Source organism: Aeromonas sp. s11, from assembly GCF_040907945.1.
Classification (GTDB): Bacteria; Pseudomonadota; Gammaproteobacteria; order Enterobacterales; family Aeromonadaceae; genus Aeromonas; species Aeromonas veronii.
The window spans coordinates 1-57,671 of sequence record NZ_JBFOCU010000006.1; the positions used below are offsets into that span (position 1 = coordinate 1).

The 57,671-nt window shown below is 57.0% G+C and carries 48 protein-coding genes and 3 tRNA genes (1 of these 51 running past the window's edge); 20 read left to right on the top strand and 31 right to left on the bottom strand.

The window, feature by feature from the left end; genetic code table 11:
* From AB5Y84_RS00980 to AB5Y84_RS01010, 7 genes are all read right to left on the bottom strand, one after another.
* The coding region (locus AB5Y84_RS00980; protein ID WP_368176189.1) for a retention module-containing protein at positions 1–1,266 on the bottom strand (1,266 nt) is incomplete at its 3' end.
* Between the two features lie 264 nt (positions 1,267–1,530).
* Positions 1,531–3,456 (bottom strand): EAL domain-containing protein, encoded by a 1,926-nt coding sequence (locus AB5Y84_RS00985; RefSeq protein WP_042056178.1) that lies wholly within the window; start codon positions 3,454–3,456, stop codon positions 1,531–1,533.
* Between the two features lie 3 nt (positions 3,457–3,459).
* Positions 3,460–4,212 (bottom strand): transglutaminase-like cysteine peptidase, encoded by a 753-nt coding sequence (locus AB5Y84_RS00990; RefSeq protein ID WP_005350994.1) that lies wholly within the window; start codon positions 4,210–4,212, stop codon positions 3,460–3,462.
* A 135-nt stretch (positions 4,213–4,347) separates the two neighbouring features.
* Positions 4,348–5,673, bottom strand: a complete 1,326-nt coding sequence (locus tag AB5Y84_RS00995) for a TolC family outer membrane protein (RefSeq protein ID WP_043819337.1) — start codon at positions 5,671–5,673, stop codon at positions 4,348–4,350.
* A gap of 37 nt (positions 5,674–5,710) precedes the next feature.
* Positions 5,711–7,144 (bottom strand): HlyD family type I secretion periplasmic adaptor subunit, encoded by a 1,434-nt coding sequence (locus tag AB5Y84_RS01000; RefSeq protein ID WP_005350982.1) that lies wholly within the window; start codon positions 7,142–7,144, stop codon positions 5,711–5,713.
* Positions 7,137–9,281: a type I secretion system permease/ATPase gene (locus AB5Y84_RS01005; RefSeq protein WP_368176190.1), complete on the bottom strand. Its 2,145-nt coding sequence runs from the start codon at positions 9,279–9,281 to the stop codon at positions 7,137–7,139. Before AB5Y84_RS01005 ends, AB5Y84_RS01000 begins: the two co-directional genes overlap by 8 nt.
* Before the next feature lie 377 nt (positions 9,282–9,658).
* Complete coding sequence (locus AB5Y84_RS01010) at positions 9,659–10,588, bottom strand: TIGR01212 family radical SAM protein (protein ID WP_042083735.1); 930 nt, start codon at positions 10,586–10,588, stop codon at positions 9,659–9,661.
* A 610-nt stretch (positions 10,589–11,198) separates the two neighbouring features.
* Here AB5Y84_RS01010 and gltB point away from each other — a divergent pair.
* Both gltB and AB5Y84_RS01020 read left to right on the top strand, forming a co-directional pair.
* Positions 11,199–15,656, top strand: coding sequence for a glutamate synthase large subunit (gene gltB / locus AB5Y84_RS01015; RefSeq protein ID WP_368176191.1), 4,458 nt, complete (start codon positions 11,199–11,201; stop codon positions 15,654–15,656).
* Between the two features lie 12 nt (positions 15,657–15,668).
* Positions 15,669–17,084, top strand: coding sequence for an FAD-dependent oxidoreductase (locus AB5Y84_RS01020; RefSeq protein ID WP_101531289.1), 1,416 nt, complete (start codon positions 15,669–15,671; stop codon positions 17,082–17,084).
* Between the two features lie 76 nt (positions 17,085–17,160).
* Here AB5Y84_RS01020 and AB5Y84_RS01025 read toward each other — a convergent pair whose 3' ends face one another.
* Entirely contained in the window at positions 17,161–17,739 is a 579-nt protein-coding gene (locus AB5Y84_RS01025) for an O-methyltransferase (protein WP_115521775.1), read from the bottom strand.
* Between the two features lie 287 nt (positions 17,740–18,026).
* Here AB5Y84_RS01025 and AB5Y84_RS01030 point away from each other — a divergent pair, with 287 nt between their 5' ends.
* Positions 18,027–19,322 (top strand): DEAD/DEAH box helicase, encoded by a 1,296-nt coding sequence (locus AB5Y84_RS01030; RefSeq protein ID WP_005337380.1) that lies wholly within the window; start codon positions 18,027–18,029, stop codon positions 19,320–19,322.
* 98 nt (positions 19,323–19,420) lie between these two features.
* On the top strand, positions 19,421–20,071 hold the full coding sequence (locus AB5Y84_RS01035) for a DUF2913 family protein (protein ID WP_158114005.1): 651 nt from the start codon (positions 19,421–19,423) through the stop codon (positions 20,069–20,071).
* Between the two features lie 94 nt (positions 20,072–20,165).
* On the opposite strand, the gene AB5Y84_RS01040 is transcribed toward AB5Y84_RS01035, so the two are convergent.
* The 3 genes from AB5Y84_RS01040 to AB5Y84_RS01050 all read right to left on the bottom strand — a co-directional run bounded on the left by AB5Y84_RS01040 (position 20,166) and on the right by AB5Y84_RS01050 (position 23,026).
* On the bottom strand, positions 20,166–20,405 hold the full coding sequence (locus tag AB5Y84_RS01040) for a FeoC-like transcriptional regulator (RefSeq protein WP_368176192.1): 240 nt from the start codon (positions 20,403–20,405) through the stop codon (positions 20,166–20,168).
* A complete protein-coding gene (feoB, locus tag AB5Y84_RS01045) occupies positions 20,402–22,672 on the bottom strand; it encodes a Fe(2+) transporter permease subunit FeoB (RefSeq protein WP_368176193.1) in 2,271 nt (756 codons plus the stop codon). The genes AB5Y84_RS01040 and feoB overlap by 4 nt, the downstream gene beginning before the upstream one ends.
* Positions 22,673–22,798: 126 nt before the next feature.
* The gene (locus tag AB5Y84_RS01050) at positions 22,799–23,026 is read right to left on the bottom strand and encodes a FeoA family protein (protein ID WP_005337384.1); all 228 of its coding nucleotides are present in this window, start codon (positions 23,024–23,026) and stop codon (positions 22,799–22,801) included.
* Positions 23,027–23,145: 119 nt separating this feature from the next.
* Here AB5Y84_RS01050 and AB5Y84_RS01055 point away from each other — a divergent pair, with 119 nt between their 5' ends.
* The 8 genes from AB5Y84_RS01055 (at position 23,146) to AB5Y84_RS01090 (ending at position 29,495) form a co-directional block, all read left to right on the top strand.
* On the top strand, positions 23,146–23,475 hold the full coding sequence (locus tag AB5Y84_RS01055) for a translation initiation factor (protein ID WP_005337385.1): 330 nt from the start codon (positions 23,146–23,148) through the stop codon (positions 23,473–23,475).
* A gap of 259 nt (positions 23,476–23,734) precedes the next feature.
* Positions 23,735–24,292: a TMEM165/GDT1 family protein gene (locus AB5Y84_RS01060; RefSeq protein ID WP_005337386.1), complete on the top strand. Its 558-nt coding sequence runs from the start codon at positions 23,735–23,737 to the stop codon at positions 24,290–24,292.
* 162 nt (positions 24,293–24,454) lie between these two features.
* A complete protein-coding gene (locus AB5Y84_RS01065) occupies positions 24,455–25,393 on the top strand; it encodes a DUF2157 domain-containing protein (RefSeq protein WP_368176194.1) in 939 nt (312 codons plus the stop codon).
* Positions 25,386–26,390, top strand: a complete 1,005-nt coding sequence (locus AB5Y84_RS01070) for a DUF4401 domain-containing protein (protein WP_368176195.1) — start codon at positions 25,386–25,388, stop codon at positions 26,388–26,390. Before AB5Y84_RS01065 ends, AB5Y84_RS01070 begins: the two co-directional genes overlap by 8 nt.
* Positions 26,387–26,905, top strand: a complete 519-nt coding sequence (locus AB5Y84_RS01075) for a GDYXXLXY domain-containing protein (RefSeq protein ID WP_368176196.1) — start codon at positions 26,387–26,389, stop codon at positions 26,903–26,905. The genes AB5Y84_RS01070 and AB5Y84_RS01075 overlap by 4 nt, the downstream gene beginning before the upstream one ends.
* A 71-nt stretch (positions 26,906–26,976) precedes the next feature.
* Positions 26,977–27,723 (top strand): substrate-binding periplasmic protein, encoded by a 747-nt coding sequence (locus AB5Y84_RS01080; RefSeq protein WP_368176197.1) that lies wholly within the window; start codon positions 26,977–26,979, stop codon positions 27,721–27,723.
* A gap of 130 nt (positions 27,724–27,853) precedes the next feature.
* Positions 27,854–28,600, top strand: a complete 747-nt coding sequence (locus AB5Y84_RS01085) for a substrate-binding periplasmic protein (protein WP_368176198.1) — start codon at positions 27,854–27,856, stop codon at positions 28,598–28,600.
* A gap of 139 nt (positions 28,601–28,739) precedes the next feature.
* A complete protein-coding gene (locus AB5Y84_RS01090; RefSeq protein WP_042083703.1) occupies positions 28,740–29,495 on the top strand; it encodes an ABC transporter substrate-binding protein in 756 nt (251 codons plus the stop codon).
* 1,165 nt (positions 29,496–30,660) lie between these two features.
* Here the strand turns inward: AB5Y84_RS01090 and AB5Y84_RS01095 are convergent.
* A complete protein-coding gene (locus AB5Y84_RS01095; RefSeq protein WP_227094786.1) occupies positions 30,661–31,800 on the bottom strand; it encodes an N-6 DNA methylase in 1,140 nt (379 codons plus the stop codon).
* 73 nt (positions 31,801–31,873) lie between these two features.
* On the opposite strand from AB5Y84_RS01095, the gene AB5Y84_RS01100 reads away from it, so the two are divergent.
* Both AB5Y84_RS01100 and AB5Y84_RS01105 read left to right on the top strand, forming a co-directional pair.
* Positions 31,874–33,571, top strand: a complete 1,698-nt coding sequence (locus AB5Y84_RS01100; protein WP_227094787.1) for a zinc ribbon domain-containing protein — start codon at positions 31,874–31,876, stop codon at positions 33,569–33,571.
* Positions 33,571–34,458 carry a hypothetical protein gene (locus tag AB5Y84_RS01105; RefSeq protein ID WP_227094788.1) on the top strand — a complete coding sequence of 296 codons (888 nt, stop codon included), beginning with the start codon at positions 33,571–33,573 and terminating at the stop codon, positions 34,456–34,458. The genes AB5Y84_RS01100 and AB5Y84_RS01105 overlap by 1 nt, the downstream gene beginning before the upstream one ends.
* A gap of 121 nt (positions 34,459–34,579) precedes the next feature.
* Here AB5Y84_RS01105 and cysS read toward each other — a convergent pair whose 3' ends face one another.
* Complete coding sequence (gene cysS / locus AB5Y84_RS01110) at positions 34,580–35,956, bottom strand: cysteine--tRNA ligase (RefSeq protein WP_368176199.1); 1,377 nt, start codon at positions 35,954–35,956, stop codon at positions 34,580–34,582.
* A 212-nt stretch (positions 35,957–36,168) separates the two neighbouring features.
* Here cysS and AB5Y84_RS01115 point away from each other — a divergent pair, with 212 nt between their 5' ends.
* The 4 genes from AB5Y84_RS01115 to AB5Y84_RS01130 all read left to right on the top strand — a co-directional run bounded on the left by AB5Y84_RS01115 (position 36,169) and on the right by AB5Y84_RS01130 (position 39,625).
* A complete protein-coding gene (locus tag AB5Y84_RS01115; protein ID WP_005337417.1) occupies positions 36,169–36,666 on the top strand; it encodes a peptidylprolyl isomerase in 498 nt (165 codons plus the stop codon).
* On the top strand, positions 36,656–37,447 hold the full coding sequence (locus tag AB5Y84_RS01120) for a DUF4269 domain-containing protein (RefSeq protein ID WP_368176200.1): 792 nt from the start codon (positions 36,656–36,658) through the stop codon (positions 37,445–37,447). Before AB5Y84_RS01115 ends, AB5Y84_RS01120 begins: the two co-directional genes overlap by 11 nt.
* Positions 37,444–38,175, top strand: coding sequence for a UDP-2,3-diacylglucosamine diphosphatase (lpxH, locus tag AB5Y84_RS01125; protein ID WP_368176201.1), 732 nt, complete (start codon positions 37,444–37,446; stop codon positions 38,173–38,175). The genes AB5Y84_RS01120 and lpxH overlap by 4 nt, the downstream gene beginning before the upstream one ends.
* A gap of 649 nt (positions 38,176–38,824) precedes the next feature.
* The gene (locus AB5Y84_RS01130; protein ID WP_368176202.1) at positions 38,825–39,625 is read left to right on the top strand and encodes a hypothetical protein; all 801 of its coding nucleotides are present in this window, start codon (positions 38,825–38,827) and stop codon (positions 39,623–39,625) included.
* Positions 39,626–39,814: 189 nt separating this feature from the next.
* On the opposite strand, the gene AB5Y84_RS01135 is transcribed toward AB5Y84_RS01130, so the two are convergent.
* The 11 genes from AB5Y84_RS01135 to AB5Y84_RS01185 form a co-directional block, all read right to left on the bottom strand.
* Positions 39,815–39,901: transfer RNA gene (locus AB5Y84_RS01135), tRNA-Leu, on the bottom strand.
* 41 nt (positions 39,902–39,942) lie between these two features.
* Positions 39,943–40,016: transfer RNA gene (locus AB5Y84_RS01140), tRNA-Cys, on the bottom strand.
* A gap of 35 nt (positions 40,017–40,051) precedes the next feature.
* Positions 40,052–40,127 (bottom strand) — tRNA-Gly (locus AB5Y84_RS01145).
* Positions 40,128–40,308: 181 nt separating this feature from the next.
* The gene (pgsA, locus tag AB5Y84_RS01150) at positions 40,309–40,863 is read right to left on the bottom strand and encodes a CDP-diacylglycerol--glycerol-3-phosphate 3-phosphatidyltransferase (protein ID WP_031227442.1); all 555 of its coding nucleotides are present in this window, start codon (positions 40,861–40,863) and stop codon (positions 40,309–40,311) included.
* A gap of 199 nt (positions 40,864–41,062) precedes the next feature.
* Positions 41,063–42,916: an excinuclease ABC subunit UvrC gene (uvrC, locus tag AB5Y84_RS01155; protein WP_368176203.1), complete on the bottom strand. Its 1,854-nt coding sequence runs from the start codon at positions 42,914–42,916 to the stop codon at positions 41,063–41,065.
* Between the two features lie 127 nt (positions 42,917–43,043).
* Positions 43,044–43,688 (bottom strand): UvrY/SirA/GacA family response regulator transcription factor, encoded by a 645-nt coding sequence (gene uvrY / locus AB5Y84_RS01160; RefSeq protein ID WP_005337448.1) that lies wholly within the window; start codon positions 43,686–43,688, stop codon positions 43,044–43,046.
* Positions 43,689–43,900: 212 nt separating this feature from the next.
* Positions 43,901–44,650: a 3-deoxy-manno-octulosonate cytidylyltransferase gene (kdsB, locus tag AB5Y84_RS01165; RefSeq protein WP_368176204.1), complete on the bottom strand. Its 750-nt coding sequence runs from the start codon at positions 44,648–44,650 to the stop codon at positions 43,901–43,903.
* Complete coding sequence (locus AB5Y84_RS01170; RefSeq protein WP_005347033.1) at positions 44,647–44,835, bottom strand: Trm112 family protein; 189 nt, start codon at positions 44,833–44,835, stop codon at positions 44,647–44,649. The genes kdsB and AB5Y84_RS01170 overlap by 4 nt, the downstream gene beginning before the upstream one ends.
* A gap of 121 nt (positions 44,836–44,956) precedes the next feature.
* A complete protein-coding gene (gene lpxK / locus AB5Y84_RS01175; protein WP_368176205.1) occupies positions 44,957–45,952 on the bottom strand; it encodes a tetraacyldisaccharide 4'-kinase in 996 nt (331 codons plus the stop codon).
* The gene (msbA, locus tag AB5Y84_RS01180; protein WP_204379950.1) at positions 45,952–47,715 is read right to left on the bottom strand and encodes a lipid A ABC transporter ATP-binding protein/permease MsbA; all 1,764 of its coding nucleotides are present in this window, start codon (positions 47,713–47,715) and stop codon (positions 45,952–45,954) included. Before msbA ends, lpxK begins: the two co-directional genes overlap by 1 nt.
* A 104-nt stretch (positions 47,716–47,819) precedes the next feature.
* A complete protein-coding gene (locus tag AB5Y84_RS01185) occupies positions 47,820–50,021 on the bottom strand; it encodes a DNA internalization-related competence protein ComEC/Rec2 (protein WP_368176206.1) in 2,202 nt (733 codons plus the stop codon).
* A gap of 27 nt (positions 50,022–50,048) precedes the next feature.
* Here AB5Y84_RS01185 and AB5Y84_RS01190 point away from each other — a divergent pair, with 27 nt between their 5' ends.
* Together AB5Y84_RS01190 and AB5Y84_RS01195 are read left to right on the top strand one after the other, a co-directional pair.
* On the top strand, positions 50,049–50,567 hold the full coding sequence (locus tag AB5Y84_RS01190; RefSeq protein WP_005350890.1) for a DUF2062 domain-containing protein: 519 nt from the start codon (positions 50,049–50,051) through the stop codon (positions 50,565–50,567).
* Entirely contained in the window at positions 50,561–51,064 is a 504-nt protein-coding gene (locus AB5Y84_RS01195) for a DUF2062 domain-containing protein (protein WP_368176228.1), read from the top strand. Before AB5Y84_RS01190 ends, AB5Y84_RS01195 begins: the two co-directional genes overlap by 7 nt.
* 106 nt (positions 51,065–51,170) lie before the next feature.
* Here AB5Y84_RS01195 and AB5Y84_RS01200 read toward each other — a convergent pair whose 3' ends face one another.
* The 7 genes from AB5Y84_RS01200 to glpD all read right to left on the bottom strand — a co-directional run.
* Positions 51,171–52,361 (bottom strand): amino acid aminotransferase, encoded by a 1,191-nt coding sequence (locus AB5Y84_RS01200; protein WP_139411948.1) that lies wholly within the window; start codon positions 52,359–52,361, stop codon positions 51,171–51,173.
* Positions 52,362–52,506: 145 nt separating this feature from the next.
* Positions 52,507–53,448: a hypothetical protein gene (locus AB5Y84_RS01205; protein WP_368176207.1), complete on the bottom strand. Its 942-nt coding sequence runs from the start codon at positions 53,446–53,448 to the stop codon at positions 52,507–52,509.
* A gap of 171 nt (positions 53,449–53,619) precedes the next feature.
* Complete coding sequence (gene hdfR, locus AB5Y84_RS01210) at positions 53,620–54,492, bottom strand: HTH-type transcriptional regulator HdfR (protein WP_005337525.1); 873 nt, start codon at positions 54,490–54,492, stop codon at positions 53,620–53,622.
* Positions 54,492–54,863 (bottom strand): DUF413 domain-containing protein, encoded by a 372-nt coding sequence (locus AB5Y84_RS01215; protein WP_005350885.1) that lies wholly within the window; start codon positions 54,861–54,863, stop codon positions 54,492–54,494. Before AB5Y84_RS01215 ends, hdfR begins: the two co-directional genes overlap by 1 nt.
* Positions 54,864–55,161: 298 nt before the next feature.
* Positions 55,162–55,644 (bottom strand): serine protease inhibitor ecotin, encoded by a 483-nt coding sequence (gene eco / locus AB5Y84_RS01220; RefSeq protein ID WP_368176208.1) that lies wholly within the window; start codon positions 55,642–55,644, stop codon positions 55,162–55,164.
* 218 nt (positions 55,645–55,862) lie between these two features.
* Positions 55,863–56,951, bottom strand: coding sequence for a glycerophosphodiester phosphodiesterase (gene glpQ / locus AB5Y84_RS01225; protein WP_368157331.1), 1,089 nt, complete (start codon positions 56,949–56,951; stop codon positions 55,863–55,865).
* Between the two features lie 106 nt (positions 56,952–57,057).
* Positions 57,058–57,671, bottom strand: the end of a protein-coding gene (glpD, locus tag AB5Y84_RS01230) for a glycerol-3-phosphate dehydrogenase (RefSeq protein WP_368157330.1). Its footprint extends 874 nt past the window's final position; the window shows 614 of its 1,488 coding nt (coding positions 875–1,488); its start codon lies off the right edge, out of view — the gene reads right to left on this strand; the stop codon is at positions 57,058–57,060.

Consider the following 57,671-nt stretch of genomic DNA (forward strand, 5'->3'; position numbering starts at 1 on the left):
CACCAGGTTGGTGGCGCTGACACTGATATCCCCTTCCACTCCGATAGTGACCGTGCCACTGCTGTTGGCCGTGCCTTCATTGGTGGTCGCCACCACGGTGTAACTGATAGGCGCGCCACTGTTGCTGGTACTACCCGCCACGCCTGCAGTCGAATAGTCCGCCGGGAACACCAGACCGAACGCCGGCGGCAATGCCCCCGCCACCACGTTCACTGTCAGGACGCTACCCACCAAAGTGCCACCCACCGCAGTGGCCCCCTCCGGCAAGTTGTCGAAGGTGTACACCAGGCTGGTCCAGGTCTCTGAACCATCGCCATCACTGATACTCACTGTGTTGGTCAGCAGCACCTGTACCGTGCCATCCGTTTCGGTCGCACCCGCATTCAGGGCCTCAGCGTTGAAATCGATGTCACCTTGTGGAGTCACTATCAGCGTCAAGGTTGACGTGACGATATCAGTGCCATCGGTAACCACATAACTCACGGTAGGTACGGCTCCGGAATAATCAGGAGCCGGGGTAAAGGTGAAAGAACCATCACTATTGATGATCAGCGTGCCAATTCCTGTCAGAGTCGACGACACGCTGGCAGGTACGTCTATGTTGCTCCCCCAGCTGTAACTGATGATAGAGGCAGCCTGCGGACCATCGGGGTTGGAACTGTTTGCCAGTAGATTACCGCTTGCAGAGCTATCTTCATCAAGCGAAATGACCTCGCTTTCATCTAGCAGGATATTCTCCAGCGGCTCTGGCTCCAGCAGCGGTTCAGCTGCTTGTTCAGTGTTGATAAACGGCTCGGACTGATAGGTGGTATCAAACCCTGCAGCCGCTATCGTGGCATCGCCAGTTCGATCAATTGTGACGAAACCACCATTACCACTGGCCCCCGCAACTCCACCAATACCGCCACCACCACCGGCCGCTGGAGCCCCACCAGCAGCAGAAGCCTCAAAGTTTTGAGTCGGGTCAACACCCTGCAGAATCGATTCTTGCAATGCGGCAATATCTGAAGGTGCACCTTCCTGGCTGGCCGCCACTTGCGGTTGAGCAGGTTCAGCGGACTCGGAACCGGCCGGAACATCCGATGCTGGAGTATCGTCATAAGGGGAAAGAGCCAGCTTGGCGTCATCAGCTATGGCCAATTTTGCTCCGGGTTGGAGGATTTCCCCTTTTTGCAGAGGGCGGCTGCTTCCATCAGCCAGCACAATCTCCACATTGCCTTCTATAGCTGAGACAACCACGGACTTGTCGATGATTTGGGTACGCATATCCATTGCTCCAAGGTGACAGATCTTGATGTCTACACCGTAGAAGGAGATAGCGCGCTGTTCCGTTGCAAAAAAGCGTACGTTCGAGAGGAATTCAACAAATGGACGGAAAAAAAATCGAAGAGTTGGAATTTCTTAATACAAATCAGAACCCTAGACACAGCCCCATTCAAGGCTGACCTTGAGTTGGTTATAGAAAAATGGCGAAAAGAGAAGTGACTGGTATAAAAAAGGCCCCTATCGGGGCCATTTCCAGCATTTAATTCAAGACAATGGGAAGGCAGGATGAACAAATCCCTGGTAACCATCGATATGCAACTTGGAAAGCAGTTCCACTTGATGTTGATCCTCGACGCGGGTAGCAATGGTGGTCACACCGGCATTGTGTGCGGCGCGACACACTGCAGCCAGGAATGAGGTGTCAGCCCCCGGCTCCATGACCTGACTGGTATAACCGTGATCAACCTTGACATAAGCCGGCGACAACTCCTCCAGATAGCCCAGAGACTGGAAGTGACGACCATAGTGGTCAACCCCCCACTGGAAGCCATGAGCTTGCAAGGTGCCCACCAACGCAGCCACGTTGTCTTTATGTTTCATGATGGCAGCTTCAGGTATTTCAAATAACAACCGCTCTTTGAGCTCTGCATGCTCGGTCAAATAGCGCGTCAGCCAGGTTAAAAACTCATCCGAGCAGAGCGAGCCAGCAGTGATGTTGATCGCCAGTACCAGATCAGACTGTTTTTGCAGTAATGGAACGCAAGCATCAAGCACCGCTTGGTCAAACTCGCCACCCAATTTGAACTGTTCAATCGCGGGCAAGAACTGACCGGCAAAATAATCTGTGCCATCCCGAGAGATAGAAGCAAATAGCTCGGCATGCAACCTTGCTCCATTATCAAACCGGCAAGCTGGTTGGGCTTTGAAGCGCCAAAGTTGTCGTGAAATGGCATCTTGTACCAGATCTCGCCAGGCCAAACGCCCCATCAAACCTTGCTCGGTCCCCCCTTCCATCACCACAGCACCACGGCGTTCATTGCGCGCCTTGCCAAGCGCATTATCGGCTTTGGTCAACAAGGCAGAGAGATCATCATTACCATCACGACCGGCAATACCGATGACGGAGAGCGCATCCCCTTCGCCCATTGGATTCACCACCAGATCGGCAATGCGGCTATTAATCACTTCAGCCAGCTCTTTTAGCTGAGTCAGATCGTCAGTTGGACAGAGCAGCGCATATTCCGTCGCGGAGATCCGTGCCAAGGCTGCGCCATCCCACCCTTTTAATTGCTCTTTCAAAGCCTGAGCTATCGATTTGACCATGTTGTCGCGGGCAGCAAAGCCTTCATCGCGATAGATATCATCCAGCATGTCGACCGCAACCAGCATGACGCCACCTTGGCCTGCCTCTGCTATCCATGCGTTTACCTGACCCACAAAATAGGCTCGGTTGCCAAGTCCCGATACGGCATCGACATAAACCCGCTCACGCAATTTCTCGGCCTCATCGGCTTGCTCTTTAAATTGCAACGCCAACTTGCTTGAGAGGGTGTTGATCGCCTGAACGACCTGCTTCAATTCATGGGTTTTAGGCTCCGGGATCGTATGACCGAAATGGTGCAGCTCAATCTCGACGGCTTGATCACAGATCTGTTTGAGTGGCTTTAGCAAGTAGTTGAGTGCTCTCATCAACAAAATGGTGGTGATCAAAAAGCCGACCAGAAACCAGCTCGCCAGCTCACTCATCCCACGCCACAACTCGTAATAAGCCTGGCCGGGGTGACCCACTACTTTTAATTTTCCAAGCTGCAACCAGCCAGACGTCAGAATTGACTCGTTGGATACCTCAGGAAACAGTCCCAAATTTACAAACCACCGCGGTACCCCCTGAATATTGTTGGTATTTTCCTGCTCGATGACATCCTTTGATGCCAGCAGATCAAGGCGAACCAGTCGATAATAGCCACCATCAAAAATGGCCTGGATCACCGACTCGGCACCAACCTTGTCACCGTTTTCCAGATAGGGGGTGAGCGCAAGCCCCAGTGAGGTTGCCGTATTGATGACCGTTGTTTCCTGTTGCTGCGCCAGATAAGTGCGGGTTGAATTGAATTGCACCCAGTATGTGGCCGCAAATAACAATCCAAACAGCAGCAGCATGGTAGCTAATAACTGTCGATAGAGCGTCATAGGTTAATCATCCAAATTCACCACTGGCCGAGCCAATCGCCCCGAGGTCATGCGATTGCGTAAATCATTCCATAATCCCAAGCGGGATGATTGACCAGCCAGTTCCCCTTGGCCTCGTGCCTTCATCAACCACAAGTGACTACCGTTAAAACTGTAAATAGGCACCAGATCACGCCGCTGTGTGGCAGGGCGTATCGAGCCTATCAAATTATCCAAAATCACCGGAACGGAAGAGGGTGTCTCATAATATGCCACCACCATGTGAAACTGGTTGTAATCAAGAGCCTTGACGTACACCATCCGCATTTTATCATCAGGGATCCCAAGCTCGAGCAGCGTAGAGTATTTGGCGATACTGAAATCTTCACAGTCTCCCCCGGCGGCTCCCAAAAATTCCAGCGGGGTTGCCCAATAATCCTTTTTGCGCCACAACTTGATATCGTCAATAAAACGCATCCGATTGAAAAAATTATTAACCCGCTCAAGCTTTTTTTCTTCGCTCAGGGCCCTGCCCTTCGTCTCCATGACCAACATACGCCAACTGGTTACACGCTTGCCGGCTCTGGCGCCATAGGTCTGCTCCGCCCGCTTGATCAAGTTGAGATCTTCCTGTGGCAGAGGCTGGCTGGCACAGAGCAGAAGTGAGAAGGGTAACAGCAGGATCCATAAGGAGTGGCGCAAAGCGCGTAGCGATCGGTATCTCCATTCATTGAGAAGATAACACCATCTGCTACCGGTACCACGCTGGAGTGTCACGTCATATTCCTGATGCATTATTACTGCTGCACTCCTCAAAGCCCGTACAACAACCTGCGTTAGCCAAACATGGTGACTGCCAGCAGCAGTCACCATGTTGGCGTTCATGATCCCTACGGGATCATGAACAAACGGTTATTGCCTGGCCTGCCATTCAGCGGGTTGTTTGACGCTAAATGCATTGAGCAGGCTGCCTGTCGCGTTGAGAATGCGATAGTCCGCCAGCAGTGCATCATACTCGGCAGTGATATAGCTGCGACGCGCCTCGAACAGTTCGTTCTCGGTGTTCAATACGTCCAGCAATGTCCGTTGACCCAACCCAAATTGCTTCTTGTACGCCTGTACGGTGTCATAGCTGGCGTCAACATGCTCTTTCAGGAAGGTCTTTTGCTTGGCCAGCGACTCTTTCGCGTTCCAGGCCAGACGAGTGCCTTCCTCAACCTGGCGAAACGCATTCAAGTGAATGTCTTTCGCCTGAGAGTAGAGCGCCGATGTTGCATTGCTCTCTGCCACATCAGAACCGCCACGGAACAGGTTGTAACGCATGCGCACCATTGCGGTCAGATCATCGTTGCGCCCTTTGACCGCATCGATATCCTCATTCCAGTTCTGATCGACCTCGAATGTTACATTCGGGTAGAAACCGGATTTGGCGCCTTCATGTTGATACTTGGCCGCTTCGATATCCTGCAGGGAAGAGAGCAGGGTCGGGTGGACTTCGGTCGCCGTTTTCAGCGCACTATCGAGGCTGGCCGGGATAAGCTCGGTATTGGGAACCGGCTGTACCAGATCTTTTGGTACCTCGTTCACGACACGAATAAATTCACTCTCTGCGTCGCGATAGTTGTTTTCGGCAGCGGCCTGATTTGAATAGGCCCGGGCAACACGACCTTCAATCTGGGTCTGATCCGCAGTAGAGCCAAGCCCTGAATCAGTCCGCTTGCTGATGTCGCTGCGGATCTGTTCGTGGGTTTCCAGGTTTTGTTTGGAAAGCTCCAGGATCTCCTGCTGGCGCAGCATATTGAGGTAGACCTCAGCCACTCGCAGCGCGGTATTTTCAGCTTCGGAGATCATCGCCAGACGCTGGGCATTGGCTTCAGCTTCGGTTCTGGAGACGTTGTTGCTGACATCAAAGCCATCAAACAACATTTGCCGCAGACTGAGTCCAGCCTCCTTGCGAGTCATGGAATCATCAATATTGCTGTTGGCACTGGCAGCACGGGTAGAAGGGCTGTCAGTTTTTTCATAGCCTACGCCACCACGCAGATCGATCGTAGGATAATAGCCACCCTTGGCTCCATCATGCTGATAGAGTCGTGCCTGATACAGATCAAACGCTTCCTTGATCTTGGGATGCGTAGCAAGTGTCTGTGCCACCGACTCTTCCAGAGTCTGGGCCTGACCCAAACTAGGGATCAGGATGCAGCCACTGACCAGCATGGCAACAATCGTTTTTTTCATGTTATCTCCAGTCATGTTTTGTTTTTAGATTGTTGGCTTATCGTTCTCTCAGTGCCGACTGCTTTGCCCGTAAAATCGGCTTAAGCAAATAGTCTAGGACACTTTTTTTACCAGTAATGATATCAGCACTGGCTAACATACCGGGGATGATGGGAAGTGCGTTAAGCTCATCGCCCAAGTAACTCTTCTCTGTTCGAACCCGAACCAGATAAAAGGAGTTCCCCTCCTCATCCTGGATCGAATCCGCACTTATCTGTTCAACCTTGCCATGCAATCCTCCATAGATTGTAAAGTCATAGGCAGTAATTTTGACGATGGCATCCAGCCCCGGTCGCAGGAAGGCGATATCTTTCGGTGACACCTTGGCTTCTACCAGCAAGGTATCCTCCAACGGCACAATCTCCATCAAATCCATGCCGGGCTGAACCACGCCGCCCAGGGTGTTGATCTTGAGTTTCTTGATGGTGCCCTTGAGCGGAGCAATCACGCTGGTCCGGTCGACCCTGTCTCGCAAGCCAACCTGCCCTTCTGACAGCTGGCCAAGCCGCCCCTGTTTCTCATTCAGTTCAGTCTGGGAGTCTGCTCTGAACTTCAGCGCAATATCATTACGCTTGGAGATGGTCTCACGCAGTACCGAATTGAGTTTTGGGATCAGCAGACGGTTGCTCTCCAGCTCCCCCTGCATCTCGTTGACCTGCCGCTCCAGCTTGATTAGCTCCACTTGAGGCACTATACCTTCTTTCGCCAACGGACGGCTAATATTCAGTTCCTGTCTGGCCAAATCCACACTGCGATTCACGGTGCGGATCTTGGCATTCAGTTCAATCAGCTCCTGCTCTTTCTGTTCGATTTGCTGACCAAGAATATAGAGCTGGTTCTTCAGGTTATTGAGGCGATCCCGCTGTACAGAGCGCTCACGGTGCGCATATTCGGCAAAGACGGTTTCATAACCATCGGGGAACTGGATTGGCGCTTCGCCTACCACGACCTGCTCACGCCACCCCAGTGCCGGGTCGTTTTTCACCTCGACGCTGGCCATCTCGGCGCGCAGACGGGCCACATCCCCCTTGAGGGTGACCACCTCTTGCTCCCGTTCTCTAAAGTCGGAGCGGAAACGGGTGTCATCAATACGCAGCAGCGGCTGCCCCTTTTCGACTATATCCCCCTCTTTGACGAAGATCTCTTTGACGATCCCCCCTTCCAGGTTCTGGATCACCTGCAGCTGACGGGATGGAATAACTTTGCCCTGACCCACGGTGACTTCATCCAGCTCGGCCCAGGCAGCCCAGACGATGGCACTCATGAAAAAGAGGAAACAGCACCATAGCAGGATACGAGCTCCCGTCGGCGTGGTCAGCAGCACAGCTGCAGCGCCGTCATCGACAAACTCCAGATGCTCGGGTGCCGGCAATACCTCGCCGGAAGGCGTCTTTTTGCTGCGCTTGAACCAGTCCATGAGCCCCTTAACCATGGGACACCTCCTGCACGCGCACCTTGCCTTCCTTCAACTGCTGCAACACTACCTCTTTGGGGCCATCAGCAACGATCTGCCCCTGCTCGATGACGATCACTCGCGATGCCACATCCAGCATCGAGGTTTTGTGAGTGATGAGGATCAATGTGGTTTCCGGGCCCAGTCTGGCAAGCTCCTGTTTGACCTGCATTTCGGACTGGTTGTCCATGTTGGAGGTCGGCTCATCCATCACCAGAATGGGGGGATCATTGAGCAGGGCACGTGCCAGCAGGATCGACTGACGCTGGCCACCGGAAAGCTGACGGCCACCCTCGCCTATCTGCCGATCCAGCCCGTTGGGATCCCGGTTGGTAAAGTTGGTGACACCCGCCCGCTTGGCGGCGCGTAAGACTCTCACATCATCCACCAGCGGATTACCCAGCATGATGTTGTCCCGCACCGAGCCAAAGAAAAGAATGACATCTTGCGGGACACAACCAATATTGCGGCGGATCACCGCGGGGGGCAGTTGATCGAGTTCAAAACCGTCGATACGCACCGAGCCATCGGTCGGTCGATACAACCCCATCAACAGCTTCTCGAGGGTCGTTTTACCCGCCCCAATCCGGCCGATAATCGCCACCTTTTCGCCCGGCTGAATGCGCAAATTGATATTGTGCAGGGTGCTGGTTTCCATTCCCGGATATTTGAAGGAGACATTTTCAAATTCAATGCGACCGGCAATCACCGGATGATGGATATATTGCTTGCCCTCCTCCTGCTCCCCCGGGGTTTGCATGATTTTTTCCAGAATATCCAGTGCTGACTTGGCCTGGTTATAACGGGTCGACAACACGGAGAGTTGCACCATGGGCGCAATGGCGCGGCTGGAGAGCATCACGGCGGCAATCATGCCCCCCATGGTGACCAAACCTTCGGAGATCTGGTAAACACCGACGATCACCAGACCGACCGTCACCACCTGCTGGATATAGCTGGCCAGCGAGGACATGGAGTTGGTAATGCGGCGGGTCTGTACGCCCCAGGTGGAAATATGGGAGACGGCCTGCTCCCAGCGATGCTGGAACATGCTCTCGGCGCCGAAAATCTTGACGGTTTCCAGCCCGGAAATACTTTCAATCAGGTTGGCGTTCTTCTGGGACGCCAAGCGTGACCCCTCTTCGATGGACTGCTTGAGGGGCTCCTGAATATAGAGGCTGTAGGCGATGAGGATCAGCATGGCGACGATGGGAACCACCACCATCACACCGGCAAACATCCAGATAATAAAAAGGAAGAAGACGGCAAAGGGCAGATCGATAAGAGTAGAAACCGTTGCGGAGGTGAAAAACTCCCGCACCGATTCAAATTCCTGCAGATGTTTGGCGAACGCGCCAGTGGAAGCGGGACGAGATTCCATCCGCATGCCCATCACCTTGGCGAAAATCTTGGCAGACAGTAGCACATCAGACTTTTTGCCAGCGATATCGATAAAGTAACTGCGCAACTGCCGCATCACAAAATCGAAGGTAAAGACCACCATGGCCCCGACCGCCAGCACCCAGAGCGAATCAAACGCCAGATTGGGCACAATCTTGTCATAGACGTTCATGGTGAAAAGAGGGCTGGCAATGGCAAACAGGTTGATCAGAATGGAGGCGATCAGCACATCGCGATAGATACCGCGGGATTCGAACAAGGTGCTCCAGAACCAGTGTCCATCACGGGTTTCCAGTACCTTGGGAGAGCGCTCGTCAAACTTGAACTGCTTCTTCACGTAGAAGAGGCGCCCCAGATACTCATCACCCAATTGGGCTGCGGTCAGCCATTGCGCGGCATCACCAGCCTGCGGGAAAATCACTTTCCCCTGGCTGCGATCTTCGTTCCACTCCAGCAAAATGCAGGCGCCACCACTGCGCATCTGCAATACGCAAGGCAGCAGCAAGGGAGAAATATCGGCCAGTGGCTGGATCACTTCACGGGCGGATAACCCGCCCCGCTCGGCAGCACGGCAAAAGAGTGCGGTTGTCAGGCGTCCGGAGACCAGTGGCAACCCGGTCGTCAGGGCATCCTGACTGTTGGGCACACCATAAAAACGGGTCAAAAAGACCAGACACTCCAATAACTCATCAATACAACTTGTTTCTGCTTGCATAGCATCCTGTCACTGCATAAATGAGGTAGATAAGAGCGTTCATCGCTCATATTTCCCTGCTATAGCCACGCTAAAACCGAGTGGCCTTCCCGCTGATGAGACTGATCAGGGGATAAACCTGTCCAGATAGATCGCGACACTCATCGCCAATTTCCCGGCACAGCAGCAATGGTGGCATGGTTCGTTATTGGTAAAAATAATCGGCTCATCAACACCATGCTAACACTGCAATCAGGGTGAATGTCGGAGTTAATTGATAATGACATTTATTATGGCGCACCACTATATCAACCGGCACGTACCAAAACTATAGTTTAGGGTATGAAGTTTTTTATATAACCCTATGTTTTACGTGAAAATAATAATCTGGCGCTCAATTATAGGTCAGGAAGTATGAAGGGTCTGCCCAACGCGTGACCTTGCGGGCCGTTCAATGAGAGTGCTTTGGCAATGTCCGCCATGGCCGTCCAGCGGTTTTCACACCAGGCTGGCGCCAACAGAGTCGGACGGCGCGCGGAGGCCGAAATCCGGTGATACACCACCTCGGGCGGCGTGTGCTGGATCATGGCAACGGCCGCCTCCACATACTGCTCCAGCGTCAATACCTCAAGGCGCCCCGCCTGCCATGCCTTGCCAAGAGTACTACCCTCAACCACATGAAGCGGATGCAACTTGATCCCCTCCACGCCGGTCTCAACGATGCGATGCAGGGTATCGAGGCTGTCCATCGGCACTTCGCCCGGCAGGCCGACGATCAGATGAGCACATACCTTGATGCCGCGCTGATGGGCACGTCTTACCGCATCCTCATAGGCGGCATAACCGTGGCCGCGGTTGATCCGTTGCAGGGTCTTGTCGTTGGCACTTTGCAGCCCGAGCTCCAGCCACACCTCGTAGCCCCGGGCCTGATAGCCCGCCAACAGATCCAGCACCGCATCCGGTACGCAATCGGGGCGAGTGCCCACGCAGAGCCCCACCATATCGCTCACTGACAGCGCCTCTTCATACATCCGCTGAAGATATTCGACCTCGGCATAGGTGCTGGTATAGGCCTGAAAATAGGCAAGATAGCGCTTGGCACGGGTGACTTCGTCCCGGCGAGCCAGCAGTTGTTGCACCACGGAGAGTTGCTGAGCCGACTCGTCGGCAAAAGAGGATACGTTGCAGAAGGTGCAGCCACCACGGCCCAGGGTGCCGTCACGGTTCGGGCAGGTGAAGGCCCCGTGGATGGAGAGTTTGTGGATCTTCTGACCATGACGCTGCTTGAGATCCTGACCGAATGTATTGACGAGTTCGTGTAACTGCATGACACCTCCGCTAAAGGAGCGCCATTGTACGAGCTTGCGCAAAACAGGGGCTGAGCTGGATCAAGCTCGCGGAGAGGGTAAACATATAAATACCCGACCAATTTTGAATAAATATAGAGAAAAAGCGCAAAAAAAGGATTTTTACAGTTCTTTGACGATTCAAACAGTAAACATCCATATGAAAATGAGACCTGATAACCCACTGTTGAACAATGAAAAATTCAAAGAGACCCGACAGCACACAATTGCAAGCATGGGATATTGAAAATGTGATCCCTTCCGCTGTCGGCCACATCGGGTTGGTAAAATTACTACATTCGCCCATCGTCGCCGAGCGCACCATTGAGCCCGTCAATGGCGATATATTTAACCAACAAAATCAAACCACACAGAATAAACACTCCATAACTGCGAGAGAATCCCCCTAACCCGACATTTTGTTATGCGAATGTAACCATGAAGACAAACCTGACCTGCGATTGACCTCGCCAGAAAATCCCATTAGTTTGGAGATTCGCCACGTCAGGCAGACGGAACCACAAGAGCCAATCGCAATTTATGCAGTCAGGTGATGACTGTGCGATACAAGGCCGAGCAAGGGAGAAATGCAATGTCACTATATGATCCAAAGCTGGAGAGGGATAACTGTGGCTTCGGCCTGTTGGCCCACATGGAAGGGGAAGCCAGCCACAAGCTTGTCCGTCTCGCGATGTCAGCATTGGCTCGCATGCAGCACCGCGGCGGGATCTCCGCCGATGGCAAGACCGGCGATGGTTGCGGTCTGCTGCTGCAAAAACCGGACAGCTTCTTCAGAGCTGTCGCCGAGGAGAAGGGATGGCACCTTGGCCGCAACTATGCGGTCGGCATGCTGTTTCTCAACCCTGACCCCGTATTGGCCCAGCAGACCCGCGACATCATCGATGAAGAGCTGGAAAAAGAGACCCTGAGTCTGGTCGGCTGGCGCAAGGTGCCCGTCGATACCAACGTACTGGGTACCATCGCCAAAGCCTCCCTGCCCAGCATTGAACAGGTCTTTGTCAACGCCCCGCCCGGCTGGGTCGACAAGGATCTCGAGCGCCGCCTCTATATCGTGCGTCGCCGCATCGAAAAGCGCGTCAACGACGACTACTTCTATGTGGTCAGCCTCTCCAACCTGGTCACCGTCTATAAAGGGCTGTGCATGCCGGTGGACTTGCCGCGCTTCTATCTGGATCTCGCCGACATCCGTATGCAGGCGGCCATCTGCGTCTTCCACCAGCGTTTCTCCACCAACACCAGCCCGCGCTGGCCGCTAGCCCAGCCGTTCCGCTATCTGGCCCACAACGGCGAGATCAACACCATCGCCGGCAACCGCCAGTGGGCCAAAGCGCGCAGCTACAAATTTGCGACGCCGCTGATCCCCGATTTGCAGGAAGCTGCCCCCTTCGTCAACACCACCGGCTCTGACTCCTCCAGCCTCGACAACATGCTGGATCTCTTCCTCGCCGGTGGTATGGACCTGTTCCGCGCCATGCGCCTGTTGATCCCGCCTGCATGGCAAAAACACCCGAACATGGATGACGACCTGCGCGCCTTCTACGACTTCAACTCCATGCACATGGAGCCGTGGGATGGCCCAGCCGGTATCGTCATGACCGATGGTCGCTACGCCACCTGCGCACTAGATCGCAACGGTCTGCGTCCGGCCCGCTACGTCATCACCAAGGACAAGTTCATCACCCTCGCCTCCGAGGTCGGCACCTGGGACTACACCCCGGACGAAGTGCTGGAGAAGGGCCGGGTCGGCCCAGGCGAGCTGTTCGTGGTGGATACCAGCAACGGCAAGGTGTGGACCAGCTTCGAGATCGATGACGATCTCAAAAACCGTCACACCTACAAGCAGTGGATGGATAAACATTGCCGCCGACTGGTCCCCTTCGAGCAGATGGACGACAGCCAGACCGGTAGCCGCGAGTTCTCCGACGACCAGCTGAAAACCTATCAGAAGCTGTTTGGCTACTCCTTCGAGGAGCTGGATCAGATCATCCGGGTATTGGGTGAAAACGGTCAGGAAGCGGTCGGCTCCATGGGGGATGATACCCCGATGGCGGTGCTCTCCTCCGGCCCGCGCACCCTTTATGACTACTTCCGCCAGATGTTTGCCCAGGTGACCAACCCGCCCATCGATCCGCTGCGTGAGAACCACGTGATGTCGCTGGCCACCTGTATCGGTCGCGAGCAGAACGTCTTCAACGAGACCTTCGGCCACGCCCACCGGGTACTGTTCCAGTCGCCGATCCTGCTCTACTCCGACTTCCACCAGCTGCTGGCACTGGAAGGTGAGTACTACCGTCATCAGGTGATCAGCCTCAACTTCAAGCCCGAAGAGGGGCTGGAAGCGGCTATCTTGCGTATCTGCGAGGAGGCAAAAACCGCCGCAAAGAGTGGCACCGTGCTGCTGGTGCTGTCGGATCGCGATATCAGCGCCGACACCCTGCCGATCCCGGCCGCCATGGCGGTGGGCGCGGTGCAGCGCACCCTGGTGGACAACAACCTGCGCTGCGACGCCAACATTCTGGTGGAGACCGCAAGCTGCCGCGATCCGCACCACTTCTCGGTGCTGCTGGGCTTCGGCGCGACCGCCATCTACCCCTATCTGGCCTACGAAACCCTGGCCAAACAGGTTGAAGAGGGCGTGCTCACCATGTCCCTGCGCCAGGCCATGGTCAACTACCGCAACGGCATCAACAAGGGGCTCTACAAGGTGATGTCCAAGATGGGCATCAGCACGGTCGCCAGCTACCGCTGCTCCCAGCTGTTCGAAGCGGTGGGCCTGGCCAAGTCGGTGGTCGATACCTGCTTCCGCGGCGTATCGAGCCGTATTCAGGGTGCCGATTTTGCCGACATCCAGCAGGATCAGCTCAAGCTGGCCCGTCAGGCTTGGCTGGCCCGCAAGCCCCTTGCCCACGGCGGCCTGCTCAAGTTCGTGCACGGCGGCGAGTACCACACCTACAACCCGGATGTGGTGCAGACCCTGCAAACCGCGGTGCGCTCCGGCAACTATGCCGATTACAAGGAGTACGCCCGTCTGGTCAACGAGCGCCCGGTCTCTACCTTGCGTGACCTGCTGGCGCTGAAGAAGGTCGACAATCCGGTCGCACTGGATCAGGTTGAGCCAGCCGACAAGCTGTTCCCCCGCTTTGACTCCGCCGCCATGTCCATCGGTGCCCTCGGCCCTGAGGCCCACGAAGCACTGGCTGTCGCCATGAACCGCCTCGGCGGTCAGAGCAACTCCGGCGAAGGTGGCGAAGATCCCAAGCGCTTCGGTACCGAGAAAAACTCCCGCATCAAGCAGGTGGCTTCCGGCCGCTTTGGCGTCACCCCCCACTACCTGATGAACGCCGATGTGGTGCAGATCAAGGTGGCTCAGGGTGCCAAGCCCGGCGAAGGTGGCCAGCTGCCCGGTGACAAGGTGACTGCCCAGATCGCCCAGCTGCGTTATTCCGTGCCCGGCGTGACCCTAATTTCGCCGCCGCCACACCATGATATCTACTCCATCGAGGATCTGGCCCAGCTCATCTTCGACATCAAGCAGATCAACCCGAGCTGTCTGGTGTCGGTGAAACTGGTCTCCGAGCCCGGTGTCGGCACCATCGCCTGCGGCGTGGCCAAGGCCTATGCCGACTTCATCACCATCTCCGGTTATGACGGCGGCACTGGCGCGAGCCCCCTCACCTCGGTCAAATATGCCGGCTCCCCGTGGGAGTTGGGTCTGGCCGAGACCCAACAGGCGCTGGTCGCCAACGGTCTGCGCCACAAGGTGCGGCTGCAGGTGGATGGCGGTCTCAAGACTGGTCTGGACATCATCAAGGCGGCCATCCTCGGCGCCGAGAGCTTCGGCTTTGGCACCGGCCCCATGGTGGCGCTCGGTTGCAAATACCTGCGGATCTGCCACCTGAACAACTGCGCCACCGGCGTTGCCACTCAGGATGAGAAGCTGCGTCGCGAGCACTTTACCGGCCTGCCGGAGATGGTGATGAACTACTTCAAGTTCATCGCCGAAGAGACCCGCGAGCTGATGGCCCAGCTCGGCGTCACCCAGCTGACCGACCTGATTGGCCGCACCGATCTGCTGGAAGCCCTGCCCGGCATCACCGCTCGTCAGGCCAAGCTGGATCTCTCTGGCATTCTGGCCCGTCCGGTAGCACCTGCAGGCTCCAGCCTGTTCAGCCAGCAGCACAACCCCACCTTCGACAAGGGGCCGCTCAACCTGAAAATGGTGGAAGATCTGCTGGATGCGGTGGAAACCTCAAGCGGTGGCGAGTTCCGCTACGACATTCGCAACACCGACCGCTCGGTGGGTGCGCGCCTCTCGGGCGAGATCGTCAAACGTCACGGCAATCAGGGGATGGCGGTGGATCCGGTCAAGGTGCACTTCAACGGTACCGCGGGCCAGAGCTTCGGCGTCTGGAACGCGGGCGGCCTCGAGATGATCCTCACCGGTGACGCCAACGACTACGTGGGCAAGGGGATGACCGGTGGCAAGCTGGTGATCAAGCCCCATGTCGGCGTGGCGTTCAAGTCCCATGAAGCGGCCATCATCGGCAACACCTGCCTCTACGGCGCCACCGGCGGCAAACTCTACGCCGCAGGCACTGCCGGCGAGCGTTTCGCGGTGCGCAACTCCGGCGCGCTGGCGGTGGTCGAGGGAATTGGCGACAACGGTTGTGAATACATGACCGGCGGCATCGTCACCGTGCTCGGTCAGACCGGCGTCAACTTCGCGGCGGGTATGACCGGCGGCTTTGCCTACGTGCTCGACGAATGCGGCAACTTCGCCAAGCGCACCAACCCCGAGCTGGTGGAACTGCTGGACGTGGCGGATCTCGCCATCCATCAGGAGCACCTGCGCGGCATCATCACGGCGCACCTCAATGAGACCGGCAGCTCGCGCGCCGAGGAGATCCTGGCCAACTTCGACTCCTATGTGCCCAAGTTCAGGCTGATCAAACCCAAGTCCAGCGACGTGAAATCGCTGCTGGGTCACACCAGCCGTTCCAGTGCAGAACTCAGAATCCAGGCGCAATAAGGAGGGAACCCTATGAGCCAGAACGTATTTCAGTTTATCGATGTCCAGCGGGTCGACCCGCCCAAGAAGCCGCTCAAGATCCGCAAAATCCAGTTTGTGGAGATCTACGAGTCCTTCAATCAGCCGCAGGTACAGATGCAGGCGGATCGCTGCCTCGAGTGCGGCAACCCCTACTGCGAGTGGAAGTGTCCGGTTCACAACTACATCCCCAACTGGCTGAAACTGGCCAAAGAGGGGCGCATTCTGGAGGCGGTGGAGCTCTCCCACCAGACCAACAGCCTGCCGGAAGTATGCGGTCGGGTCTGCCCGCAGGATCGCCTCTGTGAGGGCTCCTGCACCCTCAACGATCGCTTCGGCGCGGTGACCATCGGCAACATCGAAAAATACATCACCGACAAGGCGTTCGAGATGGGCTGGAAGCCCGATCTCTCGAACGTGGTCAAGACCGGCAAGCGGGTCGCCGTCATCGGCGCCGGCCCAGCGGGTCTCGCCTGTGCCGATGTGCTGGCACGCAACGGCGTCACCCCGGTGGTGTTTGACAAGTATCCGGAGATCGGTGGCCTGCTCACTTTCGGTATCCCCTCCTTCAAGCTGGAAAAAGAGGTGATGCAGCGTCGCCGCGAGATCTTCCAGGGGATGGGCGTGGAGTTTCGTCTCGAGACCGAGGTGGGCAAGGACATCACCTTCGCCGACCTGCTCGGCGAGTTCGATGCGGTCTTCCTCGGGGTCGGTACCTACAAGTACATGAAGGGCGGCTTTGCCAACGAAGAGGCGCCGGGAGTCTATGACGCCCTGCCCTACCTCATCGCCAACGCCAACCGCTTGCTGGGGTTCGAGAAGGCGCAAGCCGACTACATCGACTTCGCCGGCAAGCAGGTGGTGGTGCTGGGCGGCGGCGATACCGCCATGGACTGTGTACGTACCGCCATCCGTCAGGGGGCTGACAAGGTGATCTGCGCCTATCGCCGCGACGAGGAGAACATGCCGGGCTCCAAGCGGGAGGTGAAAAACGCCCGCGAAGAGGGGGTTGAATTCATGTTCAACCTGCAGCCGGTGGCGGTCGAGCTGGATGCCAGCGGTCGCACCGTCGGCATCAAAGTAGTGAGCACCGAGCTGGGTGAACCCGATGCCAATGGCCGCCGCAATCCGGTGGTCATCGAGGGTTCAGAGCAGGTGCTGGCTGCCGATGCGGTAGTGATGGCGTTTGGCTTCCAACCCAACCCCCAACCCTGGATGGCGGAGTTCGGCATCGAGCTCGACAACCGGGATCGCATCAAGGCCCGCGAGCAGGCCGAATACGCCTTCCAGACCAGCAACCCCAAAGTGTTCGCCGGTGGCGACGCGGTGCGTGGCTCCGATCTGGTGGTGACCGCCATCTACGAAGGGCGCAAAGCGGCCGAAGGGATCATGGACTATCTGGCGGTCTGATCCGACCTACCAAGACCCTGATGCGCTTTCACAATCAGCCCCGCCCATGCGGGGCTGATTTTTTGTAGCTCCCCCCCTACAAACGCACCACCAGCCACTCCCCCTTGCCGACCGGCACCAGCGAGGTGGCAAAGGCCGGATCCTGCCCGACCTCGTTCATCCACTCCACCATCTCGCTGCGATGGGAGATGGCGTTGTCGACCACCAGCAGGCCACGGGGTGCCAGCAGGCGGCGGATCTGCGGCCACCATGCCCGGTAGTGCTGACGATCCGAATCGAGGAAGATGAGCTGATAGCCGCCTTGCGGCAAGGTCGGTAGCAACTCGCCCGCATCCCCTGCCAGCAAGGTTACCCAGGGGGCCAACTCTGCCTGCTGAAAGTTGTCATGGGCCAGCACGCGCTTATCCTCATCCAGCTCAATGGTTGTAACGTGCCCCTCCAGCCGACGCACCGCTTCTGCCAGCCAGAGTGTGGAGTAACCATTGGAGGTGCCAATCTCCAGCACCGCCTGCGCCCCACGGGTCTGCACCAGCACTGACAGCAACTCCCCCGTGTCGCGGGTGATATTGAGCAGCTTGCGGTGGCGTGCCTGCTGCATGCTGTCATTGCGCTCGCCAAGCTGCTCCAGCTGGCGTTTTAACTGTTCCAGTTCCATCGATATCCCTTTCGTCCTTACCCAAAACTGTTCGCCCACTCCTCTTGGCTTGACATTTGGGAGTCAAATGATTGCTTTCAACCGCCATTCACACCACAAAGGATGAGAAAAGGACAACCATTTGAGGCAGAATTTGTGACGTCTATCTGTTACACTTCGCGCCCGCCATTTTCCGGCTCACTCTCTGACTTGATGTCAGGCGCAGCCGTCGGTGGTTACAACCTCCGTCTCGCTCATGCCGAGCTAACCAAGCCAAACACAGCCCAGCTGGAACACAGGAACCCATTATGAGATTTGAATCGTTCGATTTTGCCCCCGAGATTTTGCGTGCTGTCTCAGATTGCGGTTATCAGGAGATGACCCCTGTGCAGCAACAGGCGATCCCGGCCATTCGCCGTGGCCGCGATGTGCTGGCCAGCGCCCAGACCGGTACCGGCAAGACCGCCGCCTTCGCCCTGCCCATCTTGCAGCGTCTGGTAGACAATCCGGCTCCGGTCCAGCCTTCCAACGCCCGGGTGCTGATCCTGACCCCGACCCGCGAGCTGGCGGCTCAGGTGGCGAGCAACATCAATGACTTCGCCAAGTATCTCGATATCACCACCATCACCATCGTCGGCGGTGGCAAGCAGGACGTGCAGGCCAAGAAGCTCAAAGCGGGCGCTCACATCATTGTCGCCACCCCGGGCCGTCTGCTGGAGCACCTCACCGCCTGCAACCTCAGCCTCTCCGGCGTCGAGTGTCTGGTGATGGATGAAGCGGATCGCATCCTCGACATGGGCTTCAGTGCCGATGTGCAGAAGATCCTGCAAGCGGTCAACAAGACCCGTCAGAACCTGCTCTTCTCCGCCACCTTCTCTGACGCGGTGAAGAAGCTGGCCAACCTGATGCTGGACAGACCGCAGATCGTCAGCGTCAACAAGCAGAACTCCACCGCCGACACCGTCAGCCACACCGTCTATCCGGTCGAGCAGAAGCGCAAGCGCGAGCTGCTCTCAGAGCTTATTGGCAAGCAGAACTGGCAGCAGGTGCTGGTGTTCGCCAGTACCCGCGAGAGCTGTGATGTGCTGGTCGAGGAGCTGAACCTCGACGGCATCAAGTCCGCCGTGGTCCATGGCGAGAAGGCCCAGGGCAACCGTCGCCGCGCCCTGCGCGAATTCATGGAAGGCAAGGTACGGGTACTGGTCGCCACCGAAGTGGCCGCCCGTGGTCTGGACATTCCGGATCTGGAATACGTGGTCAACTATGATCTGCCGTTCCTGGCGGAAGATTACGTGCACCGCATCGGCCGTACCGGTCGTGCCGGCAAGCGCGGCATGGCCATCTCCTTCGTCAGCCGTGAAGAGGAGCGTACCCTGCTGGAGATCGAGGCCCTGATCGGCCAGAAGATCCGCCGCATCATGGTGCCGGGCTATGAGGTGAGCAGCCGTGACGAGCTGATCAAGCAGTTGCAGGAGCGTCGCCGCTTCGGCAAGCGCCCGCAGCGTGAAGATAACGCCGTGGCCCAGGTGATGGCCGAAGCCAAGCTGCAGGGTCAGCGCCTCAAGCGTCTGGCCGCCGCCAAGAAGCCCCGTCAGCCGAAATAAGGCGGGCAGTTGCTCTATTGAACCGCAAAGGCGCCACTGGCGCCTTTGCCATCTCTGTCATCGGTGTTGACCCCTGGTGGCCAACTCAAGGATTGCTTATGACCTCTCCTACCTACAATCAGGCCCTGCTCGAGATGGCCACTCAAAGCCTGGCCGAACTGGCCCGCACCGCCGAGCAAAAGGCGGGCAAGCGCACTCCGGCGCAAGAGAGCCACTTTCTCTGCACCTGGATGGCTGACTCCCTCAAAGAGAAGCGCTTCTCCCGTCTGGTGATGGAAGATTTGAAAGCTTGGGTGCAGCTTGGCCGCACGCTGGGTGCGGGCGCCGATCTCAAGGGATTGCTGGAGCGCATCGCCTTCCAATACCAGTGCGCCATGACCAATCCGCAGCAACTGGGGGCCAAGCTGGCGGCCCTGCTGGAGGAGCTCTCAGCGGCAGGCTGGCTGGTGCTGACCGAGAGCGAAGTGAACGCCAAGCTGCGCCTGCAATCGGGCGGTCAGGCGAGTCTGGTGGTAAGCCATAGCGAATATGAAGGCCATATCGAGGACGGTGAGCTTGTCAAACCCCTCACCCTCTATGTGCGCGGTGACGAGAAGGTGCTGGCTGAGGCGGCCTTCAAGCACGGCCTGCTGCTGAGCCAGGGCAACAAGAAGACCACCCTGGTCAAACATCACAAGGCCTACCGGCTGATGCCAGACAACGCCCAACCGGCGCTGGCACTGCTGAGCGAAGCTCGCCAGAGCGCCTGACCTCGCCTGTTTTCAGCAATAAAAACGGCAGACCCTTGCGCAGGGTCTGCCGTTTTTTATTGTTCGATCTTTGGTGATGAGGTTGGGTAGTCGTTTAGCGGATCTTGATGCCAATCTGGCCCGCGTCACACCACTCGAACATCACCTCCTCGCTATTGCCGCAGCAACTGCCACCACAGACCCGACTCTCGCGCTTGATGACCCGCCCCTTGCGCATCCAGACGCCGAGCATGGCCTCCACCGCATCTTCCGAGGTGTGGAAGTGGCGAGCCAGATCACGCCGGCTCACCTTCTGCTGCGCGGCGAGGTAATCCCCCAGCTCGCGCAGGATCATAAGGTCACCACCTTGCGGGCAACGATGTCACCGTGACGGCGACCGGCCCACCAGAGCAGTCCCAGAGAGAGGCCGTAGCTGACGATCCAGAACAGGCTCTGCTCCGGGTGAGCGGCGAAGGTCGCCACCTGATAGAAGAGGGTGGCGCACATAAAGGCCATATAGTTGCACCATACCGCCGTCATCAGCGCCCACTGACGACCGGTTTCCCGCACCAGCGCGCCCATGGCGGCGGCGCAAGGCATGTAGAGCAGCACGAACAAGAGGTAGGCAAAGGCACCGGCCGCCCCGTCGAAGTGGGTCTGCATGTTGCCGTAGGTGGAGACATCCACCTCCTGCGCCTCGGCGGCAGCTTTCTGGTCGTCGAGGTTGCCAACATCAAGCCCCATGGGGTCGCTCGGGTTGATCTCCGCCAGATTGGCCGCCACGGCATCGATCGCCTCGTGGAAGCTGGCCACCAGCGAGAACTCGCTCTCCTCCTCTGCATCGCCACCACCGGCGTAGAGGCTGTTGAGGGTCCCGACCACCGCCTCTTTGGCGAAGATACCGGTGACGATACCGACTGTGGCCTGCCAGTTGTCATCGCGTACACCTATGGGGTGCAGCACCGGGGTCACCGCTTGGCTTATCTTGCTCAGGACCGAGCTCTCCTGCTCCTGATGGCCAAAGCTGCCATCGGTACCCAGGGAATTGAGCACGCTCAGCACGGCTACCACCAGTACGATGGTTTTACCGGCGCCAAAGACGAAGGATTTGAGCTTCTGCCAGGTCTTGATGGCAACGTTGACCGGACGCGGCCACTCGTAATCCGGCATCTCCATCAGCATGGAGTCGCTCTTGCCCGGCAGCAGGGTGCTGCGCAGCAACAGGCCGGTGAGCACCGCCACCACAATACCGATGAGGTAGAGACCGAACACCAGGTTCTGGCCAGACTCGGGGAAGAATGCCACCGCAAACAGGGCGTAAACCGGCAGACGGGCACCGCACGACATGAAGGGGGCCATGGCGGAGGTCATCAGCCGCTCCCGCTCGGAGTTGAGGGTACGGGTAGCCATCACTGAGGGGACGGTACAGCCAAAGCCCATCAGCATCGGCACGAACGCCTTGCCCGGCAGGCCGAGTCGGCGCATCAGGGCATCCACCACGAAGGCGGCACGGGCCAGATAGCCGGAGCTCTCCAGCACCGCGAGGAAGAGATAGAGGCAGCCAATCACCGGAATAAAGGTGGCCACCGTCTGCAAGCCAACGCCAAAGCCGTCCGCCAGAATGGCGCCCAGCCACTCGGGGGCATTGACCAGCCCCAGCAGGTGGTGCACCCCATCGACAAACAGGGCGCCGCCCATGATGTCAAAGAAGTCGATAAAGGCGCTGCCAACGTTGATGGCAAACAGGAACATCAGGTACATGACAAACAGGAAGAAGGGGATGCCAATCCAGCGATTGAGCAGCACCCGATCCAGCCACTCGCTCTGGGCCTCGGTGAGCTTGCCCTTCTGCTGACGAGCCTGTTGTACCCACTGGTGGATATGGCCGTAGCGAATATCCGCCAGTTGCAGGTCGATATCCTGTCCCTGATGGGCGCGAGCCACTACATTGGCGGCAGCCGCCTGCTGACCGGGCAGCAGGGTCTCCTGCATCACCGCATCCTCTTCCAGCAGGCGCAGGGCGCGGCCACGGGTAGTGAGGTGATGCGGGGCGAGCAGGGTCTCCAGCTCCGCCAGATCGGTTTCAAGCTCGTGGCCGTAATCGAGCTGCAAGGCGGCTTGCGGCTGACCGATAAACTGCCGGATCTGCTGCTTGAAGGCGGCAACCTGCTTGCTGTTGTGGGCAGAGAGGGCCACCACCGGGCAACCGAGGGATTTGCCGAGCTTGCTCTCGTCGATGACGATGCGGCGCTTTTGCAGGATATCCAGCTTGTTGAGCACCACCACCATGGGCAGGCCCAGTTCGCGCAGTTGCAGCGTGAGGTAGAGGGAGCGCTCCAGATTGGCGGCGTCGATGACGTTGAGCAGCAGGTCGGGTTGTTGGCCCTGGGCAAAGCGGCTGGCGATCTGCTCGTCCAGACTGCCATCCTGACTGGCCAGGCTATAGATGCCGGGCAGATCCATCAGCTTGAAGTGATGTTCACCCGAGCTGAACTCACCCATCTTCTTGTCGACGGTGACGCCACTCCAGTTGCCTACCTGCTGGCGGGCGCCAGTCAGGGCGTTGAACAGGGAGGTCTTGCCGCTATTGGGGTTACCTACCGTTACCAGGGAATAATTCATACCAGCTCTACCTCTATTTTCTTCTGAACCCGCCGCGTGTGTGGCAAGCTGCTTTGCAGGTTCGACTTCTTGTCTCTGAACCGCTTCCGGTGACTTTCTTGACCGAAGCGGCAGCCGAGCAGGGGGTTATACCGGCTCGACTTCTATTTGCTGGGCCAGACTCTTTTGCATGGAGAGACAGATCCCTTGGCACTGGATCTGGAGCGGGTCCCCCAGGGGGGCGGAGCGCAGATAGATGACTTCAGTCTGGGGCAACAGGCCCATCACCATCAGTTTGCGGCGCAGCGGCCGGGCGAGCTGATTCATATTCTTGATGCGAGCACTCTGTCCCGGTGACAACTGCGTGAGTACCATGACTGACTCCTGAAGTTAAACAATAATAATTCGCTTTTACTTGGGGCATTATAAGCTGTGTCTTCAACTTTTATTTGAGTAAAATCAAACTCCGCTTAGCTAACCCATAAAGTATTGCCATGAGTCACGACAACAACAGCCGCCTCGTTTACAGCACAGATGGCGGCATGATCAAGGAGCAGAGCGCTCCCCAATCCGCCTCCCCCTTCCCCACCGACGGCACCGTGCGCATTCGCCGCGAGACCAAGGGGCGCAAGGGTGCCGGGGTGATCACCATTCATGGCGTACCCGCCGATCAGCAAAAATCCCTGGCCACCCTGCTCAAGAAAAAGTGCGGCACCGGAGGCGGTATCAAAGAGGGCGTTATCGAGATCCAGGGGGATAAACGGGACCTGATCAAAACCGAGCTGGAGAAAGCCGGTTTCAGCGTCAAGCTGGTGGGTGGCTGATCCCCTTGTCACTCATGCGGTTTTTCCCTAGAATGCCCGCTCCCATCGAGGGGGAGTAGTCTCGCACACCGGTGCCATCCATTGCATGAATACCGGTTTACGACCCTGATCAACATACTTGGTGCCAAATCACCATGGTCAGGGTGATCCATGCCAGCCATGGATTTGACAAGACCTTTGACGGGCCAGTGCCAATACCGGGGACGGATGGCGAAGGCTTGTCTTTGGTTTATAACAATTCCGTCCCCCGGTCATTTTTATGGAAGCCTTGTTAACCTCAACCCTCAGCGTCGCTATTGCCGAGATCGGCGATAAAACCCAGCTGTTGGCGTTGCTGCTCATCTGCCGTTTTCGCAAGCCCTGGCCCATCATCGCCGGCATGCTGGCGGCTACCTTGCTCAACCATGCGGGCGCTGCCTGGATTGGCGAGTTCATCAGCCGCTGGCTCGATCCCAAGATAATGACCTGGCTGGTCGCCATCGCCTTTATCGCCATGGCTATCTGGATTTTGGTGCCGGACAAGATGGATGACGAGGAGAGCTCGCTGGATAAATACGGCCCCTTTATGGCCACCTTCGTGCTCTTCTTTATTGCCGAGATTGGCGACAAGACCCAGATTGCCACCGTGCTACTGGCCGCCAAGTATGACTCGCTGGTGCAGGTCATTACCGGGACCACCCTCGGCATGATGCTGGCCAACGTGCCTGTGGTGCTGATCGGCAAGCTGGGGGCAGACAAGCTGCCGCTCAAAGGGATCCGCATCGCCTGCGCCATCCTCTTCGTCGGCCTCGGGGTGAGCACCCTGATCTTTGCCTGATCGCCTTTTCCGCTGACCAAGCCCTCCACCTCGGAGGGCTTTTTGTTTACTGCTGTATCTATTGCGTAACCCGCTGTCGCAACCACCAGCCGCAGAGCCAAGGGCAGTGCACGGTTGCGGGTGCCTCATGCCATAATGGGACAAACCTCGCGGAGTCCCCCCATGCACAACGTATCAAGAGAGACGCTTCTCGAATGGGTCAAACAAGGACGGCTGGCGCCAGAGAAGCTGGCGGACGCCCTGACCCTCGCCGATCTTCCCCCCCATCCGGCGCGCTGGCAGTGGCTGTTTGACCGGCTGCTGCTCTGGCTCGGTGCCCTCTGTATCGGGGCTGGCCTCATCTTCTTCGTCGCCTTCAACTGGCAAGAGCTGGGCCGGGTCTCCCGCCTCGCCCTGCTGGAGGCACCGCTGCTCGCCATGCTGCTTCTGCTGTGGCGCAAACCGCTGGGAGATACCCCCCGTCAGGCGCTGCTACTCGCTATCGCCCTCAATATCGGCGCCCTGCTGGCGCTGGTGGGTCAGACCTACCAGACCGGCGCCGATCCCTGGCAGCTGTTCGCCACCTGGGCGCTGATGCTGGTGCCACTGGCGGTATTTGGCCAAAGCCTCCTGCTCTGGGCCTTGAGCTGGCTGCTCGGACAGCTGGCGCTGGTGCTCTACTGGCGGCTCGGTTTGTTCACCTTCTTCTTTACCTTCGATGAAGAGGGATTGGGCTGGTGCCTTACCCTGCTCAACGCCGCCCTCTGGGCTCTGCTTCTGCTGGCGCCAAACCGCTGGCGCCTGATGCCAAGCTGGCTGGCGGGTCTGGCCGCAGGTCTGGGGACCACCCTGCTCACCCTGCTGGCGCTCTTCGATGCCGCCTCCCCGCTGGTGTGGCCGCTCTGGCTTGGCTGGCTCGCTGCGGCCTATGCCCTTTGGCACCACAGATTTATCGCCGGACTCGCCATGGGTTGCCTCAGCCTGATTGCCGTCATCCTCGCGGCACTGGGCAAGTGGATGGAGCCCGACATCAACGGCTTCTTGCTGCTGAGCCTGATTGCCATCGGCCTTTCTGTCACCGCCGCCCGCTGGCTGCAACAACAACGGAGGTCTCATGAGTGATCTGACCCTTTGGCAAGCGCTGCAACAGGCCAATCTGGTGGAAGGGGATCAGCCCCGTGATACCCCCCCCCACTGGTCGAGCCGCTTTCTGCTCGGGCTGGTGGGCTGGATTGCCGCCCTGTTCCTGCTCTTTTTCCTGTTTCTCACCTTCGAGCAGCTGACCCGCGAGGCCAACAGCGCCCTGCTGCTCGGGGCCGTGCTGCTGGCGGGGGCCTACGCCCTCAATCGCAGCCAAAGCGGCGATCTCTGGGATCAGTTCGTGCTGGCCCTCACCCTGGCGGCCGATGCCTGGCTGCTCTATGGCCTGCTCGATCAGCTGGACCTTCATCACGCCCTGCTCTGGTTTGGGTTGTGCCTGCTGTCCCTTGTCATCGCCGTGCTGTTCGATCACTGGCTGGTGCGGCTGTTTCACAGCGTGGCGGCGGCCCTGCTGCTCACCCTTGGTCTCGCCTGCCTCGGGTTGCAACTGCTGGCCCTGCCGCTGGTGATGGCGGCCATCACCTTCTGCTGGCTGCGGGCAGATAGGGATCCAGAGCGCCACCAGCTCTACCACTCCATCACGTTGGGGCTGGCCCTCTCCCTGCTGGTGCTGGGCCGTCTGCACCACCCGCTGTGGGATGGCGGCAGCAGCGTGCTGGACGAGCTGGGGCTGTCCCGCCTGCCGCTCTGGCTCAATCCGCTGATCTGCGCCGCCCTGCTGCTGGCGGTGATGGTGAAGCTGAGGCTCCCCCTGCTGTTTGGCCTGCCACTGGTGCTGATCAGCGCCATCATCCCCGGCATGGGTGCGGGCGCACTGGTGCTGATCCTCGGGTTTTATGCCGGCAGTCTGGGGCTGATGACCCTCTCGGCCCTGCTGCTGCTCGGTTATGGCTCGCTCTATTACTACGATCTTGGGCTCACCCTGATGACCAAATCCTGGCTGCTGCTTGGCTCCGGCATCCTGCTAATGGGTGCCCGCCAGCTGCTCACCACCTTTGCGGCAAGGAGCGACTCATGAAACCTGTGACCCGACAACTCGCCCTGTTGCTGAGCGGCCTCGCCATCCTGGCAGGCATCAATACCACGGTTTGGCGCTATGAGCACGCCATGAGCAGCGGCGAAGTGGTGCTGCTGCGGCTCGCTCCGGTCGATCCCCGCTCTCTGATGCAGGGGGATTACATGCGGCTCAACTATGAAATTGCCCGCGAGCTGACCAGCCGCGACGCCCGTACTACTCAAAACAAGGGCAGCGACACCCTGGTGATCCGCCTCGATGCCCATCAGGTGGCCAGTCTGGTGGCCGATGGCAAACCGGATCAGCTCGCCAGCGATGAACGGCTATTGCAGGTGCACCAGAGCGAGCGGCAGTGGCAGATCGGCCCCGATGCCTACTTCTTTGAAGAGGGCACAGGAGAGCAGTACGAAGCGGCCCGCTACGGCGAGTTCCGGCTGCAAGCGGATGGCAAGACCCTGCTGGTGGGGCTGCGGGATGAGGCCTACCAGCCCATCGGGCAGATCCGCGCCCGCTGGTAACGGCAGTGAGTGGCTATTTACTCTGTTCATGGTCACACTCAAGGGAAGGTTGATCGCTAAGGATGTTCCCAATGAGGATATGGCTGATCTGTCATCTGTTGCTGCTCTGCTGGGCCTCGACGGCCCGGGCTGATCTGGGCAAGCTCGAGTACCTCACCGAAGAGTACCCCCCCTACAACTACAGCGATCCGCAAGGCCAGCCCACCGGCCTTGCGGTCGATCTGCTTCAGATGATCTGGCAACACAGCGGCGTGCCCCCCCAGCCGGTGCGCATCCTGCCCTGGGCGCGAGGTTATTACTTGCTAACCCAGAAGCCCAACGTGGTGCTCTTCTCCACCGCCCGCACCCAGGCGCGGGAGGATCTCTTCAAGTGGGTCTGCCCCATCGGCTACTCGGAGTACATACTGCTGGGCCGCAAAGCGCAGAACATCACCCTGACCGCCTTCGATCAGATGAGCCAGTACAAGATCAGCGCGGTGCGCTCAGATGCCGCCGAGCAGCTGCTGCTCAACAACGGCATGGATGACAACAACATCATCCCGGCCAACCGCCTGTCGCAGGGGTTGAAGATGTTGCTCTCCGGCCGCGCCGACCTGCTCGCCACCAGCAAGCTGGCGGGATATGACGCTATCCGCGAACTGAAGCTCAATGGCGACGACTTCAATGTGGCCATGGTGCTGAGCGCCGAGCAGCTCTGCTACGCCTTCAGCCGTCAGGTGCCAGACAGCGAGATCACCCTCTTTCAGCAGGGCCTGACCCGCGCTCTCGCTTCGGAGGAGTTTCGCAAATTGCAGGCCAAATACCTGCCGGTGCGCTGAGCACTCACTCACCCGATGGGCAGTAGTTCGCTGCCCATTTTATTGATGAAAGATGCAATAGAGGTGGCTAGCTATTCCCGCCACAAGCAGTCAAACTGGGCTACATAGTTGATTGCGAAGGATCTTTCCCGTGCGGACATGGCACCTACCTCATCTGCTACTGCTCTTGTGGGCCACCTTCGCGCAGGCCGATCCGGGCAAACTCGAGTATCTGAGCGAAATCTCTCCCCCGTTTAATTTCAGCGACCAGCAAGGGATGCCAACCGGATTGTCGGTGGAGCTGATGCAGCTTATCTGGAAAGCGCGCGGCGTGTCGCCCCAGCCCATCCGCATTCTGCCCTGGGCCCGGGGCTACAACCTGCTGCAACAAAAAACCAATGTGGTGCTGTTTGCCACCGCCCGCACCCCGCAGCGGGAAGCGCTCTTCAAGTGGGCCTGCCCCATCGATCACTCGGAGTTTGTGCTGCTGGGGCGCAAGGCGGACAACATCACTCTCGGCTCGGTGGCCGAGATCAGCCGCTACAAGGTCGGCGTGGTGCGCTCTACCGTCTCCAAACAGCTGCTGCTCGAGCGCGGTATCGATGAGCACCAGCTGATGCTGGCCAACCGCCTCACCCAGGCGGCCAAAATGCTCACCTCAGGTCGCGCCGATCTCTTTGCGACCAACAAGCTGGCGGGCTATCAAACCCTGCAGCAGCTCGGCTTCAAGCCGGATGACTTTCATGTCGCCTTCGTGCTGGATGCCAGACCGCTCTGCTACGCCTTCAGCCGTCAGGTGCCCGACAGCGAGGTCGCCCTCTTTCAGCAGGCGCTGACCCAGGTCGTCGCCTCGGCGGATTTCTCGGCCCTGCAAGCCAAATACCTGCCGCTGCGCTAACACCCTGATCGCTGCCGACATAGGGCGCGGGATGGCGGCCGCCCCTCGCGCTTTTTTGCCAAACATGCTCCGTCGCCTTGGCGAAATCGGCCAGCTTGGTCACACTTGAGCAGATATTCCCTTGATCAGGATGGCAAAAATGAAACCATGGATTGGATTGGCCGGGGCGCTGCTGGCCACCCTCGCACAGGCGAGTCCTGAGCTTGGCAAACTGCACTACATCACCGAAGAGTACAAACCCTACAACTACGCCGATGCCAGCGGCGCCCCCACCGGCCTCGCAGTCGAGCTGCTGCAACTGGTGTGGAAAAAGACCAATACACCGGCGCAGCCCATCACCATCATGCCGTGGGCCCGCGGCTACTACCTGCTGACCCAAAAGCCCAATGCGGTGCTCTTCTCCACCGCCCGCACCCAGGCGCGGGATCCCCTGTTCAAGTGGGCCTGTCCCGTCGGCTATATCGAAGTCGTGCTGGTAGGGTTGGCCGAGCGCAATATCACCATCACCAAGCTCGACGATGCCAAGGCGTTCAATATCGGGGCGGTGCGGGCCGATGTGGGGGAGCAACTGCTGCTCAACAACGGCTTTGACGAGACCAGGCTGATGACTGCCAATCGGCTATCACAAGCGCTCAAGATGCTCACCTCCGGCCGGGTTGATCTGCTGTCAACTCACAAGACCACCATGGAGATGCTGGTCGCAGAGCAAAAGATCGACCCAGCCAGCTTCAAGGAGCAGTGGGTGCTGAGCTCGGAGCAGCTCTGCTTCGCCTTTAGCCATCCGGTGAGCGACGAACTGGTCAAGGAGTTCCAGACCGGTTTGACCCAGGTGCTGGCGAGCAGCGAATACCCGCTGCTGCACAGCAAATACTTCCCAACCCCCGCCGCCAAATAGCCGCGCGGCGTCGAGCACCAACAACAAGGGGCCCACCGCGGGCCCCTTCGCTTTTTACCGTTTGCGCTTCACTCTTTTTACCGTTTGCACGCCTCTTGCGGCGTCACCCCACCGCCCTGCCAGCTCCAAGCCCGACAACCAACAACTAATCGCTAATTAATAAAAGTTTGTGCCAGCGCAAAAAACCACTCCTTTCTGATAGTTAGCTCATCAAAACCATAGATAAGACCACTCTGGCTCCGTAATATGGCGACGGGCGTCTGTTGACCCCTTTCCGAGATCAATGGTCAACGGCGCAATCTGGTAGCGAGAGTCAGGGGCGGTAGCGACTTTAGCGTAGGGTCGATTAGCGAAGCGTAATCGTCCGCGGTAACCGTCCCCTCTCCCCTTGCGGGAGAGGGCTAGGGTGAGGGGGTCGGTAACGTCTTTGCCCTGCAGCAAGGTATTGGCATGGCTTCGCCAGTAGGGTCGATTAGCGAAGCGTAATCGTCCGCGGTCGCCATTCCCTCTCCCCCTGCGGGAGAGGGCTAGGGTGAGGGGGTCACTAGCCTGATGGGCATGGCTTCGCCATGCAGGACGCGAGGACTCCGTCCTCGACGGGGTTTCGCCGCCGCTGCGCGGCTTGGCGAGTGACTTTTCTTTGCGTGGCCAAAGAAAAGTCACCAAAAGAAAGGCCACCCCCACTTGTTCGCCCTCCTACGTCGGGTTCCCTCAGTTCAGGCAAAAGGTCTGGCGGAACAACGCAGACGGTACATCCCTGTACCGCCTGCGTCTGCGCCGTCGTCCATGACGGCGCTCCTGACCTTATGCCCTCACCTCGGCGAACAACAGGGGGCAACTCCCAACCCGCCGCACCGAGGCCGGTTAACAGGCGTAGGGTGCAATAAGCGCAGCGCATTGCACCGCGGTAACAGCCCCCTGCCTATTCGGGGCAAAGATCGGGAGGGTTGTTATCTCTGATCATGCCCTAACCAACCGTATGAAGAGACTAGGTTGTCGTACTTATGCAACAAGTACCATCGACAGGGTTGCATAGGTGAAAAATGCATTGTGGGTACAAGAGCAAACGATACATATCCCTATCGGGAACTGTTGTATATAGAAGGTCCGATAATGAGTATTTTACCGTGACAATGCTTTTTCTTGAGCGACCGATTACGCTTCGCTAATCGACCATACGAGCATCATCAGGACTGATGGAAATAATGAACTCATTAATACTTTTAATAGAAATATTTTTTGCACAAGTGCCTTTAACATGTTTTTCTAACCACCGATCACGATTTTTTGACCATTCATAAATAAATTTCAACTTCAATCTTTCACTAACAAATCTTATTACAATAATGCAATCACTGATTATTATCTTACCTTCACTCAAAAAAACCGTTTTACCAACACTTCTACCAACCCTATCAATTAAAATATCTCCAGTAATTGCATATTTGAAACCAACCAATTCTCTCTCTATATGAGGATAAATGACGGTTGAAAAATCTTTTATTTCAGAAAAGGTATGATGAAACTGAAAATTGGAATCTCTACATTGCTTACTAGATGTTGAGCCTCTAAAAATGGTAACTCCATCTATTTTTTTTGATTTATCTTCTTTGTATAATGAAGATATATTAAATGTACCTGAATATTGTTCATTACAACTATTGTACTTTACATAAAATGCTGTTTTATATTCATAGTGAGGTTTTGTTTTTCTAATGTAAAGAATATATGTTTTTGCTTCCGTTTTTTTAAAAACACCATGCTCTAATTCAACTACGCCCTCAAGTTTAAAAGAAGTAAAAAGCTGCTCTCGAAATCCAGATAGCGATGCTGACGAGACGATTAAATCAGGAACAATAATAGCCAGCAATGCATTATCTTTTAATAAGGATATGTTTTTTAAAATAAATAAAACCTCAAGCCTTATTTTCTTACCTTTATAAAAGAATTTCTTAAACTCATCACCTAATATATCTAACGCCCGCTGATCCAGGGCGCCATTTGAAAACGGAGGATTGCACACAGCAAGATCAAAGGATGAATTCTTGACAGAAATGTTTGGATCTAAAGCATCACCACAGATATGTATATCTTCTGGATATTTAACTTCTAATTTTTTTATATTTAAAGGATCTAAATCTACACTTGTAAAAGATACATTCTGATTTTTATCTTTGATTGGTGCAATTAATGCACCCTCACCAGCACTCAACTCTATGCAGCTTCTAACGTCACTCAAATCAAGCATTGATGCTAATAACTTGCTGGTGTCGCCTGATGTGTAATACTGATTTAAATCAACCACGTTCTGTGATAACCTAATGATAATAATAACGTATATTACAACCTAACCGATTAAAGGTAAAGAGATTAATACGATGCATGAACAACTAGAAAGGGATTTGGCATTCTTTGATAGTAGTGAATATGAGGAACGAGCAGACTATTTAAGCGAAGAAGAACTGACAGATTGGACAGCAAACAGTGAGCATTTCGTTAGAGTCCAGAAGAAGCTTATTCAGGTTGGCGCAAAGCTGATAACCGGCCCGCGAGGAACAGGTAAAACACATCAAATGAGATGTGCCTTCAACTATTGCTTAGGAAACAAAAGCTTTCCTTTACCTATATATGTTACTTTCAACCATTATTTGAGGCTTGAATCTTACCTTCATAACAAATCAAATGCCTTGGATATTTTCCATGCTTGGGTATTGTGTAAAATTTCTTATGCCGTAATGCAAGAATATCAAGTAGAATTTGATGCTAAATGCTTAAACATTACGAAAATAAATGAATTCCTTAAAGATGTAGAAAGAAATAGATACGATGAAAGATATAGTGAGATAATAACAACAATAAACATTTCCCTAACACAGGATATTATTTATAGAGCAATTGATAAAACGGGTAGAAAAAGATCAATTCTTTTGCTTGATGATGCAGCATTGACCTTAACACACGACTATATGGTTGAGTTTTTTGACATATTCAGAAGCATAAAGAGCATAAAAATTTCACCTAAAGCTTCTGTATACCCAGGGACAACACAGTATGGACCAAGATTTCATATTGGCCAAGATGCAGAACAGGTGTCAATATGGATGAACGTTCAAGATAGAGATTATACGACCTTCATGCAATCGATTATCGACAGTCGATTTAGCAATAGAATTGATATCGATGACGATATAAATAAGTTATTAATGTTCGCTTCTTTTGGCATCCCGAGATCTTACATTTCATTAATTAGAACGTACATTGAGTCTGAAAAAAACACCACTCAACAAAAAATAAACTATGTTATTCAAGAAAAATGTGAAAATATTATAACTGAATACAATTCAATATCAGAAAAGATAAAGCAGTACGGTAGCTTTATTAAAATTGGCAACGTTTTTCTAGAAAAAATTATAACTCAAATCAAAGAGTACAATTACAAAAACTTTGATGAGAAAGGAATTGAATACAAGAAGACCATCACTGTTGGAATAGAAGACATTGATGAGAAAGCAGAAAGGATGATTAAGTTTTTAATAGAGGCTGGACTTCTGTTTGAAATGCCCACTGTATCTCACGGAACAGACCGAAAGCTCAGACGATTTGTTCCACATCTAGCATTACTAATTAATGAAAAAGCCTTAATAAAAAGTAGAGGTTTTAATGTTAGGAAGCTAGTTGAAACGTTAGAGTCACCATCTGAAAAACACCCATTAAGACGAAAGTTTAACAAAATACTAACCCCGGATATCATATCAAAAATTAAGCTTGATCTTCCCGAATGTAGTAATTGTGGTGCATCACGAATAGCTGATGGGCAAAAATTTTGTCATATATGTGGAAAGGAACTAATCGATAGCTCAATCTTTAAAGAATGTATGACTAAAAAACTATCTGAGTTACCTTTTACAGCCTTTCAACATCGAGTAATAAAAATTTCGAAATTTAAGACTATTGAAGATGTCCTGATCTCAGATAATGCTATTGAGGAGCTTAGGAAAGTAAAGCGTGTAGGCCCTAAATATGCCGAGAAGATTGTAAACAAAATCAACTCATGGACAAACGAGTTCTTATACTAATGGCTAAGAATAAATTTAAATATCCAATCTCAGGTTCAAGAAGCACTACGACTTTACGGTCTCATGAGTTATTTGATACTTCATATGAGGAGCCACAAAGATCTCCCATCGATATCTATCAATCCAGTATTTTGAGTTACAAAAAATTGATGGGCTGCTTTACTCTAGACAACACATCTGGGATATATATTTCATTAGCTGAATCTAGGAATTCAGAATGGGATAGACTAGCAAATTTATTGATTCTTGGTTTCATTTCATCGGTCGAAAGTTATGTAAGATGTCTTATCAGAAAACTACTATTACTTGATAGCGCATCAAGAAAAAAAAGTTACAATAGAGAGCTAACATATGGCGCAGCTATGCATCATAATAAAGAGTTGATGCCAGAAGCATTAATGGAGGGATGTTCATTCCATTCAGCATACAATATTAAAGAAACTATAAAAAATATGACTGGCGTTAATTTATCAAATTTAAACCAAGATCCAGAATTAGACACCGCATTTAAGGATTTTGATTTTATTGCTGAATTGCGCCACTGTGTTGTACATCGCTCTGGATTATTTGGTTCAAATAATGCGCTATCATTAGGCCTTGAAGAATATAAAGATTTTTTGGAAAAACCAATAAAGCTGGATGTATTGGTAATACAGCAAGCGGCGAATGCATGTGACACTCTAGTTAAAGAAATAAATGATAAAATGTTCAGCGAAATACTATCTAGAACAGTAAGTGAATATTCATGGAGCGGGGATTTACGAAGTGACAGAAAGTATTTTGATAAGTATTTTTATTTATTTTCACCAGCATCTGAAATTAACTCAAGAACTGATTGCTATAATAAATTTAGAGATGCTTGCAATTTAAAATATAGAAATAAATAGACTGTTAAAAATATAAAACGATTCAATCAAAAATGTTCTCTCAATAAAACCGCAGCCCAAGGGCTGCGGTTTTTTATTGGCTCAACCTGTTGGCACCAGACGCCAACAAGGCCCACCGACCTTAGGCACGGCGCCAGCTGGTCTTGCCAGCGCTATCTTCCAGCACGATACCCATCTCGGTGAGACGGTTGCGGGCGGCATCCGCCGCGGCCCAGTTCTTGTCGGCACGGGCCTGATTGCGCTCGGCGATCAGACGCTCGATTTCGGCAACCTCTTCGTCCGCTTCGTCACCCTTGAGGAAAGCCTCGGGGTCTTGCTGCAGGATGCCGAGCACGGCGCCCAGCTCGCGCAGACGGGCGCCCAGCCCAGCGGCAACGGCCATGTCTTCACCCTTCTGGCGGTTGATCTCGCGCACCAGATCGAACAGGGCGGAGTAGGCTTCCGGGGTGTTGAAGTCGTCGTCCATCGCTTCCTTGAAGCGCGCCACCTGCTCGTCGCCACCGGCAGCAGCGACCACCGGCAGATCGCGCAGGGCGGTGTACATCCGCTCCAGCGCGGCGCGGGCTTGCTTCAGGTTATCTTCCGAGTAGTTGAGCTGGCTGCGGTAGTGGCCAGACATCAGGAAGTAACGGACGGTTTCGGCGTCGTAGTGGGCCAGCACGTCACGGATGGTGAAGAAGTTGCCAAGGGATTTGGACATCTTCTCTTTATCCACCATCACCATGCCGCTGTGCATCCAGGTGTTGACGTAGTCGCCACCGTGGGCGCAGCAGGACTGGGCGATCTCGTTCTCGTGGTGCGGGAACTGCAGATCGGAGCCACCGCCGTGGATGTCGAAGTGGTTGCCAAGGTGCTTGGAGTTCATGGCGGAGCACTCGATGTGCCAGCCAGGACGGCCCGGGCCCCAGGGGCTTTCCCAGGTCGGCTCGCCCGGCTTGGACATCTTCCACAGCACGAAGTCCAAGGGGTTGCGCTTGGCATCGACCACGTCAACGCGGGCACCGGCTTGCAGCTGCTCAAGATCCTGACCGGAAAGCTTGCCGTAGTCGGCGTAGGATTCGACGATAAACATCACATCGCCGTTATCCGCCACGTAGGCGTGCTCTTTTTCCAGCAGGGATTGCACCAGCTCGATGATCTCTTCGATGTGCTGGGTGGCGCGCGGTTCGATATCCGGGCGCACCATGCCGAGGGCGTCGAAGTCGGCGTGCATGTCGCCAATCAGACGCTCGGTCAGCTCGTCGCAGGTCACTTGGGTCTCGGCGGCACGCTTGATGATCTTGTCATCCACGTCGGTGATGTTGCGCACGTAGGTGAGGTCGTAACCGGCGTAACGCAGGTAGCGAGCCACCACATCAAAGGCGACGAAGGTGCGGCCGTGGCCGATATGACAGTGATCGTAGATGGTGACACCACACACATACATGCCCACCTTGCCCGGGTGGATAGGTTTGAATTCTTCTTTTTGACGAGTGAGTGTGTTGTATATCTTCAGCATCTTCTAACCACTGCCTGTGAGTAAAATGGTTGGTCATAATACCCCGTTCGGGGGCAGAAAACGAGGCAGAAAAGCGGGCCAATCCCGCCTGCCAGCACGGTTACGGCGCCTGAGAGACTATGCCGCCAGCCCCTGATGGGCTAGAATTGCCACCACTTTATGCCATACACCTGCGGGCACTTGGTCGCCCGCATCAAATGAAAGGACATATCATGGTCACTCTGCACACCAATCACGGCGACATCACCCTCACCCTGAACGCTGAAAAAGCCCCGGAAACCGTGGCCAACTTCCTGCAATACTGCCGTGACGGTCACTACGACAACACTATCTTCCACCGCGTCATCGACGGCTTCATGATCCAGGGCGGCGGCTATGCCCCGGGCTTTGAAGAGAAAGACACTCGCGCTCCCATCAAGAACGAAGCGGCCAACGGTCTGTCCAACAAGATCGGCACCATCGCCATGGCCCGCACCATGGAGCCGCACTCTGCCAGCGCCCAGTTCTTCATCAACGTGAACAACAACGACTTCCTCGACTTCAAATCCGCTACCACTCAGGGCTTTGGCTACTGCGTATTCGGTGAAGTGACCGCCGGTATGGACGTGGTCAACAAGATCAAGGGCGTCAAGACCGGTAACTACGGCCGCATCCACCAGGACGTGCCGGTAGAAGACGTAGTGATCACCAAGGTGACCCTTGCTGACTGATCTCTGCCGACTCGGCACAGACAAAACTGCGGCCCCGGCCGCAGTTTTTCCATCTGCCTCCCCCACTGCCAGTCCGAACTGGCGCCGCCTCGACTATCTGGCCCACGGCAACCCGCGCCAGCGCTCGGCCCATGCCCTGCTCACCGCCGGTGTGTGGGATGAGCTTGCAGCGCAGTGCGCCGATATGGCACTGGTGAGCACGCTCGCCATCGGCCTCGATCGGCCGGGCAGCGATCTCGATATTCTCTGCCAGCATCCTGATCCGGCGGCATTTGCCGCTACTTTTGCAGCTCAAGGCTGGCAGGCGAGCCCCAAGGGCGACAATGTCTGGCTGCTGGAGCGCACCTTTTCCTCCCTTGACCAGCACAGTGCCGATTGCGATCACAGCGAAGCCAGCTGGCCGCTGGAGCTCTATGTCACCCCCGCCCCCATCGAAACGCTGAATGGCTGGCGCCACCTCACCCTGATGGCGGCCCTGCTAGAGCGTTTTGGTGATGCCTTCTACCGCGACGTGCTGCGCCTGCGCCTTGAAGAGGGTCTGAAAGGAGAAGCAGCGATGTGCCGGTTGCTGGGGCTGGCGGGCGATCCTTATGCTGCACTGCTGACGCTGGAGGGGCGCAATCTGGCCGAGCTGTCATGGCAGCCGCCATCCCGTGACGATATCCATACCTCAACTGGCGCGATGGCGCCCGCAGCGCACTATTCGTCCCCAGTTGTTTCTACTATCTCTGCCACCCCTGTTTGCCCTGTTTCGACCGAGAGCCCGACCCCCACATCATGAGCACCCTCTTTATCAGTGACATTCACCTCTCTGCCCAGCGGCCCGATATGACCGCGGCACTGGTGCGCTTTCTCGAGCACGACGCCCCCGGCGCCGATGCCCTCTATGTGCTGGGGGATCTCTTCGAGTTCTGGATTGGCGATGATGACCCCAATCCGCTCCATCAGCAGATGGCCGATGCCTTTTTGGCCCTGAGCCAGCAGAACGTGCCCATCTACTTTATCCACGGCAACCGCGACTTTCTGCTGGGCCAGCAGTTTGCCAAGCGCGCTGGGATGACATTGCTGGGGGATCCCTGCGTTATCGAGCTCTATGGGGAGCGGGTAGTGCTGAGCCACGGCGATCTGCTCTGCACCCTGGATGAGGGGTATCAGAAGTTTCGTCGCATCACCCAGCTCAAGTGGCTGCGCTGGCTCTTTTTGCGGCTGCCGCTCGCCCGCCGTCAGGCCATCGCCTGCAAGATGCGCGGCCAAAGCCAGATGGAGAATGCCCACAAGAGCCAGATCATCATGGATGTGACGCCAGCGGCGGTGGACGACACCCTGCGCGCCCACGACTGCCGGATGATGATCCACGGCCACACCCACAGACCCGCCATCCACGACTTCACCCTCGATGGCCATCCCGCGCGGCGCATCGTGCTGGGAGACTGGTTCGAGCAAGGCTCGGTGCTGGTCTGCAGCCCCGGCGAGCAGCGGCTGGAAATGCGGGCGCTGGCAGAGGCTTGATAGCCCGTCAGTCCGGTTGACCACACTGTTGATCCACAACCTGATCTGCCCCCTATCGTCCACATCACAGCGATGATAAAAGGTCTGAGTCCCGCGAAAGTCATGGCTACCTGGCTGTGCGATACCTGGCACCTCTCCGTCAATCATCACGATACGATAACGCCGCAACCAGCATACTCATGGGCCACTGCGGCCCGCAAAGATGGCTATGGGCAGCCAAAGCCGTCACCCTCTCAGGCCGTACCAGATCAAGGGTCTGAGGCGGGGTTAGGATCTGCAAAGAAGGTGCCTTTTTGCGGTTTTTACACTTTTGAGGGGCTCTGGAGAACCGAGATAAAAACGTAACCAATTGAATAATTTGAAATATTAGTGATTTCCGTGGAGTTTTGAGTTGCGGGGTAGGATCTGATTTGCTGTAGGAGAAAAGCCAAAAGGCATTTGGTTTCAACTGGTTAGTTGCAATGATGGATGATCTGATAACTGAAATTTTGATAGGCGTTGATCAGTCTTGATGCCCTCCCCCTCCTATGGTCGTGGGGTCTGTTCGTCCAAATGATGCAGACTCGCACAGTCCCCAAAATATTGTTACAGTGCCAGCCCCCATAAAACTCAACAACCAATATGCGTCCTTAGCAGGGAGAAAGTGATAGTGATAACAAAATCACTCGCGTGGAAAGTGAGTGCAGCAATATCCACGCTTTTGCTACAAGGGATTAGTTTTAGCGCATGGGCTGGCGGAGAACAAGTTTGCACTTCAGAACAACTAGCAGCTATCAAGGCAAGTTTGCCTTCAGGCACCGAACTTACTGCCAGCGCATGTAAGACGTTACCAAACCAGCCAGAAGTGACATTGACCTCCTACATTTTCCCAGATAGTGCAGATCGCCATGATGACATGTCTCTACCCACGAGTGTCTGGCGAGTAGAACTCATTTCCCAAGGGAAAATACAACAGCGGTTCGAGGAGCCTATTGAAGAAGATGCCAGCATCAGAATTGGAAGCTCCAGTATATGGCTCGACACAGCTCCTTACCTACTGGCCAAAGGAGAACGGGCCTTTGGCGTAAGATTGGATATCGGCGATGGCCCCTCCTGTGCAGACGGTTTTAGATCCAGATTCTTACATCTATTCAGACAACATAATGGAACCATTCAACGCCTAATGAACGGCGCCCCTATGCAGCACACCTACATCCGAAAAGGCGTGCCCTGCTCACCAGAGAAAATTGATTTAGAGCAAGGAATATCGTACATCCAAGTCCTGCCAGGGATATCTAACGGGCTGCACGATCTGAGAGTAGTAACCAAAGCGAAAACAGAGACCATAGAGCAGGACGGCTCCTCTCAAACCTCCAGTCAGAGAACATTGAGCACCACACTGCGCTTCAATGGCCATGAATATCCGGTTGGAGAATGGAATAACTTACCGAGCGAGGAGTGGTGGAAGTAACCGGCCATACCATACCCCCGCGCGGTAAATTCCTCGGCTATATACAGACCCCTATAAAAGCCTGCCTTCAGCAGGCTTGTTGTTATGAGGCTGTGGACTCTACACAATCGCTGTCGCCACTTTGTCGCCATTCAGGCAAAAGAAAAAGGCCACTATCTCTAGTGGCCTTTTGTAACTCTTTGATTTTAATGGTGCCCGAGGCCGGAATCGAACCGGCACGACGCGAACGTCGAGGGATTTTAAATCCCTTGTGTCTACCGATTTCACCACTCGGGCACCGCAATCGGTATCAAGCTCGCATGGCGTGCTTGTCAATATGGAGGCACGTTCCGGAGTCGAACCGGACTAAACGGATTTGCAATCCGCTGCATAACCGCTTTGCTAACGCGCCATGCAAAAGAGAGTTGGCTCTCTATTGTCTGAATTTGGAGCGGGAAACGAGACTCGAACTCGCGACCCCGACCTTGGCAAGGTCGTGCTCTACCAACTGAGCTATTCCCGCATTGGTCTGGCTGACTGCCTGACTACGAGGACGCATTCTAGCGATGTTCCTCGCCCAGTCAACCAGAAATATTTAATTACCTGATCGTTCGGGCGTTTTTTGCCCTTTTTGAACAGTTTTAGCGCCTTTGGCCGTTTCCTGCCTCAAATCAGCAGAAACCTCACCTTGCAGCGCGGGTGACTCACAAGTTGGCGTGGTGGGTCAGATCGCCCCAGGCGGCCTTCATGTACTGGAACATCGACCAGAAGGTGAGCACGGTAGCGACATAGAGCATCACGTAGGCGAGCCACACCATCCAGACGTTGTATTGCCAAATCAGACCGGTGAGCGACACCATCTGGATCATGGTCTTCCACTTGCCAATCCAGCTGACCGCCACCGAGGAGCGTTTGCCGAGCTCGGCCATCCATTCGCGCAGGGCGGAGATGATGATCTCGCGGCCAATCATGGTCATGGCGGGGATGGTCACCCAGATGGTGTTGTAGTGTTCGACGATGACTACCAGTGCGGCGGCGACCATGATCTTGTCGGCAACGGGGTCAAGGAAGGCGCCAAAGGCGGTGGACTGATTGAGCTTGCGAGCCAGATAGCCATCAAACCAGTCGGTGGCAGCGGCCAGAATAAAGATGATGGCAGCAGCCAGATAGGACCATTGATAAGGCAGATAGAACAGGATGACGAAGACGGGAATGAGCAAAATCCGGAAAAACGTCAACAGGTTAGGTATGTTTGTCATTATTTTCAGCCACTTCTTGTACATCGCTACATAGTGCGCCAAAGCCGATTTGCGATGCAACCGCACTGGCGCCCGTCTTGGTCTTTTTAATCCATCAATCTTCTCAAAATGCGAGGGCCATTATGGCATTTACGGCCCCCCCGCGTCACGGCTCTTGTGCATCAAGGAGTTAGCGATTTTGCCATGCCGCAAATCCAGCTCAGGCGCTGTGCAAGCCATCGTGGATGGTCTGGGCCAGCTCCTGACTGATGCCGGGTACCTTGGCCAGTTCATCCACGCTCGCCTTTTTGACCTCCTGCAGGCCGCCCAGATATTTGAGCAGCGCCTGCCGCCGCTTTGGCCCCACCCCCGGAATATCCTCCAGACTGCTGCTAGTGCGGGCCTTGGCCCGTCTGGCCCGGTGGCCGGTAATGGCAAAACGGTGAGATTCATCGCGAATATGCTGAATAAGGTGCAAAGCGGGCATATCTGCCGGCAAATGCAGCTCTTCGTGGCTCTCCCCCATGATGAGAGTTTCCAACCCCGCCTTGCGGGTGACCCCCTTGGCAATCCCCACCAGCAGCGGATATTTACCGCCGAGAAACTCCAGCTGACGGGCCAGGATCTCTTCGGCGCGGCGCAACTGGCCGAGTCCACCGTCGATAAACAGCACGTCCGGCACCTTGTCCGGCTCCTGCTGCTTGCCAAAGCGGCGCTCCAGCGCCTGCTCCATCGCCGCGTAGTCATCACCGCCAGTGATACCGTCGATATTGAAACGACGATATTCCGATGAGAGCGGCCCCTCCCGGTTGAACACCACGCAAGAGGCCACCGTGCGCTCCCCCATGGTGTGGGAGATATCGAAACACTCCATGCGAGCGATGGGGCGCTCCAGCTCCAGCAGCTCTTCCAGCTGATCGTAGCGCGCGGTGATGGTGCTCTTGTGAGCCAGCCGCGAGCGCAGCGCCGTCTCGGCGTTGATGGAGGCGAGCTTGATAAAACGGGCCCGTTCGGCGCGGGTACGGCTCACCACCCGCACCTTGTAGCCTGCGGTCTGGCTCAGAGTCTCGGCGATGACGCTCTCGTCCTCAAGGGCCACATCGAGCAGCACCTCGCTCGGGATCTGCCGCCCCCCCTGCCCCGACAGATAGAACTGCAGCAGGAAGGATTGCACCACCTCGTCGAGCTGGGTATCGGCCGGCACTTTCGGGAAGTAGCTACGCGAACCCAGCACCTTGCCCTGACGAATAAAGAGCACGTGGATGCAGGCCGCACCTTGCTGGAAGGAGACCCCCACCACATCCAGCTCGTCCAGCACGTTGCCGCTCACCGACTGCTGTTCGGTGACCCGGCGCAGCGCCAGGATCTGATCCCGGTAGCGGGCTGCCTCTTCAAAGCGCAGATCGCCGCTGGCGGACTCCATCTTTCCCACCAGCTCGCCAATCACCTGCTGGTTCTTGCCCGCCAGAAACAGTTTGGCCAGCTCCACCTGCTGGGCATATTCGGCCTCGCTCACCAACCCGGGCACGCAAGGGCCGGCGCAACGCTTGAGCTGATAGAGCAGGCAGGGACGGGTGCGGTTGGCATAGACCGCATCCTCGCACTGACGCACCGGAAAAATCTTCTGCATCAGGTGCAAACTCTCACGCACCGCGCCGCCAGAGGGGTATGGGCCGAAGTACTCTCCCTTGATCTTTCGGGCACCACGATGCACGCCGATGCGCGGATGCTGGTGCGCAGTGATGATGATCCAGGGGTAGGATTTGTCGTCCCGCAGCAGCACGTTGTAACGGGGTTGGTACTGCTTGATCAGGTTGTGCTCGAGGATCAGCGCCTCGGTCTCGGTGTGGGTGACGGTGACCTGGATATCGGCGATCTGTCGCACCAGGGTGCGGGTCTTGATGCTGTCGACGTTGGTGCGAAAGTAGGAGGCGAGCCGCTTTTTCAGCTCCTTGGCCTTGCCCACATAGATCACGGTGCCACCGCTGTCATACATGCGGTAGACGCCGCTCTGATGGGTGACGGCGCTCAGAAACGCCTTGCTGTCGAAGAGTGGTTCGGGAGAGAGGGTCATCAGCTACTCGGCTCACACAAAGGCAAAAATTGACGGGCAGAGCATACTGCCCCCGCCGCCTGAAAAGCAAAAGGGCAGAAAAGCAAAAAGGCGGCACGCGCCGCCTTTGTGACCACACGCCACCCGATTAGAGGGTATCGGCATCCAGCATGCCATAGCGAATGGCCAGATGGGTCAGTTCCACGTCACCGTTGATCCCCAGCTTGCTGAACAGACGATAGCGGTAGCTATTGACCGTCTTCGGGCTCAGGTTGAGCTGCTCGGAGATATCAGTCACCTTCTGCCCCTTGGTGATCATCATCATGATCTGCAGCTCGCGCTCGGAGAGGGACTTGAAGGGATTCTCGTCAGCGGAGGCGAACTGGCTGAGGGCCATCTGCTGGGCAATCTCCGGGGAGATGTAGCGCTGACCGGAGTGCACCAACCGGATCGCTTGGATCATCTCGTCAGGGGCAGCCCCCTTGGTCAGGTAACCGGCGGCGCCGGCCTGCATCACCTTGGTGGGGAACGGATTTTCTGAATGAATGGTCAGCACTATGATGCGCACATCGGGGCGGATCCGCAGAATTTTGCGGGTCGCTTCCAGACCACCAATACCCGGCATGTTCATGTCCATCAGGATCACGTCCGGATGGTGTTGGCGACAGAACGTAACTGCGGTCTCGCCGCTCTGTGCCTCACCCACCACCTTGATCCCGCGCACATCTTCAAGAATGCGTCTTATCCCTGTACGCACCAGCTCATGATCATCGACCAGGAATACATTTATCACCCAAACACCCCGTTTTATCTCGTTTTAGCCGCCCGGTTAGGGTTAACAGGGCGTCTTGCATCATAACCAAACTCGTCGCTTTGGCAAACCATGCACGCCAAAAGTTTGAGAAAACCCATGTTTAGCGTTTAAAATCAAATAATTATATAAATTTTCAAAACAAAAAACGGTGCCTTGCGACACCGTTTTTCATGACGTTAGTGCTGTGGCCATCACTTGGCCAAAAAGGCCCGCACCTTCTCCAGATCGGCCTGGGTATCCACCCCGACCGGCGGCGCTTCAAGGGCCTGGGCGACGTGGATCTTCTCCCCGTACCAGAGCACCCGCAGTTGCTCCAGTGCCTCGACCTGCTCCAGCACGCTCGGTGCCCAGTCTACGTAACGCTGGATAAAGCCGGCGCGATAGGCATAGATACCGATATGACGCTGGTAGTGGTCACCAATCTGCTCATGGCTCTTGGCAAAGCGATCCCGATCCCACGGGATGGTGGCGCGACTGAAGTAGAGGGCATAGCCATCCTTGTCTGTCACCACTTTCACGGCGTTCGGATTGAACGCCTCTTCGGCATCCTTGATCGGCACCGACAAGGTCGCCATCGGCGCCGTGGCAGCGGCCAGATTGTCGGCCACCTGACGGATGATGGCGGGTGGAATGAGCGGCTCATCCCCCTGCACATTGACGATGATGGTATCGGCAGCAAAACCGTAGTGACGGCACACCTCGGCCAGACGCTCGGTGCCGGACTGGTGATCCGGTGAGGTCATGCACACCTCGACGCCGGTACTCTGCAGTGCCTGCTGTACCCGCTCGTCATCGGTGGCAACGATCACCCGATCGGCACCTGATTGCAGAGCTTTCTCCACCACGTGCTGCACCATGGGTTTACCATGGATATCCGCCAGCGGCTTGCCCGGCAGGCGGGTTGACGCATAGCGGGCCGGAATAACGACAACGAAACTCATGACGGCAGCTCATCGCTGTTGAGCGGACGGGCACGGTTCTCCAGCAGCACCGGGATCCCCTCCTCCAGCGGATAGGCCAGCTTGTCAAAGCGGCAGACCAGCTCATGAACTGCTTTGTTGTAGTGCAGCTTACCCTTGCAGACCGGGCAGGCGATGATGTCGAGCAACTTGATGTCCAAAGCCAAAACGATACTCCTTCAACGATGTCGCGCTGGCGGCTTCATCACGCCAACGATGGATGTCGAGCAACCAGATATTCCATACGGGACCGCTATTGGTCCACTTCTCCCGCTCAGGCGGGAGAGATTAATCTTGCGCCCTAGTCGCGCCCTTTGCCTTCGCCCCCAGCTTGTGCAGCAGGGCATCGAGCAGGGAGGCGGGCAACTCGGCATTGACCGGCAGATACCACCAGTTATCGAGGGCAAACGGGCGGCACTTGACCGCATCCTTCTCGGTCATCAGCAGCGGCTTGCTGGCAAAGCGGCCCACCAGCTCATCCCGATCAAAGGGATGATGATCGCCGTAGGCGGCCTGCTGTTCCAGCTGATAGCCGAGCCCTTCCAGGGTGGCAAAGAAGCGGGGTGGATGACCAATCCCCGCCAACGCATCGACCGGCCCCGACAAGGGGGCGGCAAGCGGTGCATCGTCGCGCACCCGGCGCGGGGTGTCGGCGACCAGTTGCATGGGGTACTCCCCCTTGCCCGGCTCACCGCCGTTGCAGATGATGGCGTCCACCCGTTTGAGACGAGTGACCGGCTCGCGCAGCGGCCCCATCGGCAGCAAGCAGGTGTTGCCGAAACGGCGCGCTCCGTCCACCACCACCAGCTCGATGTCGCGGGCCAGCGCATAGTGCTGCAGACCATCGTCGGTGATGATGATATCCACTTCACCGCTCTGCTCCAGCAGTCGTACCGCGTCGGCCCGCTTCGGAGCAACCACCACGGGGCAGCCGCAGCGCCTGGCAATCAGCACCGGCTCATCCCCCGCCTGCGCCGTGGTGCTGGTTTCATCCAGACGATAGGGGTAATGGGGCGCCTTGCCGCCATAACCACGGCTCACCACCCCGGGGCGATAGCCACGGGCTTGCAACTGCTCCACCAGCCAGACCACTACCGGCGTCTTGCCGTTGCCCCCCACCGAAATATTACCCACCACGATCACCGGCAAGGAGGCGCGATACCCCTTGCGCCAGCCGTGACGATAGGCGTAGCGGCGGCTGCCGCTGATGATGGCAAACAGCAGGGCAAAGGGGGCCAGCAACCAGCGCCAGCCACTTTTGCGATACCAGAGCCGTTCCAGCATCAGGCCTTGCTTCCCGCGTTGCCAAACTGAATAGCGCGCAGCTGGGCATAGGTGCCGCGCTGCTCCATCAATGCTTCGTGGTTCCCGCGCTCGACGATATGACCTTCGTCGATCACCAGGATCTCATCCGCCTTCTCGATGGTGGAGAGACGGTGGGCGATCACCAGCGAGGTACGGGCCTTGCAAAGCTCGTCAATGGCCGCCTGAATGTGGCGCTCGGACTCGGTATCGAGAGCTGAGGTGGCTTCATCCAGCAGCAGAACCGGCGCATCGCGCAGCAGGGCGCGGGCGATGGCAACGCGCTGGCGCTGACCGCCAGAAAGAGAGGCACCATTCTCACCAACCACGGTGTCGTACCCTTGCGGCATCTTGCTGACGAACTCGTCAGCGTGGGCGATGCGAGCGGCCTGCACGATCTGATCGCGGCTGTACTTGTCTTCTGCCGCGTAGGCGATGTTGTTGGCCACCGAGTCGTTGAACAGGTGGACATGCTGGGAGACCAGCGCGTACTGCTTGCGCAGCTCGCTCAACTTGTATTCGCGGATGTTGATGCCGTCCAGCAGGATCTCGCCCTGATCAATGTCGTAGAAGCGGGTCAACAGGCTGGCAATGGTACTCTTGCCAGAGCCGGAACGGCCCACCAGCGCCACCGATTTCCCCGCCTCCACCTTGAAGCTGACGTTGTGCAGCGCCGGGGTGTCCTTGGTCGGGTAGGTGAAGGTGACGTTGCGAAACTCGATCTCGCCGCGGGCACGCTCCAGAGTGCGGGTGCCGGTATCCTGCTCCGGCTCGGTGTCGAGCAGGCCAAACAGGCTGTGGCAGGCGGTGATGGCCCGCTGGAACTGGTTGTTGACGTCGGTCAGGCTTTTCAGCGGCTTGAGCAACATCATCATGGAGGTGATCATGACGGTAAACGTACCGGCAGTCAGGGTTGATTTGACGCTGTCAATGGTCGCGACATAGAGGAAGGCCGCCAGCGCGATGGAGGCCACCATCTGCACCACTGGACTGCCGATGGCATCGGCGGCGACCATCTTCATAGTCTGCTGGCGCATGTTGTTGCTGACCTGGAAGAAGCGTTTCTCTTCCACCTTCTGGCCACCAAACATCAGCACCTCTTTGTGCCCTTTGAGCATCTGCTCGGTGGAGGTGGTGATATCCCCCACCGCCTGCTGGATGTGACGGCTGATCTGGCGGAAACGACGGCTGATAAGGCCGATGATGACCCCCACCAGCGGGCCAACCACCAAAAAGATCACCGACAGCTGCCAGGAGTGCCAGAACATCAGGCCGAGCAGGCCGACCACGGTCGCCCCTTCCCGTACCAGGGTCACCAGCGTGGTGCTTGCCGCCGAGGAGACCTGGCTGGCGTCATAGGTCACCTTGGAGAGCAGATGACCGGTGTTCTGACGGTCGAAGAAGCTCATCGGCATCGCCACCATGTGATTGAACACCTGCTGTTGCAGACGCATCACGACGTGGTTGCCGACCCAGGCCATGCAGTAGTTGGAGAGAAAGTTGGCGACACCACGCAGGGCCACGATGCCGAGGACGAAGAAGGGCATCCATTTCAAAACGGTGCTGTCGTTGCCATTGATGCCCTGATCGATCAACGGCTTGATGGAGTAGACAAAGGTGGTATCCACGGCGGCGTAGCCCAGCATCCCTATGATGCCACCGACCAGGCCCAGCTTGCGATCACGGACATAACCGAGCAGGCGTTTGAATACTGGCCAGCTCTCTTGTGAGGTTTCTTGTTGCATGAATAGCCGTTAGTAATGGAAATGACGGGCTATTCTAGCCAAAGCGCAGGCTTACACCAAGCGCCGCCACCTATATCGCATTCCTACACGGCAGAAATGGCCGATTATTGCTCAAACCACACTCGCGGTCGCCACCAGTCGCCACTGCGCTGGTACCAGGGCCCCACATCTCGCTCGGCGGTGACGCTCAAGCCCGCTGCGGTGGGTTCGACCAGCATCGCCCCTTGCTGACCGGTGATCCACTGGCGGGCATCCCGATAGCGGGCCACTACATCGGGACGGGGAAAGCCCCACTGATTCATAAAACCGGCGCTGTGGATCACATCCTTTGCCGCCACCGCCGCGACAAACGGGGGCGTGGAGGAGGTTCGACTGCCATGATGGGGGCTCACCAGCAAGGTGCTGGCCAACCCCTCTCCCTCCAGTGCCACCAGTCTCAGCTCTGCCTGCCGTTCGATATCGGCACTCAGCAGCACACTGCGCTGCCCATCGCTGATACGCACCACGCAGCCATCGTTATTGCGCCCGCCACCGGGGCGCTCGGGCCAGAGCACTGCAAACGAGAGCCCCTGCCAACGCCACTGTTGCCCACGCTGGCAGAGCGTCGTTCTCTCACTGAAAGGGTAAGAGGAGAGCTCATAGCGCACCGGCATGGCGCTGAGCAGTCGCTTGCGATTGCCGGCATGGTCCCGATCCTTGTGGCTGATGATGAGGCGATCGATGACCCGGATCCCCAGATGACTCAGCTGGGGCAGGATCACCGCGTCCGCCATGTTGTAGCCTCCGGGATAACGATCGCCGGTGTCATAGAGGATGGCTCGCTCCCCCTTGCTGATCAGCACCGCCAGCCCTTGCCCCACATCCAGCACCCGCAGTTGCCAGCGGACTGGCGTTGGCCAGAGCGCCAACAACAGCGCACACAGACCCGGTAGCCAGAGCCAGCGTGCCGGGCACCACTGCGCGGCGAACCAGAGCAGCAACAACAGGGTGCAGAGTGGCAGCCACCAGCCGGGCAGTGGCCACCACAGTTGCAGTTGATCGGCGAGCCAGCTCAGGATCGTCAGCACCCACCCGAGCCCCAGATCCGCCAGCCAGAACAGGACATAGGCAAGCGAGGTGGAAAGCGGCGCCAACAGCACACCGATCAGGGCCAGCGGGATGATGGCGATACAAAAGAGCGGCACCGCCAACAGGTTGATCACCATGGCAAGGGGCGCTATCCCCTCGAACAACGCCAGTTGCAGCGGCAGCAGACCGAGCAGCAGCCAGAGCTGGATCTGCCAGAGCCCCGGCTTGTCGTGGACATATCCCACCAGCAGCAAGATGGCCACCGCCAGAAACGAAAGCCAGAAGCCGGCCGAATAGAGGGCGAAGGGATCCCAGATGGTCAATACCACAAAGGCCCACAGCCAGATGCGCCAGGCCGGCCACTCCCGCCTGCTCCAGCGCAGCACACTCCACACCAACACCATGATCAGGGCCCGCTCGGTGGCCACCGCAAACCCCGCCAACGCGCTGTAGACGGCGGCAAACAGCAGGGAGGTGATGATGGCGCCACGCAGGCCAAACAGCCTGCCCAGCCACCACCCAAGCACCGCCACCAGCGCAATGTGCTGCCCTGAAATGGCGATGATATGGGTCAGGCCGCTGCCGCGAAACAGCTCCCACTGGGCATCCGTGATGCCGCTCTGCTCGCCAAAAGTGAGCGCCGCCAGCAAGGGGGCATAGTCAAGCGGACGCCAACTCTCGGTCGCCGCGCCCAACCAGCGTTCGCGCCACCCCACAGGTGCCTGTTGAATGTCGATCACCCGGCGCAAATTGCCGGTGGCGGTGATCCCCTTGCCCAGCAGCTGACGCCGCCCATCCAGCCCCGCCTCGTTGGCCAGACCGTGAGCCGGTTTCAACGAGCTCACCAGGGTGATCCGGCTACCTACTGTCATGGCGGGCAAAGCCTGATAGGCATTGACCCGGATCAGGGGCTCAGGTGTCACCGGTTGTTCGTCGAGGGAGCTCACCCGCAGCAGCAGCCGGACAAATTTATCCCCCTCGGGCTCTGCACTTTGCAGCTCTGCGGTTATCATGTGGCTCGTCTGATCGCCCAACCGCTCCAGCCAGGCCAGCCGATAGGCAAGATTGGCCTGCATCCAGAGGATGCCGAGCAGGAGAAACAGCCACCGCCAGGCACGGCAATATGCAAGGGGGATCAGCAGGGACAGCAACAGGCCCCCCCATGCGAGTGAAGGTAACCATGGCCAGAGCAGTGAGGAGCTTGCCCCCAGGGCAAACGACAACAGACGCAGATCCATGGAGCAAGTATTTAGCAAGGTTTCAATATGCCCAAACGACTCATTAAACGCTGGATGCCCGATCAGCAAACCCTGAAAGAACACAAGCACCTGCGACTGTTCGGCAAACTGCTGCTCGATGCCAACCTCTGGCACCTCAACCGCCGCTCGGCTGCCGGGGCATTTGCGGTGGGCCTCTTCATGGCCTGGGTGCCGCTCCCCTGCCAGATGCTGCTGGCCGCCGGTGGCGCCATCCTGTGCCGGGTCAATCTGCCGCTCTCGGTGGCGCTGGTCTGGCTCTCCAACCCCTTTACCATGCCGCCCCTGCTCTATGGCGCCTATCTGGTGGGTTGCCAGCTGCTGGGACATTCGGCGCAGCAGATAGAGATTGAGTTCACCTGGGAGTGGCTGGTCTCGGTACTGGGCACAGTGGCACCGCCGCTGTTGCTGGGCTCGCTGATCCTGGCCCTGCTCAGCTCCCTTATCGGCTACACCCTGATCCGCACCTTCTGGCGGATCAGCACGGTGCGCCAGTGGCAAAAACGCAAGATGGCCCGCCCATGCTGAGTCGCTGGTTTGCCCGCTTCAAGCTAGATACCGATACCCTGCGCCAGCAGAAGTGGTTTGCCCTGTTTGGTGAGCGGCTGCTTGCCCCAGCCCTCTGGCAAGGGGGCACCCGCGCCCTGAGTGGCGCGGTGGCGGCCGGGATCTTCGCCTGCTGGTTCCCCATCCCGATGCACTCCCTCATCGCAGTCGGTCTGGCGCTGGCATTCAGCCTCAACCTGCCGCTGGCGCTGCTGGCGGTCTGGTTCAACAACCCGCTCACCCTCCCCTTCATGTACCTGTATGCCTATCGCACCGGCTGTCTGGTGCTGCACCAGACACCGGAGCCTTTCCACCTCAGCTGGACCCTGCACTGGCTGGAGCAGGAGGCAGCCACCCTGGCGCCCCCCTTCCTGCTCGGCAGCCTGCTGCTGGCGGTAGTCACCGCCCTGAGCGGCGGCGCCCTGACCGCTCTGCTGTTGCAACTGCGCAAGCTGTGGCAAGGTGCCCGCCACCACTGAGTCGCCCTTACCCTTGTTTGGCGATCAGCCGTTGGCGATCAAAAAAGCCCGTCACCAAGGTGACGGGCTTTTCCATGGCATAGAACCAGAGCGCAAGGTGATGCGATTACAGCACCTTGGCAATGGCCTCGCACAGGGGATCGATATTGGCGCGGGTAATACCGGCTACGCTGATCCGGCCTGAGCCGACGATGTAGATGGCAAATTCGCTCTTGAGGCGCTCAACCTGATCCTTGGTGAGACCGGAGAAGGAGAACATGCCGTTCTGCTCGCGGATAAAGCTGAAATCCTGGCTCACGCCGAGGGCAGCCAGCTTCTCTACCAGCAGTTCGCGCATCTCGCGAATACGCACCCGCATGGCGGCCACTTCTTCGACCCACTCGGCATAGAGAGCCGGATCGCTCACCACGGCGGTGACCACGGCGGCACCGTGTGACGGCGGGTTGGAGTAGTTGGCACGGATCACTGTCTTGACCTGAGTGAAGGCCACATCGGCGATCTCTTTGGTCGCGCTCACCAGCGTGAAGGCGCCGACCCGCTCGTTGTAGAGGCCGAAGTTCTTGGAGAAGGAGCTCGCCACCAGCAGCTCGTCATGGCATTCGGCGAAGATACGCAGGCCTTCGGCATCCTCTTCGATACCACGGGCAAAACCTTGATAGGCGAAGTCAAACAGCGGCAACCAACCGGCGGCCGCACTCTGCTTGGCCAGCGCGCGCCACTGATCGCTAGTGGGATCGATACCGGTCGGGTTGTGGCAGCAACCGTGCAGCAGCACCAGCTCACCCGGCTGCACTTCGGCCAGCGAGGTCTGCATAGCGGCAAAGTCGAGTCCCTTGGTGGCGGCGTCGTAGTACTTGTACCACTTGACGGTCAGGCCCGCGGCCTGGAATACGCTGACGTGGTTGGCCCAGGTGGGATCGGAGATCCAGATGGTCTTGGCCAGACCGTTGCGCACCACGAATTCGGCCGCGATACGCAGGGCACCGGTACCGCCCGGCGCTTGCGCGGTCTTGGCGCGGCCACTGGCAACCAGCGCAGAGTGCTGCCCGAACAGCAGTTGCTGCACGATGCGGCCATACTCGATATTGCCTTCAATACCGAGGTAGTTCTTGGTCTTCTCGTCGGTCAGCAGCTTCTGTTCGGCTTTCTTGACGCAGTGAAGAATGGGGGTGGCACCGGACTCGTCCTTGTAGATCCCTACGCCCAGATTGATCTTGTGGCTGCGAGAGTCAGCGCGGAAGGCTTCGGTCAGGCCCAGGATCGGATCCGCTGGGGCGGCAACAACCTTTTCAAACATGGTATTCCCTGTATTCCGTTGAGTTCGTTGGGTGGCAAAGCGGCTTGATAAACAAAAGCGCTCATCTGGCGAGCGCTTCGTCAACTCTTTATATCACCGCGTTCAATGAGGGAAAACCGCTTTTTGGCTCGCTTTCAGACCAATTTCAACCAACGGCATGCCACGCTGGCGCCAGTGCGCACACCTCGGCCGACAAGCCACCATTGGACTCAACCAAACCGCTACAAACTGCTAACAATAACTTGGGGATCCGGCTCGGCTCCCACGGCCTAGCCTCAGTCAAAGGTTGGGCATACGCACTGAGAATGGGGGCCAGATCACGGGGCAGCCACCAGCTGGCCGGACGGCCCAAGCGCTGGGCCAACGCCTGCAGCCTATCCACCCCGGCAGGGTCGAGGGCGGTGAGATGACTCCACAACACATTGGGGGGCAAGGCGGCAACTACCTGCTGCAAGGCAAAAGGAGCCGATGGGGGTGCCCACACCAGCAAGGTGCCAGCATCAAGGGGCAACTCGGCAAAAGCGCCGACGCTGTCGGTGGTGATCACCCGCTCGATACTCCCCTCCCCCCAGAGGATCTTGCCAAGACCCGCCAGGGTGCGCTCGGGCAGCGCCACCTCCCCCAGCGCCTGCAACCAGGGGGCTGCGTCGATCAGGGTACCGCCGCTGAAAAAGAGGCTGAACGGCTGGGCTGCGCGCAAGCGCAACAGCTGATCGGCACAGAGCCGGATCCCCTTGTCCTCGAAATCGATCTGCTCATTGGGGGTGAAGTTCACCTCGCTCTTGCGATAGAGCGCCGCCAGCACCCGTTCGTTGACCTGCTCCCCCAATTGCCAGCCCTGAGCATGCAACCACTCCTCGGGCTCGGGGGGAGCGGTGGCGATCTCGGCCAGCATCAGCTCGCGGGTGAGATAGCGCCGTCCAGCCGGGGTGAGCTCATAGCTGTGGCTGCCATGGGCGAGCAGCAGCTGGTTATCCTTGAGCAGGCCTACCAGTGGTTGCCACTGGCGGCCACGGATCACCACAGGTGAGTGACTCAGCAACTGCTGCGCCAGCGCCCGCCATTCGGGGTGACTAAAGTCGATCAATTACAATCCATCCCTGTCAGTGCTCAATCGGATAAACAGCCTGAAAAGGTACCGTTACAGGCCGATGACGCCAAGCCTCCCGCGCCAATTACGTGACCCCGCTCCCTGCAATTTTCCCCAAACAGAAGAGCCCACCGTGGGGTGGGCTCTTCCTTGGATAACACTCGACACTTATTCGACGTTGAGGCGCAGCTCGGCGTCGTGCCAACCCAGTGGCAGGGTCAGAAGCTGATCGATCAGCTCCCGGCGATCGGATTTCTCCAGATAGGCGAGATAGAGCGGACGGCTCAGCGGCTGCCCCCCCTCCACCAGATGGAGCGCGCCCTTCTCGAGGAAGGGGCTGACCATCCGCCGTGGCAGGTAGGCAGCACCACCGTTGGCCAGCACGAACTGCAACGCCATGCTGGCGGAGCTGGAGTGCAGCACCGGGGTCTTTTGCAGGCTCTGCAAGCGGCTGGGTTGCGGCTCGAAGCTGGTGCCCCAGTCGAGGTGGATGTGCGGCATCTGCATCAGGTTGTCGGCATTGGCGGCCGGATCCCGGCTCACCAGCTCGAACACCAGCTCACCGATGGGATGCAGGGCAATCTCGTCGATCTTGGTGGGCTCGGAGAGCAGGGCCAGATCGAGGGAGCGCTCCAGCAACTGGCGGCAGAGGTGCTCGCGGGAGGCTGTTTCCAGCCGCACCGCCAAACCGGGCGCCAGCGCATAGATGTGATTGAGCCAGTCGTTGAAATCGAGCTCCCAGAACACCGCGGGCGCGCCGATAGCCAACTGCTGGCTGAATCCTGGCGAGAGCGCAACATCCTGCTTGGCGCGACCAAGGGTGTGCAAGATGGCGTCTGCGTAGGGCAGCAGACGCTCACCGGAGGCGGTCAGGCGGATGTTGTTGCGATGACGGGCAAACAGACTGACACCCAGTTGCTGCTCTAGCTGGCGGATCCGGAAACTCACCGCCGACTGGGTCAGGTAGAGATTTTCAGCAGCCCGGCCAAAATGCCGGGTCTTGCTCACCTCGATAAAGGTCCGAAGCAGCTCGGTATCCATTAATCGATGGACTCGTCACTGCCACCACCGCTGCCACCACCGACATCAAAGCTGCCGCCACCGCTGCTCTCTTCGCTGGCGCCGCCAACGACGGTGCAGAGGCGATGAACGCGCTTGGGACCGATCACCTTGAGGTACTTGAACCACACCTTGGCATGGGGGTTGGCACCGGCTTCGCCGGATTTGACCTGCTCGACGAAGGCGGACTCGACATCGTCACGGGGTGCAAGGTTGCCCTGGTAGAGTGCCAGCATGGCGGTACCATACTTTTCCAGACTGTCCGCTTCGGCCACAGTGAATTCGCCACTGCGACGCAGGCCACGGGGAAAATGTTTGAAGTCGTTGAAACGCTTGTCTGATTCGAAGCTCATAGTGCTCTTTTTTCTGGTTAGTTTGACCTTTGCGGGCAAGTATCATCAGGCCATCGCCGAGTGCAAAATCAATTTTCTCACTATGTTAATAAATATCTTTTATCGAAGTCACTTTGCCCCATCGCTGACGCCGATTTTGTGGCATAACACACAAAAAACGTTGATAAATAATAAACTTATGTAAACGTGCAGCCAATTTGCACGTCACTTTTTGAACTGTGCAGGCAAAAATAAAGCGCCATACGGCGCTTTATTTATCACATCAGGTGAACCAGCTGAACCTTTGGTTCAAACATGCTTACTCAATCATGGTCGGTTGGGCCAGGTTGTCGGCACGCCACAGACGGTAGCGCACTTCATACTCCTGCGGCACGTAGATCACGAACGGCAGTTTTGAGTTGTAGTTCACGAAGAAGCCCTGACCGTAGATCTGGACGAAGGTCTCTTTCTGCTGGTTATCCGGGCACATCATCAGGGTGCTGATGGGGTCGGATACTTTGCCCAGTTTCAGGTAGTTGTAGCCCCAACCTTTGACGCTGTGCTGTTCCAGGTTGCCTGCAAAACGCGGTACGTTGCAATCAACCATCATCTTTTTGCCGACCTGCAGCTCGACCATCATGTCGGCTTCTTTCTCGACTTCAGGCAGGCGGATCACCACACGTTCCTGATTCACGTCAGCGGCTGGGAACATGCTGATATCAAATTTTTTCGGCTCGGCGGCGAAGGCATGGCCACCCAGCAACAAGGCGCCCAGCAGGCTAAAACGCAATACGGTTTTCATCTGTACCTCATGGGGTTGGTTCAACGCCGCTAGACTAACCGCTCTGCCGATTTCATGCCAGCGATCTGCTACGTAAAAACTGCGTAAAATGATGCAGATCCGGCACACCATGACGTGATCTGGCTATTTTCTGACAGGGCGCACACTCCCGTTACGGGAACCTGAAACAAAAAGCGAGGCCAATTGGCCTCGCTTTGCACTCAAATGGCGCCAGAGTGCTATTTAGCCGCCTCTTGATGGGCCTTGATGACGGCCACCGCCTTGTCGGGGAAGTCGCTGAACACCCCATCCACATCGGCCTGATAGAGGAAGATGTTAAGGAGATCGGTGAAGTCCTTGGCATAGGCCGGGATCTGCCCCTCATCCTGACGGAAGGTATAGGGGTGAACTTTCAGGCCCACCGCGTGGGCTTCTTTTACCATGCCGGTGAAGACCGGCTTGCCCAAAGTACCCGGCTCGGTGACGATCATCGGCTTCCACGGGCCAATCCCTTCGGCATAGCTGGCGATGGTTTTCATCGCCCCCGGCTTGAACATCCAGTCATAGTTGTAGGGGGTCGCCTTGCCCTTGGCGTCGTAGACCATGGTCTCGTTCCAGTCGGTCTCGGCCATCAGCTGCACCAGTTTCAGATCCATACCCATGGCGGGCATCAGCTCGCTGTTGATGCGCTTGAGCTCATCGGCATCGAAACACTGCAGATAGACCTTGTCATCCTTCCCGGTGTAGCCGTACTCCTTGAGCACCTTCAGCACTGCTTTGGAGATATCCTTGCCTTCGTGACGGAACAGCCAGGGCGCCTTGATCTCCGGGTAGATGCCGATGTTCTTGCCGGTGCTCTTGTTGAGCCCCTGGATCATCTCGATCTCCTCCTGGAAGGTGTGGATCTTGAAGTCTGACTTCCAGAGCGGGAAGCGGGCCGGATAGACCGGCACCTGCTTGCCATCCACCAGCTGGAACGGTTCGGTCATACGCAGGGAACGCACCTCATCCAGGGTGAAATCCACCACATAATAACGGCCGTCCGGACGGGCACGGCCGGGGAAGCGCGCCGCCACATCGGTGATACCATCGAGGAAGTGATCGTGCATCACCACCAGCTGATCATCCTTGGTCATCACCAGATCCTGCTCCAGATAGTCTGCCCCCATGCCATAAGCCAGCGCCTTGGACTCCAGGGTATGCTCGGGCAGGTAGCCGGAAGCGCCACGGTGGGCGATCACCACCTTGCCTTCATCGGCAGCCAACGCGGGTAATGAGAGGGATGCCCCAAGGCTCAAGGCGATGAGGGAAACGGCGAGTTTTTTCATATGTGATGCTCTTTATTATTGTGTGTAGGTAATTGTTCTATCAGAGGTTTGTTGCATATTTACGGTGGAAAGCGGTGGGCAGCAGCGCACTGCCCACCGTCACTCATCAGCTCGCCTTGCGCAGAGCCTGATGGTATTGGTCGAGCCAGATCTGCAGCATCTGCTGCTCTGAGTCGTTCAGGCGCAGCCCCAGCTTGCTGCGGCGCCAGAGGATATCCTCCAGTGAACAGGCCCACTCCCGCTCGATGAGATAACGCACTTCCGACTCGTACAGGCCACCACCAAAGTGAATGCCGCGATCCTCTTTCAGCCATAGACGGGCATGGGCGCCATAGGCCTCGGCAATGCGAAGGGCACTGCGATCATCGAGCCAGTCAAACTCCAGCGCAAAGGCACGGGCCAGCTCGCGCACCGAGCAGTCAAACTCGCCGCCGGGCAGACGGCTGGTCGCAGTCCAGTCATCCCCCATCTGGCTGAACCAGGGCTTGAGCTTGTTGCAGGCGGCCTGCGCCAGCTTGCGATAGGTGGTGAGCTTGCCGCCAAACACCGACAAGAGCGGCGCACCATCTGATTCGCCAGAGAGCTCGAGGGTGTAGTCGCGGGTCACCGCCTGCGGCGAGTCTGACTCGTCGTCACAGAGCGGGCGCACCCCGGCATAGGTCCAGATCACATCTTGCGGCGCAATTTGGCGAGTGAAGTGGGCGTTGACCACCTTGCACA

Excerpts from the sequence above, each read along its gene's own strand:
- feoB (WP_368176193.1), bottom strand. The coding sequence starts at position 22,672 with ATGAATTATTCCCTGGTAACGGTAGGTAACCCCAATAGCGGCAAGACC.
- AB5Y84_RS01190 (WP_005350890.1), top strand. The coding sequence starts at position 50,049 with ATGCCCAAACGACTCATTAAACGCTGGATGCCCGATCAGCAAACCCTG.
- pgsA (WP_031227442.1), bottom strand. The coding sequence starts at position 40,863 with ATGACAAACATACCTAACCTGTTGACGTTTTTCCGGATTTTGCTCATT.
- AB5Y84_RS01195 (WP_368176228.1), top strand. The coding sequence starts at position 50,561 with ATGCTGAGTCGCTGGTTTGCCCGCTTCAAGCTAGATACCGATACCCTG.
- AB5Y84_RS01005 (WP_368176190.1), bottom strand. The coding sequence starts at position 9,281 with ATGCAAGCAGAAACAAGTTGTATTGATGAGTTATTGGAGTGTCTGGTC.
- AB5Y84_RS01040 (WP_368176192.1), bottom strand. The coding sequence starts at position 20,405 with ATGATCCTGCGCGAGCTGGGGGATTACCTCGCCGCGCAGCAGAAGGTG.
- uvrC (WP_368176203.1), bottom strand. The coding sequence starts at position 42,916 with ATGACCCTCTCTCCCGAACCACTCTTCGACAGCAAGGCGTTTCTGAGC.
- gltB (WP_368176191.1), top strand. The coding sequence starts at position 11,199 with ATGTCACTATATGATCCAAAGCTGGAGAGGGATAACTGTGGCTTCGGC.
- kdsB (WP_368176204.1), bottom strand. The coding sequence starts at position 44,650 with ATGAGTTTCGTTGTCGTTATTCCGGCCCGCTATGCGTCAACCCGCCTG.
- lpxK (WP_368176205.1), bottom strand. The coding sequence starts at position 45,952 with ATGCTGGAACGGCTCTGGTATCGCAAAAGTGGCTGGCGCTGGTTGCTG.
- eco (WP_368176208.1), bottom strand. The coding sequence starts at position 55,644 with ATGAAAACCGTATTGCGTTTTAGCCTGCTGGGCGCCTTGTTGCTGGGT.
- AB5Y84_RS01075 (WP_368176196.1), top strand. The coding sequence starts at position 26,387 with ATGAAACCTGTGACCCGACAACTCGCCCTGTTGCTGAGCGGCCTCGCC.
- AB5Y84_RS01105 (WP_227094788.1), top strand. The coding sequence starts at position 33,571 with ATGGCTAAGAATAAATTTAAATATCCAATCTCAGGTTCAAGAAGCACT.
- glpQ (WP_368157331.1), bottom strand. The coding sequence starts at position 56,951 with ATGAAAAAACTCGCCGTTTCCCTCATCGCCTTGAGCCTTGGGGCATCC.
- AB5Y84_RS01055 (WP_005337385.1), top strand. The coding sequence starts at position 23,146 with ATGAGTCACGACAACAACAGCCGCCTCGTTTACAGCACAGATGGCGGC.
- AB5Y84_RS01065 (WP_368176194.1), top strand. The coding sequence starts at position 24,455 with ATGCACAACGTATCAAGAGAGACGCTTCTCGAATGGGTCAAACAAGGA.
- AB5Y84_RS01020 (WP_101531289.1), top strand. The coding sequence starts at position 15,669 with ATGAGCCAGAACGTATTTCAGTTTATCGATGTCCAGCGGGTCGACCCG.
- cysS (WP_368176199.1), bottom strand. The coding sequence starts at position 35,956 with ATGCTGAAGATATACAACACACTCACTCGTCAAAAAGAAGAATTCAAA.
- AB5Y84_RS01035 (WP_158114005.1), top strand. The coding sequence starts at position 19,421 with ATGACCTCTCCTACCTACAATCAGGCCCTGCTCGAGATGGCCACTCAA.
- AB5Y84_RS01000 (WP_005350982.1), bottom strand. The coding sequence starts at position 7,144 with ATGGTTAAGGGGCTCATGGACTGGTTCAAGCGCAGCAAAAAGACGCCT.
- AB5Y84_RS01060 (WP_005337386.1), top strand. The coding sequence starts at position 23,735 with ATGGAAGCCTTGTTAACCTCAACCCTCAGCGTCGCTATTGCCGAGATC.
- AB5Y84_RS01215 (WP_005350885.1), bottom strand. The coding sequence starts at position 54,863 with ATGAGCTTCGAATCAGACAAGCGTTTCAACGACTTCAAACATTTTCCC.
- lpxH (WP_368176201.1), top strand. The coding sequence starts at position 37,444 with ATGAGCACCCTCTTTATCAGTGACATTCACCTCTCTGCCCAGCGGCCC.
- AB5Y84_RS01025 (WP_115521775.1), bottom strand. The coding sequence starts at position 17,739 with ATGGAACTGGAACAGTTAAAACGCCAGCTGGAGCAGCTTGGCGAGCGC.
- AB5Y84_RS00985 (WP_042056178.1), bottom strand. The coding sequence starts at position 3,456 with ATGACGCTCTATCGACAGTTATTAGCTACCATGCTGCTGCTGTTTGGA.
- AB5Y84_RS01010 (WP_042083735.1), bottom strand. The coding sequence starts at position 10,588 with ATGCAGTTACACGAACTCGTCAATACATTCGGTCAGGATCTCAAGCAG.
- AB5Y84_RS01030 (WP_005337380.1), top strand. The coding sequence starts at position 18,027 with ATGAGATTTGAATCGTTCGATTTTGCCCCCGAGATTTTGCGTGCTGTC.
- AB5Y84_RS01200 (WP_139411948.1), bottom strand. The coding sequence starts at position 52,361 with ATGTTTGAAAAGGTTGTTGCCGCCCCAGCGGATCCGATCCTGGGCCTG.
- hdfR (WP_005337525.1), bottom strand. The coding sequence starts at position 54,492 with ATGGATACCGAGCTGCTTCGGACCTTTATCGAGGTGAGCAAGACCCGG.
- AB5Y84_RS00995 (WP_043819337.1), bottom strand. The coding sequence starts at position 5,673 with ATGAAAAAAACGATTGTTGCCATGCTGGTCAGTGGCTGCATCCTGATC.
- AB5Y84_RS01185 (WP_368176206.1), bottom strand. The coding sequence starts at position 50,021 with ATGGATCTGCGTCTGTTGTCGTTTGCCCTGGGGGCAAGCTCCTCACTG.
- AB5Y84_RS01080 (WP_368176197.1), top strand. The coding sequence starts at position 26,977 with ATGAGGATATGGCTGATCTGTCATCTGTTGCTGCTCTGCTGGGCCTCG.
- AB5Y84_RS01115 (WP_005337417.1), top strand. The coding sequence starts at position 36,169 with ATGGTCACTCTGCACACCAATCACGGCGACATCACCCTCACCCTGAAC.
- AB5Y84_RS01070 (WP_368176195.1), top strand. The coding sequence starts at position 25,386 with ATGAGTGATCTGACCCTTTGGCAAGCGCTGCAACAGGCCAATCTGGTG.
- AB5Y84_RS01100 (WP_227094787.1), top strand. The coding sequence starts at position 31,874 with ATGCATGAACAACTAGAAAGGGATTTGGCATTCTTTGATAGTAGTGAA.
- msbA (WP_204379950.1), bottom strand. The coding sequence starts at position 47,715 with ATGCAACAAGAAACCTCACAAGAGAGCTGGCCAGTATTCAAACGCCTG.
- AB5Y84_RS01090 (WP_042083703.1), top strand. The coding sequence starts at position 28,740 with ATGAAACCATGGATTGGATTGGCCGGGGCGCTGCTGGCCACCCTCGCA.
- AB5Y84_RS01050 (WP_005337384.1), bottom strand. The coding sequence starts at position 23,026 with ATGGTACTCACGCAGTTGTCACCGGGACAGAGTGCTCGCATCAAGAAT.